Origin of the sequence: Staphylococcus caprae (assembly GCF_003966625.1) — a bacterium.
Classification (GTDB): domain Bacteria; phylum Bacillota; class Bacilli; order Staphylococcales; family Staphylococcaceae; genus Staphylococcus; species Staphylococcus caprae.
On sequence record NZ_AP018587.1, the window covers coordinates 1268773 to 1326443 of the forward strand.

Consider the following 57671-nt stretch of genomic DNA (forward strand, 5'->3'; position numbering starts at 1 on the left):
TCAACGTCACGATTTGGAAAATATTATCGTGATGGATGAATACGGTAAAATGAACGATAAAGCTGGAAAATATGAAGGCATGGATCGTTTTGATTGTCGTAAACAACTTGTTGAAGATTTAAAAGCACAAAATTTAGTGATTAAAATTGAGGAACATACTCATTCTGTGGGTCATTCAGAGAGAACAGGTGCGATTGTAGAGCCTTATTTATCAACACAATGGTTCGTTAAAATGAAACCATTAGCGCAAAGAGCACTAGATAATCAAAAAACTGATGATAGAATCGATTTCTTCCCAGGACGCTTTGAAAATACGTTCAATCGTTGGATGGAAGAAATCAGAGACTGGACGATTTCTCGTCAGTTATGGTGGGGACACCAAATTCCAGCATGGTATCATAAAGAAACGAATGAAATTTATGTTGGTGAAGAAGCACCAAAAGATATCGAAAATTGGGTTCAAGACGAAGACGTATTGGATACGTGGTTTTCAAGTGCATTATGGCCATTCTCTACATTAGGTTGGCCTGATACGGACTCAGAAGACTTTAAACGTTATTATCCTACGAATGCGTTAGTAACTGGTTATGACATTATCTTCTTCTGGGTAGCTAGAATGATATTCCAAGGATTAGAATTTACAGATAGAAGACCATTTAATGATGTGTTACTTCATGGATTAGTAAGAGCTGAAGACGGACGTAAAATGAGTAAGTCTTTAGGGAATGGCGTTGATCCTATGGATGTAATTGATGAATATGGTGCGGATAGTTTAAGATATTTCTTAGCTACCGGTTCATCTCCAGGTCATGATTTACGTTATTCAACTGAAAAAGTAGAATCTGTTTGGAACTTTATCAATAAAATATGGAATGCAGCGCGTTTTAGCTTAATGAATATCGGCGAAGACTTTAAAGTAGAAGATATCGATTTATCAGGTGAATTATCTTTAGCGGATAAGTGGATTTTAACAAGATTAAATGAAACAATTAAAACAGTAACAGAGTTAAGTGACAAATATGAATTTGGCGAAGTAGGACGTGCACTTTATAACTTTATTTGGGATGAATTCTGCGATTGGTATATTGAAATGAGTAAGATACCAATGAATAGTGATGATGAAACTCAAAAACAAACAACACGTTCAGTATTGAGTTATGTACTCGATAAAATTATGAAAATGTTGCATCCATTTATGCCATTTGTTACTGAAACAATTTGGCAAAGTTTACCTCACGAAGGTGAAACAATTGTCAATGCAAGTTGGCCGACTGTTAAGCAAGAATTTATATTTGACGAAAGTAAACAAACAATGCAACAACTTGTTGAAATCATCAAATCAGTTCGTCAATCAAGAGTTGAAGTGAATACGCCACTTTCTAAATCGATACCAATTTTAATTCAAACTAAGGATGAGAATGTAAAACAAACACTTAAAGAGAATGCGAGTTATTTACACAAATTTTGTAATCCTAGTGAGTTAATCATTGATACAGAAATCGATATTCCTGAAAAGGCAATGACTTCAGTGGTCGTAGCTGGTAAAGTCGTTCTACCACTTGAAGGTCTAATTGATATGGAAAAAGAAATCGCACGTTTGGAGAAAGAACTAGATAAACTTCAAAGTGAATTAGATAGAGTAGATAAAAAACTTTCAAATGAGAACTTTGTAAATAAAGCTCCGGAAAAAGTTATAAATGAAGAGAAAGAAAAACAACAACATTATCAAGAAAAATATGATGGTGTTAAATCACGAATTGAACAATTAAAAGCATAGGAGTATGATCATGAATTACCTAGACAGCTTGTATTGGATACATGAAAGATCGAAATTTGGTATTAAACCTGGTGTCAAGCGTATGGAATGGATGTTAGAACAATTTAATAATCCTCAAGATAAGATTAGAGGTATTCATGTTGGTGGCACGAATGGTAAGGGGTCTACGGTAGCTTATCTGAGAACTGCTTTAGTGGAAAATGGCTATGAAGTAGGTACCTTTACTTCACCATTTATCGAAAGTTTTAATGAGCGCATTAGCTTGAATGGAACACCAATTACAAATGACGAACTTGTTCAACTTGTTGAACGCGTCAAACCTGTAAGCGAAGCCTTAGAAACTGAAACTGAATTAGGTGGCGCTACGGAATTCGAAATTATTACTACGATGATGTTCCTATACTTTGGAGAGATTCATCCAGTTGATTTCGTTATTATTGAAGCAGGGTTAGGAATTAAACACGATTCCACGAATGTATTTAAACCTATTTTATCTATTTTAACTAGCATTGGACTTGATCACACTGATATTCTTGGTACAACTTATTTAGATATAGCTAAAGATAAAGCAGCTATTATTAAGCCTAATACACCGATTATATATGCAGTTAAAAATGATGATGCTTTAAAATACGTTAGGGACTATGCTTTAGAGCAAAATGCGAAACCTATTGAACTAGATCGAGAAATAACGATCATTTCACAAGATGATGAATTTACTTATCGATATAAGGATTATGAGTTAGAGACGATTCTTTTAAATATGCTTGGAGAACATCAAAAAGAAAATGCTTCGTTGGCTATTACAGCACTTATCGAACTTAATGAAGCGCATATGATTGATCTTGACTTTAATAAAATGATTGATGGTATTGAATCTGTAAATTGGACAGGTCGTATTGAACAAGTTAAAGAACATCCACTTATGGTTATTGATGGTGCGCATAATAATGAAAGTGTAGAAGCACTAATAGACACAATTAAGCATTATTATGGCCGAGATAAAATAGATGTACTTTTTTCTGCAATTAAAGGGAAGCCTATCAATAGTATGATGAGTAATCTAAGCGATATTGCATCAAGATTTTATATTGCCGACTTTGACTTTCCAAAAGCGTTAACTAAAGAAGAAATTGCTGAAGAAATTAATTTTGAAAATATAGAACTTGTAGATGACTACGTTCAATTTATAGAAAATTATCAAGGTGAAGGCTTAATCATTACTGGAAGTTTATACTTTATCAGTGAAGTAAAAGCTAAAACAAAATTCAATTAAGTAACTGAAAGAGCAAAACAGGTTGTTATACTTCCTTGTTTTGCTCTTTCGTTGTGTTTAAGGTGCAAAAACTTGAATGATTTTAAATAGGAAATTTCTCTATTTTGTTAACGGAATTTTAGAGAAATACAAGTTATTTACATTGAGTTGAAAATACTTATAATAAATTTAAGGAGGATGATATATGGTTCTACTTGCATATTCATGTAGTGTGATTTTCAGCTTTTTATATCAATTTAGTCATAAAGGTTTTCTCAGTTTGAGATACTTTTATACAAGGTCTAGATGTGATTACTGTGCTGAAGTAATTAAACCTTATGATTTATTACCGATTATCAGTTTTATTACGTTAAATGGTCGTTCACGTTGTTGTCGACAAAAATTACAAATTTACTACTTTATAGGTGAAGTTCTGTCTGTTATTCCGATATTCCTTTATTCGATGACAAATACAAATATTCATTTTGTACTTTTTCTAACCACTTTTCTATTCTTACTTACAATGTCTCTCTACGATATGCATTCAATGACAGTCGATTTAAGACTCGTATGCATCTATATCATTATCACATGTTTGTTTTCACATATTTATTTTTGGAATTTTTTAATTGTATTTACTATAACCCATACATTATATCTATTTATGTATAAACTTATTGGATATGGCGATATTATTATCTTTAATATGCTTGCATTGTTTTTACCGTTGAAACTCTCTTTTTATTTGTTTATCTTCACTTTTATAATAGGCGGATTAGTTGTGATTCTTTTTAAATTGTTTATTAAAAAAGATATTAAATATATTCCACTTATCCCTTTTATATTTCTTTCCTTTGTAACTAATGCACTTTTTTATCAAGAAATTAATCAATTTTTAGGAGGCGATTTTTATTGAAAATTAATGAAATGGCAGTGTCAGAAAAACCTAGAGAACGGTTGATGAATTTTGGTGCTCAAAGTCTTTCGAATGTTGAATTGTTAGCTATTCTTATCAACACAGGAAGAAAAGGTTTCTCAAGCATTGATATAGCGAATGAATTAATAAAGAACCATCATTCAATTCGAGAATTAAAAAAACTGTCAATCAATGATTTGTTAAGAATAAAAGGTATAGGATTATATAAAGCAATCACGTTAAAAGCTGCTTTTGAGTTAGGGGAAAGATTAAATGCAACGAGTACGATTGATAAAGTGAAAATTACAAGCCCTGGCGATGTAGCTGAATTAATGATGTCTAAAATGAAAGATTTGGAGCAAGAACATTTCGTAGTGTTATTACTTAATTCGAAAAATATTGTTATTAAACAATCGTGGATATATAAAGGTACACTCAATAGTTCGATTATCCATCCAAGAGAGGTATTTAATATAGCAATAAGAGAATCTTCAAATGCAATGATTGTTGTACATAATCATCCATCTGGTGATGTGTTAACCATAGTATAATAAATAATAGTAGTTAAAGTAGTTTAAGAGGAGATATTAAAGGGATATTTTACTTTAAATAAAAATTAACAAGGTTTATAATTTGTAGTAGTTAAAGTATTTAAAGAGGTGGGAACATGTGAAGGTTCAAAGGATAGAAGTGGAGAATAAGCCGTATCCATTGTATTTATTACTAGATAAAGAATACCAGCTAATAGAACCAGTAATGAAATTTATTAAATACTTAGATAATACTGGTAAGTCTCCTAATACCATTAAGGCATACTGCTATCATTTAAAGTTGCTGTACGAGTTCATGGAACAGAGAGGTGTTATTCTTAATGATATTAACTTTGAGTTGTTAGCAGACTTCGTAGGTTGGTTGAGATATCCTTCAGCATCAAATGTAATTGATCTTCAGTCAAAAAAAGCCATAAGAGAAGAAACGACAGTGAATACAATTTTAAATGTAGTTATGAGTTTTCTTGATTATTTAAGTAGATTAGGAGAATTTAAATCAATTGATGTATTTAAACAAGCAAAGGGAAGAAATTTCAAAGGATTTTTACATCATGTTAATAAGGGTAGATACCAAAAGAATGTCTTAAAGTTAAGGGTTAAAAAGAAACAGATAAGAACATTGAGATCAAAGGAAGTTAAGCAAATTATTGATGCTTGTCATACGAAAAGAGATAAATTAATTTTAATGCTTATGTATGAGGGTGGTTTAAGAATCGGTGAAGTGTTATCGCTTAGGCTTGAAGATATTGTCACTTGGGACAATCAAATCCATTTAACACCTAGAGATGTTAATGTTAATGAAGCTTATATTAAATTAAGGAAGGAAAGAACAATACATGTGAGTAAAGAACTTATGTCACTTTATACAGATTACTTGATATATGAGTATAGTGAGGAATTGGAGCATGATTATGTTTTTATTTCCTTAAAAGAAGGCTATTTTGGGAAACCACTAAAGTACCAAAGTGTTCTTGATCTAGTTAGAAGAATAGTTAAAAGGACTGGAATAGAATTTACATCACATATGCTTCGCCACACTCACGCAACGCAGCTAATTAGGGAAGGATGGGATGTTGCGTTCGTTCAAAAGAGATTAGGTCACGCACATGTTCAGACAACGTTAAATACCTATGTTCATCTTTCAGATCAGGATATGAAAAATGAGTTTAATAAATACCTCGAGAGAAAGGAGCATAAGAAATGAATGCTTCTAGTAAAAGGAAAATTATTAGTCAGAGTGAGATTAGCAAAAAAATAGCTGTAATGAATGAAGAAATGCAGGGGTTTTGGGCTAATAATAGTTGGGATATAAGAAAATGTCCACATCCTTCTGCCATAGAATTAAGTAAGAATCCTGCTTTAAGGAATCGTTGGGTTCGTTTTGAACGTGTTAAAAATCTGTGGTTAAGAACAGAATTGAAATATTTTTATTTTTACCATTTAAACAATGGAATATGGAATGCAAAAACTGTCTGGATTAGAAAAGGAACAGTAATTAATAAAATGTTAGATTTCTTAGATTTAAAGTATCCTAGCATTACTTCAATTACTGAAGTTCCTATTGAAAAAGCAATGACGGAGTATAGAACTTATTTGACAAAACGGGGTGTTAGAATTACCACTACTAATTATAAGATTACTGCTAATCAAGAAAAAACACCTGTAAAAGCTAATTCCTACTATGTTACTAATCTAAAACAATTTATGGAGTTTTATGAGAACTTTTATTTTGATGGAGAGGAGTGGGATAAAGACGTTTGGGATAGACGTAACTTACCTTTGCCAGATGATAAGGTTAACCCAACACAATATGAATATACAATTAACTTTAAAGGGTTTCGGAATACATATTTTAAACAACTTGTAAAAAGATATTGTAAGTTGAGATTGAACGTGGATAGCTTTTCCTATGTAAGTGATATTGCCCAAAGACTTAAAGAGTTCTTTAATTTTCTGGACATGAAATTTAAACAAGTTCAGAGAGTACACCAATTAACGAGAGTGGAAATTGAAGCATATTTAAGTGAACTAAACATGATGGGAATAAAACCTAGTACAATAACTGGGAGGATCTCTATATTGGAAGGACTATTTAGTACCCTTCTTAGGCTAGAATGGGATGATGTTCCTTCCAAAATATTAATTTATTCTGAGGACTATCCGAAAATACCAAGAGCAAAACCACGCTTTATAGATGAATTCGTCCTAGAGCAATTGAACAGTCATCTTGATAAATTACCCGAATATATAGCTACGATGACTATGATTGTTCAAGAATGTGGAATGAGGATAAGTGAATTGTGCACCTTGAAAAAAGGCTGTCTATTAGAGGACAAAGATGGAGATTTCTTTTTAAAGTATTATCAATGGAAAATGAAAAAGGAGCATATAGTTCCAATATCTAAAGAGGTAGCTTTACTTATTAAAGTTCGGGAAGATAAAGTTTCAGAGGAATTTCCAGATAGTGAATACCTCTTTCCAAGAAAAGATGGATCGCCATTAAAACAAGAAACATTTAGAGGTGAGTTAAATAAATTAGCTTATGAGCAAAATATAGTGGATAAATCAGGTGAGATTTATAGATTCCATGCCCATGCCTTTCGCCATACAGTAGGAACAAGAATGATTAACAACGGGATGCCCCAGCATATTGTGCAGAAATTTTTGGGGCATGAAAGCCCAGAAATGACAAGCAGATACGCTCATATCTTTGATGAAACTCTAAAAAATGAATTTACTAAATTTCAGGAAAAACTGGTTACCAATAATGGAGATGTGCTTGATCTAGATGAAGATAATGAAGTCGATGATGTAGAGCTTCAATGGTTCAAGAAAAATATAAATGCACAAGTGCTTCCAAATGGTTATTGTAGATTGCCAGTAGTAGCAGGTGGTTGTCCACATGCGAATGCATGCTTAGATTGCACTCACTTCTGTACCAGTAAGCAATTCTTACCACAGCACGAAGAACAGTTAGAGCGTACAGAAGAGTTATTAGCCATAGCTAAGGATAAACAATGGCAAAGACAAGTAGAGACTAATAGCCGTGTTAAAGAGCGTTTAGAACAAATCATTGGAAGTTTGACGGGGTAATTATCAATGGATAAACAAGTTAGAAATACAACAGAAATTGTACGTTTGGCGAAGCAGAAATCAAAAAAGACAAGGGAAAAAGTAGACAAAGCGATTTCTAAATTTTCGATTGAAGGTAAAGTTATTAATTTTAATTCAATAGCAAAGGAAGCTAATGTTTCTAAATCATGGCTTTATAAGGAACACGATATTAGGCAAAGAATCGAATCCCTTCGTGAGCGTCAAATAACAGCAAATGTAGTCTCAAAACCCAAGAAAAGTTCTCGTTCGGAGGAAATCCTTATTAAAACCTTAAAAAGAAGAGTAATGGAATTAGAAAAAGAAAATAAAAAATTACAGAACCAAATTCAAAAATTATATGGAGATCTGTATAATAAAGAATAATTATTAATCTGTAGACAAATTGTGAAAGGATGTACTTAAACGCTAACGGTCAGCTTTATTGAACAGTAATTTAAGTATATGTCCAATCTAGGGTAAGTAAATTGAGTATCAATATAAACTTTATATGAACATAATCAACGAGGTGAAATCATGAGCAATTTGATTAACGGAAAAATACCAAATCAAGCGATTCAAACATTAAAAATCGTAAAAGATTTATTTGGAAGTTCAATAGTTGGAGTATATCTATTTGGTTCAGCAGTAAATGGTGGTTTACGCATTAACAGCGATGTAGATGTTCTAGTCGTCGTGAATCATAGTTTACCTCAATTAACTCGAAAAAAACTAACAGAAAGACTAATGACTATATCAGGAAAGATTGGAAATACGGATTCTGTTAGACCACTTGAAGTTACGGTTATAAATAGGAGTGAAGTTGTCCCTTGGCAATATCCTCCAAAAAGAGAATTTATATACGGTGAGTGGCTCAGGGGTGAATTTGAGAATGGACAAATTCAGGAACCAAGCTATGATCCTGATTTGGCTATTGTTTTAGCACAAGCAAGAAAGAATAGTATTTCTCTATTTGGTCCTGATTCTTCAAGTATACTTGTCTCCGTACCTTTGACAGATATTCGAAGAGCAATTAAGGATTCTTTGCCAGAACTAATTGAGGGGATAAAAGGTGATGAGCGTAATGTAATTTTAACCCTAGCTCGAATGTGGCAAACAGTGACTACTGGTGAAATTACCTCGAAAGATGTCGCTGCAGAATGGGCTATACCTCTTTTACCTAAAGAGCATGTAACTTTACTGGATATAGCTAGAAAAGGCTATCGGGGAGAGTGTGATGATAAGTGGGAAGGACTATATTCAAAGGTGAAAGCACTCGTTAAGTATATGAAAAATTCTATAGAAACTTCTCTCAATTAGGCTAATTTTATTGCAATAACAGGTGCTTACTTTTAAAACTACTGATTTATTGATAAATATTGAACAATTTTTGGGAAGAATAAAGCGTCCTCTTGTGAAATTAGAGAACGCTTTATTACTTTAATTTAGTGAAACAATTTGTAACTATTGAAAATAGAAAGAAATTGTTCCTTCGATAGTTTATTAATATTAGTGACATTTGCATGCTTCAAAGCCTGTCGGAATTGGTTTTTAGTGAAAAGAACACGATATTCACGGTTTACCCACTTATAAACAAAAGATCGATACTTTTTGTAGTCCTTCTTTGAAATCAATGGTTGATGTCGTTCAAGAACAATCAATACAGAGTCTACACTTGGCTTAGGATGAAAATATAGTGGTGGTACTTTTTTGAGCATTTTTATATCCATCTCCACCATTAATAGTAAACCCAAAGCTCGTTGCAGATTTTGCAATCTTTTCGCAAATCCCTTCTCAACGATAAGATAGCTATATTTAGCCTGACTTTCAAAGGTAATTCTTTTGACAATATCCGTACTGATGTTATAAGGAATATTACCATATATCTTATAGTTTATATGTTTTGGGAAGGAAAATTTTAGAATATCCGTTTGAATCACTTTTATATTCTCAGAGGGGTTTACCGCTTCTTTAGTCACTTGACATAAGCCTCCATCAATTTCTATAGCAGTAACTGATCGACTCATTTTGACTAGCTCTTTGGTAAAATGTCCTTTTCCTGATCCGATTTCTATTACGTTGTCTTGTTTACTGATATTCGTGTGATTCAATATTTCTTTTACATGCTTTTTAGAAGTAATAAAATTTTGCGTGTCTTTAGGGTTTTTCTGGTTCATTATAACCTTCTCCTTACTGGTTATAATGAACTGACATTAAGCGTTCATTATAACCAATTAATTTTGATTTGGTTGATAACGAACTTTATTAATAACAAATATAGAAAAAGTACCCATACTTTTATCTCCTTTCCATTTTTTTCATTATGAATGAGATAAAGTAATTTCTACTACTGCGATACTGGTGCACATAATTGAAACCTCCTTATGTAACTGAATATGATTGTATCATCTTTTCATTTTAGAATAAACCTTTATATGTAATTTTGCACTTGACACTTCAGATGGACGTTTTCTTCAAAATAATATGTTTTGAAACTTGATAAGAGAAGCCACTGTCTTTACTAAAAAGTAAAGGCTGCGATAAAGGACAGTGACTTTAATAAAGTTGCACTGTTGTATTGTCTTTGGATAAAATTGTCTAAAGGGAAGTTTTATCCCCAACGAAAAAACATCTAAAGTGGTAAGTAATGAAAGAATGTCGATAAAGTAGGAATGGGGGATCTTTTTGAATACAATAGAATCACAGTTTGATAAGGTTGCAGAAGATTACGATTTCGTGAATGAGCTTTTGAATGATTATTCATTCTTTGTGTCTAATATGTCTCCAAAGAAAGGCAGAGCATTAGATATCGGATGTGGCTCGGGTTTGTTAGTGGAGAAATTAGCAAGTTATTATGATGAAGTGGTAGGGATTGATATTTCTAATCAAATGCTCGATCTTGCCAAATCTAAACGTCAACTAACAAATACGGTCTATCTGAATATGAATGCAGAACAACTTAATTTTAATGAGAAGTTTGATTTTATTGTAAGCCGAACAACCTTTCATCATTTGGATGATATAGCCAGCGTAATACAGCAAATGAAGGAACTGTTGAATGAGGAAGGAAGAATAGTTATTCTTGATAATGTATCTGAAGTCGAGACACCGCCTACCTATGTTTATAAATTAGGGGCAATCCAAGAGTTTTTACCGCATTGTTTCAAATTTGGAATAAAAAATGCGATTAGAATTTATAATCACAACACATCTAAATCATGGCTTGAGCATTTAGCTTCAGATAAGTACCTATCTGAACAAAATTATTACGATTTATATGAAAAGTTGTTGCCTGGATGCCAATTCCATAAAATGGGTTGGGCAATGGGGGTTGTCTGGACAAAATAACTTAAAGCTGTGGCTTTGAAAAGTTGAATTTGTGATTGTTTTCAGAGCTATCGGGTGCTTTAGTATAAATAACAATGAATAAAAAATCAGCCTGTATCTTATGTTACTATTAAGTAATTTAAGATACAGGTTTTACTATTTTTGAAATAAGTACCTTCCACTTCAAATACATGTATTCAAAGTGAAAGTATTGATTTAAATGATTCTTTTGTAATTTACTCTTGATAAGATGTCACTCCATCAAGAGAGGACATAACTACAACATTACGTTTAAAAGAATGTGGAGCTATCTTAGGTATCGAATTGTTAGATCATATTATTATAGGAGATAATAAATTTACGAGTTTAGTAGAAGCGGGCTATTTTGAAGATAATTCAATTTAATATCGTCCTTTCGATTGTCTATTTTATCCATGTAAAAATAAAAAAGTTAGCTAAACCAAATATGAAATTTGAGCATACAACCCAAACATACATAAAATGAATAGCTAACTTATTGACTAATGAATAAAACCTGATAAATTTTGAAAATGATCAAGTAACCAAATCACGCCTTGGTAACCTAAATATATACATAATAAAACAATACCAGCAGATATTAAGAATCGTAAAATAGACAAACCTACTCTAAATAGCAGTATGACTAATAATACGATGAGTATGATTGTTAAAATGCTCAACATGTTGTACCTCCTTATTATGTGTACATTCCATATTATGTATTATAATGTATACAAATAGCAATGACATCAGTCCATAGATATAAAAATCCTACTTCCTTAGTCTGATGCTAAAATGCCATAATTAAATTATACTTAATTTAATATGTTAAGGAGGGCAAATATGAGATTTATTTTCAGTATAGTAAAGAACATCGTTGCAGTGCTAGCAATTATAGCCATTATCTATATAGCACTTAAATACGCCCCTTTCCTTAGAGATCAAGAATGGAATCCACTAAGCGATACTTCGAATAATGTCCAACAAAATTTAAATGACACACAAAATCCAAATGGTTCATCCTCGGGAGAGCCTCAAAATGGTAAGCGTTATTCATTAAAAGAAAATGATATTATTAACAATGTACCTTCAAGTCAGATAAAAAATGTTTTTAATATGATAGATAAAAGAGAATTTATGTCTGTTTCCGGTATAGGTAGAATGGGATATAATGACAAATATCTTGCAGGGCAAAGAGACGATGAATTCATTATATACAAATTTGGATCTGATTCTATAAGAGTTTACAAAACTGAATTTGAAATGCAACAAGACTTAAATAAACTAGGGCAACATATAGAACTAAAACCAGCCGATGCATACAATTAAATCTCATAAACCATGAATTTGAAATGTGATTTTAAATAAGTTAACCTTTGAATATAGATAAATAGAGTAAAGGTTGGTGTGATTTCGAATGGCTGAACAATCAAAAGAAAAACAAGCAAACGAACAAGCAAAAGCGCAAAATCTTTTTGCTCGTTGGAGAAAAGAAGAAACGTTGTACAGCGAAGACGAAAAGAAAGAAAATAAAGATTCTAATGAAGATGAGAGTAAATAATTACAAGCTTGTCTGGCTCTGATAAAAATTTAAAATTAATTTTAACTAACTACTAACGTAACTGTTGATAGTTTTTTATTATATATATACAGGTTTAACTCACTAAATAACAACGCTCAACTAAATCATTCGTAAAATTTATCTTTAATAATGAGTTAGTGCTTTATTTAAAGAGATGAGTAATATAAAATATAAAAGGATAATAAATTTAGTATTATAGAGGTGTTCTGGGTGCTTAACTTTTTTAAAAATAACAAGCTTGTTGTTGTTTTATGTGCGATTATCGTTTTTATAGCGTTAATAGGTTTATCCATTCGTTCTCAAACTCAATCACCTCCAGAACAATATGTCGGCGACTCGGTTTCTTTGGGGCAAAGAGCAGTAAGTTATCCGATTCATTTTGTAACTGGAGCTATTGGAAATATCTTTAATAAAGATGGATCGAAACAAGATAAAAATAAAATCAAACAACTTGAAGCGGAGAATCAGAAATTAGAGACAGAAAATAAAAAATATAAAAAAGAACTTGATGTGAAGGATTTATCAAAGTATGAACCTATTTCTACAACGGTCATTGCTAGAAACCCAGATCAATGGATGAATACTATTGTGATAGATAAAGGGTCTAAGTCAGGCATTAAGAATAATATGGCTGTTATGACTTCAGAAGGTTTAGTAGGAAGAGTGACGAAGGTAAATCAATTTTCAGCGCAAGTGGATTTGATTTCTACTAACACACGTGCAGGTAAACTTTCAGTGAATGTACAACATGGTTCTAAAAATGTTTTTGGTTTAATTGATCATTATGATGCTAAAAATGAAGAGTTAGTCATCAGTGACATCAATAATAAAGATAGTGTGAAAAAAGGAGATAAGGTTGTTACAAGTGGTTTAGCGGATCAATTACCAAGTGATCTTTACATAGGTGAAGTAACTGAAGTAGAGAATGACCAATATGGTCTTGCTAAAGAAGTTAGAGTTAAAACTGGCGCAGATTTAGCCGACTTAAACCATGTATATGTAGCAAAACGTGATGTGAACACGATTCCTGATGATGAAAGTGGGGGTAACTAATGCGTACCCTTTACTATTTTCTTATAGGAATTTTATTATTCTATATTGATACAGCAATTGGATTAGTAATCCCTTTGCATTTTGGTAAAATTGATATCATTTTTGTGCCTCATCTAACGCTGATGTATATTTTAATTATGACAGTGTACAGAGGATTCGGTGTAGCACTTATACTTGCTATATTCTTTGGTATCATTACTGACTTATATTTTGGAAGCATTTATGGCTTATACATGTTTGGCTATATCATTCTTGTCGTACTTATAGATAAATTCTTTAAAGTATTTTATAGAGACTATTCGATGCTATTTGGTATCGTACTCTTAAGTACAATAGTACTTGAAATATATGTTGTTGCGATATACGGTGTCATTGGATTTATTCAATTTAACTTTATTGAATTTATTTTATTCAGACTTGTTCCAACACTGTTACTTAATTTCATATTACTATTGATCTTATTTCCAATTATTATTAAATTTACTAAAAAAGTACAAAACACAATTGACAGTAAAGCTAAGCGATGGTAAGATTCAATAGTTGAGTAGTTTCAGGCTACATACAACCGCTCAAATACAGGTTTAAGAACAATGAAGCATAGAGTTAATATTTAACTTGAGCTAACGTCACCTGTATATGGCGTGACTTATATTATAGGAGGTGCAAAGTATGTTTGCTATTATTGAAACAGGTGGAAAACAAATCAAAGTAGAAGAAGGTCAAGAAATCTTCGTTGAAAAATTAGACGTAAATGAAGGCGACTCATTCACTTTTGATAAAGTATTATTTGTAGGTGGCGATTCAGTTAAAGTTGGTGCGCCAACTGTTGAAGGTGCTTCTGTTACTGCTACTGTTAATAAACAAGGACGCGGTAAGAAAATCACTGTCTTCACTTACAAACGTCGTAAAGACTCTAAACGTAAAAAAGGCCATCGTCAACCATATACTAAATTAACAATCGATAAAATTAACGCATAATTTTATGATTACTGTTGATATTACAATTGATGATGAAGGCAAAGTGACAGATGTGATCATGGATGGCCATGCTGATCATGGTGAATATGGTCATGACATTGTCTGTGCTGGAGCCTCAGCTGTTTTATTTGGTAGTGTAAACGCAATTATGGGATTGACATCTGAAAAGCCTGATATCGATTACGACGATGATGGTGGTCATTTTCATATAAGAAGTGTTGATACTAATAACAAAGAAGCGCAATTAATTCTTCAAGCGATGTTAGTTTCTTTACAAACGATTGAAGAAGAATATAATGAGAATATCAGATTAAATTATAAGTGAGGTGTATCCCGATGTTAAAATTAAACTTACAGTTCTTCGCATCTAAAAAAGGGGTAAGTTCTACAAAAAACGGACGTGACTCTGAATCTAAACGTTTAGGTGCTAAACGTGCTGATGGTCAATACGTATCAGGTGGTTCAATTCTTTATCGCCAACGTGGTACTAAAATCTACCCTGGTGAAAATGTAGGTCGTGGTGGCGATGATACATTATTCGCTAAAATCGACGGCGTTGTTAAATTTGAACGCAAAGGTCGCGACAAAAAACAAGTTTCTGTATACGCAGTAGCTGAATAATTTTGTCTAGTTAACACCAGAAGTGAATGCTTCTGGTGTTTTATTTTTGTTTAAAACGACATCATATTTAAATATGATTTTTCTAAAAATAGTGATAATGATATAATTATAAAGATGAAAATTGCAGAGCAAAAGAGGTGAGATATATGTTCGTCGATCAAGTTAAAATATCTCTTAAAGCTGGTGACGGAGGAAACGGAATCACAGCTTATAGAAGAGAAAAATACGTCCCTTTTGGTGGACCTGCAGGTGGCGATGGTGGTAAAGGTGCTTCTGTCGTATTTGAAGTGGATGAAGGTCTAAGAACTCTTTTAGACTTTAGATATCAACGTCATTTCAAAGCTAAAAAAGGTGAAAATGGACAAAGCAGTAACATGCATGGTAAAAATGCCGAAGATTTAGTGCTAAAAGTACCTCCTGGCACAATCATTAAAAGTGTAGATACTGAAGAAGTACTAGCCGATTTAGTTGAAGATGGTCAAAGAGCAGTTGTAGCTCGCGGAGGACGAGGCGGACGTGGTAATTCAAGATTTGCAACTCCAAGAAATCCTGCCCCAGACTTTAGTGAAAATGGTGAACCGGGCGAAGAGCTAGATGTTACCTTAGAGCTTAAATTACTTGCAGATGTAGGCCTAGTTGGTTTCCCAAGTGTAGGTAAATCAACGTTATTATCTATCGTTTCTAAAGCGAAGCCTAAGATTGGTGCTTACCACTTTACTACTATTAAACCTAATTTAGGTGTTGTTTCCACACCAGATCAAAGAAGTTTTGTTATGGCCGATTTACCAGGTCTTATAGAAGGCGCTTCAGAGAGTGTAGGTTTAGGACATCAATTCTTAAGACACGTGGAACGTACGAAAGTGATTGTTCATATGATTGATATGAGCGGTTCTGAAGGTAGAGATCCTATCGAAGACTATAAAGTAATTAATCAAGAATTAGTGAATTATAAACAACGTCTTGAAGACCGTCCGCAAATTGTTGTCGCGAATAAAATGGATATACCTGAAGCTGAAGAAAACTTAGAACTTTTCAAAGAAGAAATAGAAGATGACGTGACTATCATTCCAGTATCAACGGTTACGCGTGATAACATAGACCAATTATTATATCACATTGCAGATAAACTAGAGGAAGTTAAAGATATTGACTTCTCAGTTGAAGAAGATGAAAATGTAGGCGTCAATCGTGTACTATACAAACATACACCTTCTCAAGATGCATTTACGATTACTAGAGATGACGATGGTGCATATGTTGTAAGCGGAAATGCTATAGAAAGAATGTTCAAGATGACAGACTTTAATAGCGACCCTGCTGTTCGTCGATTTGCCAGACAAATGCGTTCTATGGGAATTGACGATGCACTTAGAGAAAGAGGATGTAGCAACGGTGATATCGTAAGAATTCTAGGTGGAGAGTTTGAATTCGTCGAATAGGAGTGTAAACTTTGGACAATAAAGATTATAAAAAGTTTTATTTAATTAGAGAAGATGTATTACCTGAATCTGTGGTTAAAACTTTAAAAGTAAAAGATGCTTTGAAAAACGATCCTAAGTTGTCCATTTATGACGCTGTAAAACAGTACGATTTGTCGCGTAGTGCCTTTTATAAATATAGAGAGACAATCTTTCCAGTTGATGAAAAGATGCTCGACCATAGAGAGTTTACATTAATATTGTATGTGAATGATATCGTTGGAATGTTAGCACAAGTGTTGAACACAATCTCTCAATTACAATTATCTGTTCTAACAATACATCAAAGTGTTCCAATGGAAGATAAAGCAACGATTACGTTATCACTGAATGCGCAATCTTCTCATTTATCAGTTGATGATGTGGTTAATGCACTGAGAAAGATAGAACATGTTTCAAAAGTAGAATTAATAAGTATGAGTATGTAAGGAGTGCTAACATGTATGCATATGTAAAAGGGACCTTATCTCAGCTATTTCCAACCCACGTTGTTGTAGAAACAGCTGGAATAGGTTATGAAATACAGACACCGAATTCTTATCGTTTTCAAACATATTTGGATAAAGAAGTACAAATATATACATCACTGATAGTTAGAGAAGATGCACAATTGCTTTATGGCTTTATTAGCGAAGAAGAAAAAGACATGTTTCTTAGTTTAATTAAGGTAACAGGTATAGGGCCTAAATCAGCCTTAGCAATCTTAGCTGCTAGTACTCCAAATGAAGTTAAACAAGCAATAGAGAATGAAAATGATGCATATCTCACACAATTCCCAGGAATTGGTAAGAAAACCGCCAGACAAATTGTGTTAGATTTAAAAGGTAAGGTAACGATTAATGAAGAAAACAGTGACACACTACTTCAAGTTGATTTAAATTCAACTGAACAAAGTCAAATCGTTAAAGAAGCAATGCTTGCATTAGAAGCACTGGGTTATTCTAAACGCGAACTTTCTAAAGTGGAAAAGGTGCTAAACAAGCAAAGTATTACTTCAGTGGATGAAGCAGTCAAACTTGGTTTACAAACCTTAATATCTTAATATAAATAATAATGATTTAATGGGGGAAGCGTATATGGATAAAAGAATGGTCGATCAAGAATTTCATGATGAAGACTCGGCTTTTGAATTGTCATTAAGGCCTACAAAACTTAAACAATATATCGGTCAATCCTCTATTAAAAGTAATCTAGAAGTATTTATAAAAGCTGCTAAATTAAGAGAAGAACCACTCGATCACGTTCTATTATTTGGCCCTCCTGGACTAGGTAAAACGACACTTTCCAATATTATTGCTAATGAGATGGAAGTGAACATAAGAACGATTTCTGGTCCGTCTTTAGAGAGACCAGGCGATTTAGCAGCTATTTTATCTGGATTACAACCAGGCGATGTATTATTTATTGATGAGATCCATCGTCTTAGTAGTGTTGTAGAAGAAGTACTCTATCCTGCGATGGAAGACTTTTTCCTAGATATCATCATAGGTAAAGGTGATGAAGCAAGAAGTATCAGAATTGATTTACCACCATTTACTCTTGTTGGAGCGACGACGAGAGCTGGTAGTTTAACTGGTCCGCTTAGAGATAGATTTGGTGTTCATTTAAGACTTGAATATTATAATGAAAATGAACTAAAAGAAATTATCACACGTACTGCTGAAGTACTTGATACAGGAATTGATGAAGAAAGTGCCCTAGAATTAGCACGTCGTTCACGAGGTACACCGAGGGTTGCAAATAGATTATTAAAACGTGTGAGAGATTTCCAACAAGTGAATGAAGATGATCAAATCTATATTGAAACAACCAAAAGGGCATTACAATTATTACAAGTTGATCAAGAAGGTTTGGATTACATAGACCACAAAATGATGAATTGTATTATCAACCAATATAATGGTGGCCCTGTAGGCTTGGATACGATTGCTGTATCTATAGGTGAAGAACGTATTACAATTGAAGACGTTTATGAACCGTTTTTAATTCAAAAAGGCTTTTTAGAGAGAACGCCACGTGGTAGAAAAGCTACGGCATTCGCTTATGAGCATTTTAAAAACATAGATGAAAAGAGGAAGTAAGTTGAATATTGAAGAATTTGACTATCATTTGCCAGAATCTTTAATCGCTCAAACACCCTTAAAAAATAGAGACCAGAGTCGCTTGCTTGTACTTCAAAGAGAAACTGGCGAAATGGCTCACCTTCATTTTAAAGATGTCATAGATTATTTGAATCCTGGTGATACGTTAGTTCTAAACGATACACGTGTGATGCCGGCACGTCTCTTCGGTTTAAAAGAAGAGACCGGCGCCAAAGTTGAAATGCTAATGCTCACTCAAATCGAAGGTAACGATTGGGAAGTTTTGCTAAAACCAGCTAAAAGAATTAAAGTTGGGAATCGTTTAAGTTTTGGTGATGGTAAGATTGTTGCTGAATGCGTTAAAGAATTAGAGCAGGGTGGACGTATTATGCGTTTACATTATGAGGGTATATTACAGGAACGTTTAGATGAGCTAGGTGAAATGCCACTTCCACCATATATCAAAGAGCGTTTAGATGATCCAGACCGTTATCAAACAGTTTATGCTAAAGAGAGTGGATCAGCTGCTGCTCCGACTGCAGGACTTCATTTCACGGAAGCGTTACTTGATCAAATTAAAGCTAAAGGGGTAAATATAACATTTATTACCTTGCATGTAGGTTTAGGCACTTTCCGTCCAGTTAGTGTAGATAATATTGACGATCATGAAATGCATAGTGAATATTATCAAATGACGAGTGAAACTGCAGAATTATTGAATCAGACAAGAGCGAATGGAAATAGAATCATTTCTGTAGGAACTACTTCTACTCGTACTTTAGAAACAATACGACGTGACCATGAGCAATTTGTTGAGAAAAGTGGATGGACTGATATCTTTATTTACCCGGGATTTGAATATAAAGCAATTGACGGTTTAATTACTAATTTCCATTTACCGAAATCTACATTAGTCATGTTAGTCTCTGCTTTCAGTACGAGAGATAATATTTTAAACGCATATCAAACAGCAGTTGAAATGAAATATAGATTCTTTAGTTTTGGAGATACAATGTTAATTATTTAATAGAATGTGAGGTTTAACATATGCCTGCAGTAACTTATGAGCATATAAAAACATGTAAACAATCAGGAGCAAGATTAGGTATCGTACATACACCACATGGTTCTTTTGAAACACCAATGTTTATGCCTGTTGGTACGAAAGCTACTGTTAAAACAATGAGTCCTGAGGAATTAAGAGATATTGAAGCAAAAATTATTTTAGGAAACACATATCATTTGTGGTTGCAACCTGGAAATGATATCATCAAGCGTGCTGGGGGACTGCATCAATTCATGAATTGGGACGGTCCGATACTAACTGATTCTGGTGGATTTCAAGTTTTCAGTTTAAGCAATTTACGTAAAATAACTGAAGAAGGTGTCGAATTTAGACACCATACAAATGGGTCAAAACTATTTCTTAGTCCTGAGAAATCAATGCAAATTCAAAATGATTTAGGTTCAGATATCATGATGGCATTTGATGAATGCCCGCCAATGCCTTCTGAATACGATTATGTGAAAAATTCAATTGAAAGAACAACACGATGGGCTGAAAGATGTTTAAAGGCACATCAACGTCCTGAAGACCAAGCTTTATTTGGTATTATTCAAGGCGGAGAATATAAAGATTTACGTGAACAAAGTGCGAGAGAACTTGTTGATCTAGACTTTCCTGGATATGCCATTGGTGGTTTATCTGTAGGAGAGCCTAAACCAGTTATGTATGAAATGGTTGAACATACAGAGCAATTTATGCCTAAAGACAAACCAAGATACCTTATGGGCGTTGGTTCACCTGATGCACTTATAGAATGTAGTATCAGAGGTATGGATATGTTTGATTGCGTTTTGCCTACTAGAATCGCTAGAAACGGTACATGTATGACGACTAAAGGACGTGTAGTGATCAAAAATGCGAAATATGCTGATGATTTAGGACCTTTAGATGAACATTGTGATTGTTATACATGTCGCAATTACACAAGAGCCTATATCAGACATTTAATCAAAGCGGAAGAGACTTTTGGTATCCGTCTTACTACTATTCATAATTTACATTTTCTGCTAAAATTAATGGAAGATATAAGACAAGCCATTCGAGAAGACCGTCTTTTAGATTTCAAAGACGAGTTCTTTGAACAGTATGGATTAAATGTAGAAAACCCTAAAAACTTTTAAAGAGGAGAATTAACAATGGGCCAATTTGCATCATTAATTTTGCCGATCCTATTATTGGCAGTTATGTGGTTCTTTTTAATTAGACCACAACAAAAGCGTGCTAAAGCACATCGTGAAATGATTAGCCGTGTAGAATCAGGTCAAAAGGTTACTACAATCGGTGGTATTAAAGGAACTGTTAAATCTGTAGATGAAACTACAGTTGTGATCACAGTAAATGGTCATGGTACGGAAATGACTTTCGAGAAACCAGCCATTAAACAAGTAGATCCTTCATAAAACAGAAGTCATTTTGACAAAGTTAAGGCTGGGACATAATTAATTGTCTCAGCCTTCTTAACATATTGGCAGTAGATGTCTGAATTAAAAGTGCGCTTATATCAATCTTCTTTTAACCCTAGCCATCCTTGTCGGCGGGGCCCCAACATAGAGAATTTCTTAAAAAGAAATTCTACAAACAATGCAAGTTGGGAGCGGGACAACGAAAATAATTTTGCTAAATTATATTTCTGTCCCGCTCCCTTTTTTTATTATCATTTAATTATGATGTTTTAATGACAAAACTCCATTCTTTTAGCCAACAATTTCACTATTAAGTGTAGTATGTTAATATAGATAGGTCGTTAAAGTGAACGTAATATCATTTTAACTTGCATGATAATTTATTCATCGAGTATTCTAAATACATAAGTAAATAATGAGGTGTTCATGTGAAGAAAAGTAGTAGATTAGTTGCATTCATACTCCTCGTGGTTCTATTGTTTGCTGGAATGGGACTAACGTATAAGAATGTAGTTAAAAATGTTAATTTAGGACTTGATTTGCAAGGTGGTTTCGAAGTACTTTTCCAAGTTGATCCTTTACATAAAGGTGAGAAGATAGATAAGAAAGCACTTCAAGCTACATCTCAAACACTTGAAAGTCGTGTCAACGTCTTAGGTGTTTCAGAGCCTAAAATTCAAATTGAAGACCCTAATCGTATTCGTGTTCAATTAGCGGGGATTAAAGACCAAGCACAAGCACGAAAAATGTTATCAACGCAAGCCAATTTAACAATTAGGGATGCAGAAGACCATGTTCTTATGTCTGGTTCAGATATTAAACAAGGTTCAGCAAAACAAGAATTTAAACAAGAAACAAATCAACCAACTGTTACATTTAAAGTTAAAAGTAAAGATAAATTTAAAAAAGTCACTGAAAAGATTTCAAAAAAACGTGACAATGTAATGGTCGTTTGGATGGATTTCAAAAAAGGTGATAGCTACAAAAAAGAGGCTAAAAAACAGCAAGAAGGTAAAGAACCTAAATATGTCTCAGCAGCAAATGTAGATCAACCTATTAATTCAGACAGTGTTGAAATTTCTGGTGGATTCAATGGTAAAAAAGGTGTGAAAGAAGCTAAGCAAATTTCTGAGCTATTGAATGCTGGTTCATTACCTGTAGATCTTAAAGAAATTTATTCAAATTCTGTAGGTGCACAGTTCGGTCAAGATGCACTCAATAAAACAATATTCGCGTCATTTATTGGTGTCGCAATTATTTATTTATTCATGTTAGGATTCTATAGATTACCTGGTTTAGTAGCGATTATCGCTCTAACTACATATATCTACTTAACATTAGTAGCATTTAACTTTATTTCAGGTGTACTTACGTTGCCAGGACTCGCTGCGTTAGTTCTAGGTGTAGGTATGGCTGTAGATGCTAATATTATTATGTACGAACGGATAAAAGACGAACTTAGAATAGGACGAACGCTTAAACAAGCTTATTCTAAAGCTAATAAGAGTTCATTCTTAACTATCTTTGACTCCAACCTTACAACTGTTATCGCCGCAGCAGTATTATTCTTCTTCGGTGAAAGCTCAGTTAAAGGTTTCGCAACAATGCTCTTACTAGGTATCTTGATGATATTTGTCACTGCCGTCTTCTTATCTCGTGGTCTTTTAAATTTATTAGTATCATCTAATTTCTTCAAGAAACAATACTGGTTATTTGGTGTTAAGAAGAAAGACCGTCATGATATGAACGATGGTAAAGATGTTCATGATCTTAAGACCTCATTTGAAAAATGGAACTTTGTTAAGTTAGCGAAACCGCTTATCGCATTAAGTATATTAATCGTCGTAGTTGGTTTAGTTATTTTAGCAGTCTTTAAACTTAACTTAGGTATCGATTTCTCATCTGGTACAAGAGCTGATATTAATGCGAAACAACCTTTAACACAAGCTAAAGTTGAAAAAGCTGTTAAAGATGTAGGTTTAGAACCAGATCAAATTCAAATTAATGGTAGCAGCAATAAAGGAGCTACAGTACAATTCAAAAAAGACTTATCACGTGCTGAAGATAATAAATTGAGTGATAAGATCAAATCTGAATTTGGCGATACACCTCAAATCAATACCGTATCTCCATTAATTGGTCAGGAATTAGCCAAAAACGCAATTACTGCACTTATATTAGCGTCATTAGGTATCATTATTTATGTATCATTACGCTTCGAATGGCGAATGGGCTTATCTGCTGTACTTGCCTTATTACATGACGTCTTTATTATCGTTGCGGTATTTAGCTTATTCAGAATTGAAGTCGACCTTACATTTATCGCTGCTGTCTTAACGATTGTAGGTTATTCAATCAATGATACGATTGTTACATTTGACCGAGTAAGGGAGAACTTACACAAACTTAAAGTCATTACAAGTCCGGAACAAATTGACGATATGGTCAATCGCTCAATTAGACAAACAATGACAAGATCAATTAATACAGTGTTAACTGTAGTTGTTGTAGTTGTGGCAATCCTCATTTTTGGTGCGCCAACAATCTTTAACTTCTCATTAGCATTATTAATTGGTTTAATCTCAGGTGTATTCTCATCTGTATTCATAGCTGTGCCTTTATGGGGCATCATGAAAAAACGTCAATTGAAAAAATCTCCAAACCATAAGCTAAAAGTATACAAAGAGAAGAAATCTAATGACGAAAAAATATTAGTATAATTCCCAATTTATCTGCCAATAGAGCACATCGCTTTATTGGCAGTTTTTTTATGTAAATTTTCAAACCACAACGGGTTGTACTTTTTATTTTATTTAAATTTCGGTATAATGACTTTTGGAAATGAGGACGATTGTTATGATTAAACCTAAATATAATTGGGATTTAGCTGAACCAACTGAATACATAACAGAAGAACTTGCAAAGGAACTCAAACTTTCTCCGATAGTCAAAAAGGTTTTAGAGAGTAAAAATTTAGTACAAGAAGAAATGATTCAAGATGTACTACAAGATAAAATCATTAATCATGATCCTTGGGCGCTCAGTGATATGCAAAAAGCAGTAGATCGTATTAATTTAGCTATTGATAAAAGTGAGCGTATTTTAGTATATGGTGATTATGATGCTGATGGTGTGACTTCAACCACTATACTTGTTAATACGCTGAGTCAATTAGGCGCGCAAGTAGGATGGTATATTCCTAACCGCTTTAGTGAAGGATATGGTCCAAACGCACTTGCTTTTCAAAATGCATATGAAGAGGGCACGTCACTTATCATCACTGTTGATAATGGTATCCAAGGGCACGAAGAGATAAAAATGGTGCAAGACTTAGGGGTAGATGTGATTGTAACTGACCATCACGAAATAGGTCGCACTTTACCTGAAGCTTATGCGATTGTACATCCAATGCATCCTGAGTTTAGTTATCCTTTTCAATATTTATGTGGTGCTGGAGTGGCGTACAAACTTGCACAAGCTTTAATAAGTCATCCACCTCAACAATTTCTAGCGCTAGCAGCTATAGGGACTATTGCAGACTTAGTATCCCTCACTGATGAGAATCGTTCTATCGTTAAACAAGGTCTAAATATACTTAATAACAATGCACCTGTGTCTATTCAAGCCATATTAAAGCAGGCTGGATATAACGATAATATCAACGAAGAAACGATTGGTTTTATCATCGGACCGAGATTAAATGCTGTAGGACGTTTAGAAGATGCGTCGCTTGCTGCTGAATTATTAATGTCAGAAGAGATAGAAGAAGCAGAATTTTTAGCTGAACAAGTCGAACATTTTAATCAAGAAAGAAAAGACATCGTTTCTGAGATTACTGAAGAAGCATTAGCATTAGCTGAAGAACAAGTTCAACAAGGACATTTATTCTTATTATTAGCGAAAGAGAATTGGCATGAGGGTGTATTAGGTATTGTGGCTTCTAAAGTTGTCGAAACATACGCTTTACCCACGCTGATACTAAACATTGATTTAGAACAAAATCATGCCAAAGGGTCTGCGCGTTCGATAGATCAAGTATCTATGTTCGAGATTTTAAATGCGCACCAAGATTTAATTTCAAAATTTGGTGGTCATCATATGGCTGCTGGAATGACTATGGATATTGAGAATATCGATGAACTGCGCAAAGGATTAAATGACTGGATGCGTCAACTTGCTGAAACGACATCATTAGAACCAAGAAAGCATGTTGATGTTTTACTTGATGAAAGAGAAATTTCTGTTAAAAATATTCGAGACATTCAAAGACTACGTCCATTTGGTACAGATTTTAATAGCCCAACATTTGAACTCAAAGATTTAAATGTACAGTCTATCAAAGCGATAGGCCAAGATGGGAAACATTTGAAATTATCACTCGGTGAAAATCAAATCGCAGCACTCTATTGGAGTAATGGGCACCTTGCAAATGAATTAGAAATAGGGCAACCTGTTAACTTAATAGGACAATTACAAATCAATGAATGGAATGGCAATCAATCGCCACAGCTTATTATTCAAGATATAGCTATGGAAACACTACAGATTTTAGACTATCGTAGTAAACGTAAGCATTATCAATTCTCAGAAGATGATGTGAACACTGCCTATGTCATTCATCCTAGAAAAGAAAAAACAACAAATCATCATTATCATTATGGTGAGGAAATTTCGACAAATTATGATAAAGTCGTATTTAGAGATTTGCCAAATACGATGGATGAAATTGAGCAAACATTAAATCAATTACAATTATCTCAACTTTATCTTGTATTACAACACGAGCAGTCAATCTATTTTGAAGGTATGCCAAGCAAAGATCTTTTCAAAAATTGTTATAAAGCATTAATTAATAAAAAGGAAACAAACCTCGTTGAAGAGGGTATGATGTTATGTGAATATTTAAAAGTTAAGCCTGAATTACTTAAATTTATGCTTAAAGTATTCAAAGATTTAGAATTTATTTATGATGATCAAGGAATTATTAAAATAAATAGCCAGCCAAGTAAGCAAGCTATAGAATCAAGTCATATTTATCAATTGAGACAGTCACGAATGGAAGTTGAAAAACGATTATTGTATGATGACTTTTCGAATATTAAAGAATGGATAAAATCTCAGTTAAGTTAATTTATAGGAGGAAATTTAATGGATTTAAAACAATATGTTTCAGAAGTTGAAGATTGGCCAAAACCGGGTGTGAGCTTTAAAGATATTACAACGATTATGGATAATGGTAAAGCATATGGATATGCGACTGACCAAATCGTTGAATATGCGAGAGAAAAAGAAGTAGACGTGGTTGTTGGACCGGAAGCTAGAGGATTTATTATTGGATGTCCTGTTGCTTATTCAATGGGCATTGGATTTGCTCCTGTTCGTAAAGAAGGTAAGCTACCTCGAGAAGTTATCCGTTACGAATATAGTTTAGAATATGGCACTAATATTTTAACGATGCATAAGGATGCGATTAAACCAGGTCAACGCGTGTTAATCACTGATGACTTACTCGCTACTGGAGGTACAATTGAAGCGGCGATTAAACTTGTCGAGAAGTTAGGCGGAATTGTCGTTGGTATCGCATTTATTATTGAATTAAAATATCTCCATGGTATTGAAAAAATTAAAGATTACGACGTCATGAGCCTTATTTCTTATGATGAATAGAATAAAGTCATAATTTTAGTTATATCTTGTGTTAATATGCAGTTAATACAAGGTATAACTTTTTTATTTTGAAAAATCGAAATCACCAACGCGTCATTGCTACTAAATCAAGGATGATGGATTACTTCTGGTTCAACAACGTTTATTTATTTAAAAAATTGTAGTATCATAGAACTATTATTTAGATAAAAGCGAGCTACCTTATTTAAGTTAGGGGATAATATAGAGTAAATTAAATATAAGTAATTATATATTGATATAACAAGGGTATAAATTTGCTGTAATCAGAATTTTACAAATATAAAAGATTTAAATTTTCGCGAAATAAATTTAATTAAAACAAACAAGGGAGTGGGACAGAAATATAATTTAGCAAAATTATTTTCGTTGTCCCACCCCGGCAAGGATGGCTAGGATTGAAAGAAGCTTGATATAAGCGCACTTTTAATTCAGACATCTACTGCCAATATGTTAAAGAAAGCTGAGACAATTAATTATGTCTCAGCCTCTGTAAACATAAGGAATTTAAAAGTAATAAATTTGAGTGGGGTGTCTTATATTGAACAACGAATATCCATACAGTGCGGATGAGGTTCTTCATAAAGCAAAATCATATTTATCGGCAAGCGAATATGAGTATGTGCTGAAAAGTTATCATATTGCTTACGAAGCCCATCAAGGCCAGTTTCGAAAAAATGGTTTACCTTATATCATGCATCCTATTCAAGTTGCAGGGATATTAACTGAAATGAGACTTGATGGACCTACCATTGTAGCAGGCTTCTTACATGATGTAATAGAAGATACTCCTTATACATTTGAAGATGTAAAAAGCATGTTTAACGAAGAAGTCGCTAGAATTGTTGATGGCGTAACTAAACTTAAAAAGGTGAAGTACCGTTCTAAAGAAGAACAGCAAGCTGAAAATCATCGTAAATTATTTATCGCTATCGCTAAAGATGTTCGAGTTATATTAGTCAAATTAGCGGACAGACTTCATAATATGAGAACTTTAAAAGCGATGCCGAGAGAGAAACAAGTTAGAATTTCAAAAGAAACACTTGAAATCTATGCGCCACTCGCACATAGATTAGGGATTAACACAATTAAATGGGAACTTGAAGATACGGCACTTAGATATATCGATAGCGTTCAATATTTTCGCATCGTTAACTTAATGAAGAAAAAGCGAAGTGAACGAGAAGCTTATATTGCTAATGCAATCAGCAAAATCGAAGCAGAAATGGATAAAATGAAACTTTCTGGAGAAATAAGCGGTAGACCTAAACACATTTATAGTATTTACCGCAAAATGATGAAACAGAAAAAACAATTTGATCAAATATTTGATTTGCTAGCTATTCGCGTTATTGTGAATTCGATAAATGATTGCTACGCCATACTTGGACTTGTTCATACTTTATGGAAACCAATGCCAGGTCGCTTTAAAGACTACATTGCTATGCCTAAACAAAATATGTACCAATCCCTTCATACTACTGTCGTTGGACCAAATGGAGATCCTCTCGAAATACAAATCAGAACCTACGAAATGCATGAAATTGCTGAACACGGTGTGGCAGCACACTGGGCTTACAAAGAAGGTAAAACAGTTAATGAGAAGACGCAAGACTTCCAAAACAAATTAAATTGGTTAAAAGAATTAGCCGAAACAGATCATACGACTACTGATGCACAAGAGTTTATGGAGTCATTAAAGTATGATTTACAAAGTGACAAAGTTTATGCCTTTACGCCAGCAAGTGATGTGATTGAATTACCTTATGGTGCAGTACCGATTGACTTTGCTTATGCTATTCATAGTGAGGTAGGCAATAAAATGATTGGCGCTAAGGTTAATGGCAAGATTGTGCCTATTGATTATGTACTTCAAACAGGGGATATTATAGAAATTCGCACAAGTAAACACTCTTATGGCCCGAGCAGAGATTGGTTGAAAATTGTTAAATCATCAAGTGCTAAGAGTAAAATCAAAAGTTTCTTTAAAAAACAAGATCGATCTTCAAATATTGAAAAAGGTAAATTCATGGTCGAGGCAGAAATTAAAGAACAAGGTTTCCGTGTCGAAGATGTCTTAACCGAAAAGAATTTAGAAGTTGTAAATGATAAATACCATTTTGCAAATGATGAAGATTTATTCGCAGCAGTAGGTTTTGGTGGTGTAACGTCTGCACAAATCGTTAATAAACTTACTGAAAGACAGAGAATTCTTGATAAACAGAAGGCTTTAAATGAAGCTCAAGAAGTCACAAAATCTGTGCCTATTAAAGAAGATATCATTACCGATAGTGGTGTTTATGTAGAAGGATTGGAAAACGTACTTATCAAGTTGTCAAAATGTTGTAATCCTATACCTGGTGATGATATTGTAGGATATATCACCAAAGGTCATGGTATTAAAGTTCATCGTACAGATTGTCCAAATATAAAGAATGAGACAGATCGATTAATCTCTGTAGAATGGGTTAAATCAAAGGATTCAACTCAACGTTATCAAGTTGATTTAGAAGTGACCGCATATGATAGAAATGGGTTACTTAATGAAGTATTGCAAGCTGTAAATTCAACAGCAGGAAGTTTAATCAAAGTTTCAGGTCGTTCTGACGTAGATAAAAATGCTGTGATAAACATTAGTGTGATGGTAAAAAATGTGAACGATGTTTTTCGCGTCGTTGAGAAAATTAAACAACTAGGTGACGTATATACAGTATCGAGAGTTTGGAACTAGAGGTGCAAAAGAAATGAAGATAATTGTACAAAGAGTTAAACATGCAAGAGTAACAAATAATGCGATCGATAATGAAATTGAAAAAGGGTATTGTCTACTCGTTGGAGTAGGTAAAGACTCTACTGAAGAAGATGCAAAAGTGATTGCTAAAAAAATTGCTAATGCTCGATTATTTGAGGACGAAAATGACAAATTAAATCTCAATATTCAACAAGTTGAAGGTGAAATTTTATCAGTATCACAATTTACTTTGTATGCTGATGTAAAGAAAGGTAACCGCCCTGGATTTTCAAATTCTAAAAGTCCTGACGAAGCAAAGCAACTATATGAAAAATTGAATGAGGAATTAGAATCTTATGGTTTAACAGTGAAAACAGGTGAATTTGGCACACATATGAATGTAGAAATTAATAATGATGGGCCAGTTACCATTATTTATGAAGCTCAGGATGGAAAAATTCTATGAAGAAGATAGATGAATGGTTAACGCGTCACGGTCTAAAAAATCGACTTACACTTGTTGTAGTTATAGCGTTTATTCTATTCCTTATCTTACTATTTATGTTTCTTAATCATAGTGATGAGGATTCGGGTCAAATTACGATTACTGAAAATGCCGAATTAAGAACAGGGCCTAATGCTGCATACCCTGTGATTTATAAAATAGAAAAAGGCGACAGCTTCAAAAAAGTTGATAAAAAAGGTAAATGGATTGAAGTTCAAAATCGTGCTGGAACTGAAAAAGGCTGGGTTGCCGGCTGGCATACGAATTTGAATATTCAAGCCGATAATTCAAATGCTTCTAATCCTCTCAAAGGTAAAACAATTGTACTTGATCCTGGTCATGGTGGTAGTGACCAGGGCGCATCAAGTAATACCCCTACTAAAAGTTTAGAGAAAAATTACACATTAAAAACTGCGAAAGAACTCAAAAAATTATTAGTTAAAGAAGGTGCCAAAGTCAAAATGACGCGTACCTCAGATAAATATGTATCCCTTGATGATAGAAATATTAAAGGTGATGCATTTATTAGCATACATAATGACTCTTTAGATTCCTCTAATGCCAATGGTGCAACCGTTTATTGGTTACAAGATAATCAAGAATCGCTCGCTCAAACTTTAAATTCTAATATCCAGAAAAAAGCCTTACTTACTAATAGAGGCGCGCGACAACAAAATTATCAAGTTCTTCGACAAACTGATGTACCAGCTGTACTATTAGAACTCGGATATATAAGTAATCCTACTGATGAAGCAATGATTAATGATCAACTACATAGACAGGTCGTGGAACGAGCTGTAGTAGATGGACTTAAGCAATATTTCTCATCATAGAACTTGCAAATTAAAATAAAACTCGTTATCATTATTGATGAACTTTATAAATAAAACCATTAATATTCTTGAAAGTTTAAATGAAATTGGTAGCATATCATTGCGCAGAAATACAATCCATGGCTGAAAGATTGTACTGAGTAGTTTAAATCTTTGAACACAAGAAGAGGTACTTTAGGAAACTAATGTCGGGTGACGCACGTTAAGCGTTTTGAGTGGGTCAACGCGATTCTAGCGTTTGATCAATTAGGGTGGCAACACGGTTATTACGTCCCTTGTATAGTTTTTAACTATGCAAGGGTTTTTTATTTTTAAAAATAATGGAAAGTTATCATCTTAGTCGTAACACAGACCTATTCAATGATTATTAGCGACAAAGGAGAGGACGATATGATAAAGATTCCAAGAGGTACGCAAGATATCCTACCAGAAGATTCTGTAAAATGGCGTTACATTGAGAATAAATTAGACGAACTCATGGAAATATACAATTATAAAGAAATTCGAACACCTATATTCGAAAGTACTGAACTATTTGCTAGAGGTGTTGGTGATTCAACAGATGTTGTACAAAAAGAAATGTACACATTCCAAGATAAAGGAGACCGAAGTTTAACATTACGTCCAGAAGGTACGGCTGCAGTCGTTCGTTCATACATCGAACATAAAATGCAAGGACAACCTAATCAGCCAGTTAAATTGTATTATAATGGACCGATGTTTAGATATGAACGTAAACAAAAGGGACGTTATCGTCAATTTAATCAATTTGGCGTAGAAGCAATTGGTGCAGAAAACCCATCTATAGATGCCGAAGTGTTAGCAATGGTTATGCACATTTATCAATCATTCGGATTGAAGCACTTAAAGCTTGTTATTAATAGTATTGGGGATAGCGAATCTCGTAAAGAATACAATGAAGCATTAGTTGAACACTTCGAACCAGTCATAGATACATTCTGTTCAGACTGTCAATCACGCTTACACACTAATCCAATGAGAATTTTAGATTGTAAAGTTGATAGAGATAAAGAAGCAATTAAGAATGCACCTCGCATCACTGATTATCTTAATGATGATTCTAAAGCTTACTTTGAACAAGTTAAACAACACTTAGATGACTTGAACATTCCTTATGTAGAAGATCCTAATTTAGTGCGTGGACTAGATTATTATACGCATACAGCTTTCGAAGTAATGATGGATAATCCAAATTACGATGGTGCGATTACGACACTTTGTGGAGGCGGACGTTATAATGGCCTCTTACAATTGTTAGATGGACCAAGTGAAACTGGAATAGGTTTTGCATTGAGTATCGAACGTCTATTACTTGCACTTGAAGAGGAAGACATCGAATTAGATATTGAATCAAAATTCGATTTATTTATCGTAACGATGGGTGAAGAAGCTGATCGTTATGCGGTTAAATTATTAAATGAATTACGTAAGAACGGTGTGAAAGCCGATAAAGATTATCTTAATAGAAAAATTAAGGGCCAAATGAAACAAGCAGATAGATTGAATGCGAAGTACACGATAGTGATTGGTGATCAAGAGCTTGAAAACAATTCTATTGATATTAAGCACATGGCTTCTGGTGAGTCAGAAAAAGTACAATTAGATCAATTAGTTGACTATTTTAAAGAGTAGAAAGGGAGTATTACTTTGAGTAAGAGAACAACATATTGTGGTTTAGTCACAGAAGAATTATTAAATGAAAAGGTTACTTTAAAAGGTTGGGTACACAATCGACGTGACCTAGGTGGTTTGATTTTCGTAGATTTAAGAGACCGTGAAGGTATCGTTCAAATTGTTTTCAATCCAGACTTTTCAGAAGAAGCTTTAAAAGTTGCAGAAACTGTACGTTCTGAATATGTAGTTGAAGTTGAAGGTGTTGTCACAAAACGTGACGCTGAAACGGTTAACCCTAAAATTAAAACAGGACAAGTCGAAGTACAAGTTTCAAATATTGAAATTATTAATAAATCTGAGACACCACCATTTGCAATTAACGAAGAAAACGTGAATGTAGATGAAAATATCCGTTTAAAATATAGATACTTAGATTTACGTCGTCAAGAATTAGCGCAAACTTTCAAAATGAGACATCAAACAACACGTTCAATACGTCAATACTTAGATGACAATGGCTTCTTCGATATTGAAACACCAGTATTAACTAAATCTACACCTGAAGGCGCACGTGATTATCTCGTACCATCTCGTGTACATGAAGGTGAATTTTACGCATTACCACAATCACCACAATTGTTTAAACAACTCTTAATGATTAGTGGATTCGATAAATATTATCAAATTGTTAAATGTTTCCGTGATGAAGATTTACGTGCAGACCGTCAACCTGAATTTACACAAGTTGATATTGAAATGAGCTTTGTCGATCAAGAAGATGTCATTTCAATGGGCGAAGAAATGTTACGCAAAGTGGTTAAGGACGTTAAAGGCATTGATGTTCCAGCTCCGTTTCCACGTATGACATATGCTGAAGCAATGGATCGTTATGGTTCAGATAAACCTGATACACGTTTTGATATGGAACTTATCAACGTATCTCAATTAGGTAAAGACATGGATTTCAAAGTCTTTAAAGATACTGTCGAAAATGACGGCGAAATTAAGGCAATTGTAGCTGAAGGCGCTGCTGACAAATATACACGTAAAGACATGGATGCACTAACTGAATTCGTTAATATCTACGGTGCTAAAGGTTTAGCGTGGGTTAAAGTCGTTGAAGATGGATTAAGTGGTCCAATTGCGCGTTTCTTCGAAGATGCAAACGTTGAAACACTTAAAGAACTTACAGGTGCTAAACCAGGTGACTTAGTGATGTTTGTTGCTGACAAACCAAGTGTAGTGGCACAAAGTTTAGGCGCATTACGTATCAAACTTGCTAAAGAACTAGGACTTATTGATGAATCTAAATTAAACTTCTTATGGGTTACAGATTGGCCACTTCTTGAATATGATGAAGATGCGAAACGATATGTTGCTGCTCACCATCCATTCACATCACCTAAACAAGAGGATATAGCTAAGTTAGATTCAGAACCTGAAAATGCTCAAGCAAATGCTTATGATATCGTATTAAACGGTTATGAGCTTGGAGGCGGTTCAATCAGAATTCACAATGGTGAATTACAACAAAAAATGTTTGAAGTCTTAGGCTTTTCAGCTGAACAAGCACAAGAACAATTCGGTTTCTTACTAGATGCATTTAAATACGGTGCACCACCACATGGCGGTATTGCACTAGGATTAGATAGACTTGTGATGCTACTTACAAACAGAACAAACCTAAGAGACACAATCGCATTCCCTAAAACAGCATCAGCAACATGCCTACTCACAGACGCACCAGGCCAAGTCTCAGACAAACAACTCCAAGAACTATCACTAAGAATCAGACACTAGGGCCCCGACATAGAACTTTTCGAAAGAAAAGTTTCCGGCCATGGAAGTCGGGACAAGGGGCCCCACCAAAAACATTTCGCTAAGAAATGTCAGATAGTATAAGTTTTAAAAATATCTTTATCTACGATTTTGTGGTATGATATTTTCATAAGATAGTCATCTGTGGTGTTCGTAAGTTTGCTTTTTATTTGGGCCTAACACTCTTTGATCAGGGAGCCCAATAGGTTTTCTCGCAGCGCACACGCCTCTATAGGAGGACTTGCAAAACGAGAAACAGGGCACCCACCTGTATATAGCAGGCCGAATGATCAAGCTTTTTACAACTACGGCACCTACGGACTCTATCGGTACGCAAGACTTCGGTCTTGCGTATTTTTATGTGAATTTTTACAATGAACCATATACATAATAAAATGAGCTCATAATAAAGTTAAGTTTTATAAAGGAGTAAACAATGAAACATCAATTTTCCAGAAATGAATTGGCAATTGGTCAAGAAGGTTTGGACTTATTAAGAAATAAAACAGTAGCTGTCTTAGGAGTAGGCGGCGTGGGGTCTTTTGCCGCTGAAGCACTTGCAAGAACAAATATTGGTCACATTATACTCATAGATAAAGATGATGTAGATATCACAAATGTAAACAGACAAATTCATGCATTAACTACAACTATTGGCCAAAGTAAAGTGACGTTGATGGAAGAACGTATCAAATTGATCAATCCAGAATGTAAAGTCACACCATTACATATGTTTTATACAGAAGAAACGTACGAAGAAATCTTTAATAATTACGATATTGATTACTTTATTGATGCAAGTGATACAATTATTTATAAAGTACATTTAATGAAAGAATGCCTAGAACGTGGTATTAATATGATTTCAAGTATGGGTGCCGCTAATAAAACAGATCCGACGCGTTTTGAAATTGCTGATATCTCTAAGACACACACAGATCCAATGGCTAAAGTGATTAGAAATCGCTTAAAACGACAAGGTATTCGTAAAGGTGTTAAGGTTGTCTTTTCAGATGAGAGTCCTATCGTTATACGTGAAGACGTTAAAGAAACAGTCGGGGATAAAAATGCAATCAATAGAAAAGGACAAATACCACCATCTTCTAATGCGTTTGTGCCAAGTGTTGTAGGGCTTATCTGTGCGAGTTATGTCATTAATGACATTCTTAAAGATATTCCTGTGAGACGTATTAAAGATAAAGGGCAATAAATATAAAATGAGTTAGCTTTAACTTTCAAAACAGATATTCCGAAATAAGTACTGTTAAACAGATACAATCACTTAAATCAGAATATCTTTTATGTGAAATAAAGCTAACTCTTATTTTTTGTTCAATAAATTTTCATAAACAGCTTTAAATTGCTGTTCACTTTTTGACGTGGTTTTAGGTTCATAATAAATTCTATTTTTTAGCTTATCCGGTAAATATTGTTGCACGACGTGGCCATTTTCATAATTATGAGGATACTTATAACCAATGGCTCTTCCCAATTCTTTAGCACCAGAATAATGACCATCTTTCAAATAGTCTGGTATTTGACCGACTAAACCTTTTCGTATATCACTCAGAGCGCTATCAATCGCGGTAATGCCTGAATTTGATTTAGGTGATAGACAAAGCTCGATGACAGCTTGACTTAGAGGAATTCGTGCCTCCGGGAAACCTAATCGTTCTGCAGATTGAATTGCTGCTAAGGTACGTTGTCCTGCACTAGGTGATGCGAGTCCTACATCTTCATAACTAATCACTAATAAACGTCTTACAATTGTAGGTAAGTCGCCAGCTTCAATTAATCGTGCTAAATAGTGTAAAGCTGCATTAACATCGCTTCCTCTAATAGATTTTTGAAAGGCACTCATCACATCATAGTGCATATCTCCATCTTTATCGCTAACGAATGCGCCTTTTTGTAAACAATCTTTAGCATCATCTAAAGTGATATGTCGTTGATTATTTTCTTCATCAGCACTAAGTACAGCTAGTTCTAATGCATTCAAAGCACTTCTAACATCGCCTTGGCTTTGAGTTGAAAAGTATTCCATAGCATCTTCATCTACAACTGGATGATAGCTTTTGAGTCCACGGTCACTATCATCAATCGCACGATCAAGTGCAATTCTCACGTCATGATCATCTAATGGATAGAGTTCAAAAATTTGTGCCCGAGAACGTATAGCTGGATTAATTGCATGATAAGGATTAGAGGTTGTCGCACCAATCAAAACAATTTTGCCATTTTCTAAGTGAGGTAAAAGAAAATCTTGTTTAGCTTTATCTAAACGATGAATTTCATCAAGGAGTAGAATGACCTGTCCTGACATTTTTGCTTCTTCGACAACCATTTGCATATCTTTTTTTGTATTTGTAACAGCATTGAGTTGTCTAAATTTGAATTGAGTACTTCCAGATATCGCTTTGGCTATACTCGTTTTTCCAATTCCAGGTGGTCCATAAAATATCATTGATGATAATCGTTTAGTATCAACCATCCTTCTAATAATGCCTTTTGGCCCAACAAGATGCTGTTGAGAAATAATTTCATCTATATTCATAGGTCTCATTCGAGACGCTAAAGGTTCTGTACTCACATTTGTCACACCTTTCTAATATTATCTTAACGCAAAAAATGATAGAATGGGAATATATATAATTCGAATTAAGTGAGGTTATACAATGAAAATATCAACAAAAGGGAGATATGGACTAACACTGATGATTTCTCTTGCGAAAAGAGAAGGTCAAGGTTGTGTATCTTTAAAGTCTATTGCTGAAGAAAATAAATTAAGTGATTTATATCTTGAACAATTAGTCGGCCCTTTAAGAAATGCTGGATTAATTCGAAGTGTGCGTGGTGCTAAAGGTGGTTATCAACTTAGAGTACCAGCTGAAGAAATCACAGCAGGCGACATTATTCGCTTACTTGAAGGTCCAATCACATTTGTAGAAAGTATTGAATCTGAGCCACCTGCACAGAAACAATTATGGTTAAGAATGAGAGATGCTGTAAGAGATGTTTTAGATAACACAACTTTAAAATATCTTGCTGACTATAAAGAAACTGATGAAGATTTAGATGGATATATGTTCTATATCTAAAGGTTTCATCAGTTTCGCTTCAGTATATTGATATTAATTTTATTACGATATCCTTTAATTTTAAAAAATTTATTTTCATATGTTTATCTTCTTTTTCAAGTGGTATTACAAATAATACATCGAGGAGGTAGTTAATATGGCAGATGAAAGTAAATTTGAACAAGCTAAAGGTAACATCAAAGAGACAATCGGAAATGCTACCAACAACGAAGAACTTGAAAATGAAGGTCAAGAGGATAAAACTTCTGGCAAAGCGAAAGAATTCGTTGAAAATGCCAAAGATAAAGCCAATGACTTCATTGATAATTTAAAAAAATAATTTTTCAAAATTCGAAAGGAGCTATTATTTATGAGTTTCATGGATAAAGCAAAAGAAGCAGCAGAAAAATTTAAGGATAGCGATAACGAGCAAGTGAACAAAGCTAAAGATAAAATTAATGAATATACTGGTGGCGGAGACAACGACGACAAAGAAGATAAAGACGACAAATAAGTCACTTAATCATTAATACAAAAAGGAAGGGCAAACGCCCTTCCTTTTTTATATACATCATTACGATTTTAAAGCATTTTGCAAACGTTGATATGATTCTAATTGCTCATCTTGGTCATATATATAACTAATAGCCATCAATTCATCTATTTCTCCATATTCACTAATAAAGTTTTTAAGCTGTTCTTTCACAGATGTTTCTGAACCTATGAGTGAACCAGCAAAACGTTGTTGAGCTAACTCATATTCTCTCGGCGTGAGTAATCCTTTTAAATCATCAGTAGGTGGTTGGACCGCTTGCATTCTTCCTCGAGTAATACTTACCATAATTTGTGCCATTGTACTTGCTAAGTATTCTGCATGTTCATCTGTATCTGAAACGATGACGTTTAAACAAACAATCACATAAGGCTCACTTAAAACATCAGACGGTTCAAATAATTCTTTGTAGATTTGAATGGCTTCTTTCATTTGTTGAGGGGCGAAGTGTCCAGCAAATACATAAGGTAAACCTTTTCGAGCAGCTAGATGAGCAGAATCTGTTGATGAACCTAATATATAAAGAGGAACGTTCTTACCAACTGCTGGATACGCTCGTACATACGCTTGTTGGTTGCCAGGTCCGAAATATTTCTCTAATTGTTCTACTTCTTCTGGAAATTGATATACACCATGATGTTGATCTCGTCTCAATGCGCTTGCAGTCATCATATCCGTACCAGGCGCACGTCCTAATCCTAAATCGACACGACGAGGGAACATTGTCTCCATCGTACCAAATTGTTCAGCTACAATTAGTGGGGCATGGTTAGGAAGCATAATTCCTCCAGAACCAACTTTAATATTTTTAGTGTGTTCTAAAGTATGTTGAATCAGTAACGCTGTAGCGGAGCTAACTAAGTTTGGCGCATTATGATGTTCAGCAATCCAATAGCGTTCATACCCTAAATCATCTAAACCTTGCGCTAAATTAACCATATCATTGATTGCATCTTGATCATTTTGACCTTCTCTAATTGGTACAAGATTTAAAGCTGATAATTTAATATCTTTCATTTTTTAGCTTCCTTTCATGTCATTTTAATAATTGAAGTATAACAGTCAGATCTTAATCACAATATTTATATGCTCATGCATAGATAATGATTATTTTCAAAAATGAATTTAGCAAAGAATCATACATCGAAAAGATACCTAAATAAATGTTAAAATAATTCTAAATTATAACCATACTTACAAAAACAGAATGGTAGAAAAAAGCAATGATTGGTGCTATTATAGGAACATTGATAAATTGACGAGGAGTGTCTATACATGGAAGTTTATGCAGATTATGCCGCGACCACACCAGTGAAACCTGAAGTCGTTGATGCAATGATGGAAATTTATAAGAATCATTATGGTAATCCATCTTCTATTCACTTAATAGGTAGAGATGCTAGAAAATATCTAGACCAGTCGCGTCGTAAAGTCGCACAATTAGTAGGTGCTAAACCGAGTGAAGTGATTTTCACAAGTGGCGCAACGGAATCAAATAATACTGCAATCAAAGGATTAGTTAAAGCCAATGAACAGTTAGGAAATCATATCATTACTTCTAAAATTGAACATCATTCTGTGTTACATGTATTTGAACAACTTGAACGTGAAGGTTATGACGTAACGTATTTAGATGTTGATGATACAGGGGCTGTTGATTTAGATCAATTACGCGATACGATTACTGATAAAACGATTTTAGTGTCTATTATGTTTGTAAATAATGAAATTGGAACAGTACAAAATATGTATGATATTGAAGATATTATTGCCGATTCTAATGCGTTATTCCATGTTGACGCAGTGCAAGCAATCGGACATTTAGATATAGACTTTCATGACTTTAAAATAGACACTATGAGTATCACAGGTCATAAATTTGGTGGACCTAAAGGTGCCGGTATCTTACTAGTTAAAGAAAACACGCCAATAGAATTTAATCAGTTAGGCGGAGAACAAGAGACTAAACGTCGCGCAGGTACAGAAAATGTACCTCAAATTGTAGGCCTTACTAAAGCTTTAGAATTAGCCGTTCGGAATCGAGATGCGAACAACGTTCATTTGATGAATCTAAAAGAATTATTCTTAGTGAGTCTACAAGAACGTGCCATTCCATTTGAATTGAATGGTTCAATGACAGATTCAACAGGGCATATTTTAAATCTCTATTTTCCATTTATCGATGTGGAAACAATGTTAACATTACTAGATTTAGCAAATGTTTATGTCTCTTCTGGCTCTGCATGTACAGCTGGGTCAACAACGCCATCACATGTACTTGCTGCAATGTTCGAAGATGAAGAACGTGCGAAACATTCTGTGAGATTTAGCTTTAATGAAGAAATGACTGAACAACAAATTAAATATATAGTAGCTGAAATTCATAAAATTTATCATAAATTTAAGGAGGAATCATAGTGTCTAATGAAGATATACGAGTAGTTGTCGGTATGTCAGGTGGCGTTGATAGTTCAGTAACGGCCTATCTTTTAAAAGAACAAGGTTACGATGTTATTGGAATTTTCATGAAGAATTGGGACGACACAGACGAAAATGGTGTATGTACTGCAACTGAAGATTACAACGATGTCATCGCTGTATGTAACCAAATTGGCATACCTTATTATGCTGTTAATTTTGAAGAAGAATATTGGGATAAAGTCTTCACATATTTCTTAGATGAATATAAAAAAGGTCGAACACCAAATCCAGATGTGATGTGTAATAAAGAAATTAAATTCAAAGCATTCCTAGAACATGCATTGAAATTAGGCGCTGATTATGTAGCAACAGGCCATTATGCACGCATTCGTCGTCACGAAGATGGACATGTTGAAATGTTGCGAGGCGTAGATAATAATAAAGATCAAACTTATTTCTTGAATCAATTGTCTCAAGAACAACTATCCAAAGTTATGTTCCCAATTGGTGATATTGAAAAAAGTGAAGTACGTCGAATTGCTGAAGAACAAGATTTAGCAACAGCTAAAAAGAAAGATTCTACGGGTATTTGTTTCATAGGAGAAAGAAACTTTAAAGAATTCTTATCTCAATATTTACCTGCGCAATCAGGAGATATGGTAACGCTAGATGGTAAAAAGATGGGGCAACATAGTGGTTTAATGTACTATACCATTGGACAACGTCATGGACTAGGTATTGGCGGTGATGGCGATCCGTGGTTTGTTGTTGGTAAAAACTTAGATGACAATGTGCTTTATGTTGAACAAGGATTCCATCATGATGCGTTATATAGTGATTATCTTGTAGCATCAGATTATTCATTTGTTAATGAAGGAGAAATTAATTTAGAACAAGGATTCGAATGTACTGCGAAATTCCGTTATCGTCAAAAGGACACGAAAGTGTTTGTGCAACGTGAAAATGAAAATTCAATACGCGTTACATTTGATCAACCTGTACGTGCAATCACACCAGGACAAGCAGTCGTATTTTATAATGGAGAAGTTTGTTTAGGTGGCGCAACTATCGATGATGTATATAAGAACGAAGGTCAATTAAGTTATGTAGTTTAAAGTATGAATACCGTTAATTCACAAGATTTTTATCTTTGGGTTAACGGTTTTTCATTTTAAAACATGTTATAATCATTTAGAAATGAGGTACGGAGAATGCATGAGCAGAATACAATTTATCAATACATAAAGAATGGACAGCTTGAGGATGCTTTAAAAGCATTATTTGAAAATATCGAAGAAAATCCTGATGCGGTTGAAAATTATATTAATGCAGGAATTGTCTTATCAGACGCGGGAGAAATAGAAAAAGCAGAACGATTCTTCCAAAAGGCAATAACGATTGATCCGTCAAACGGAGCTGTCTATTATAACCTAGCTAATGTGTATTACAATGAAGGACGCTATAAAGAAGCGATTAAATTATATCAAACAGCACTGAAGAATAACGTAACAACAGTAGTAGATTGTAATTACATGATTGGCATGTCATTTAATCAATTAGAAGCCTTTAAAGAGGCGTTACCTTTCTTAATGACAGCAGCAGAGAAAGATGAAAATAATGACGCGGAAATTCAATTTCAATATGGTTTAACTTTATGTCATCTTGAAATGTTCGACCAAGCAATTAATCAATTGAAACACGTGTTAAATATCGATGCTAAACATGTTGACGCCATTTATAATCTTGGCTTAGCAAGTTATATGAAGAATGAAGATATAGATGAAGCAATTGCTTATTTTGAACAAGCAGTTGCCATTGATGACCAACATTTATTAAGTCAACACGCATTAAAAACCTTTAAAACAATGAAAGAGGAGGAGTAACATGTCTGACCCTACACTATTTGATTATTCAATGATCAAAGGCACAGTAGATGCTATATTATTTCAAAATAATGATAACTTCTATACAGTTCTTAAAGTAGACACTATTGAAACAAATGAATCATTTGATAGTATGCCAACAGTTGTAGGGTTTCTTCCAAATGTAGTTGAAGGAGACGTGTACACCTTTAAAGGGCAAGTTGTAGAGCATCCACGGTATGGTAAACAATTAAAAGCTGAAACCTTTGAAAAGGAATTGCCTCAAACAAAAGATGCCATTGTGAGTTATTTATCTAGTGATTTATTTAAAGGCATCGGTAAAAAAACGGCACAGAATATCGTTAATGCATTAGGTGAGAACGCAATTAATGATATATTAAATCATCCTGAAATTTTGCAAAAGGTGCCGAGTTTGCCTAAGAAAAAGCAACAGCAAATTGCTGAACAAATTAGTGCAAATCAAGAATCTGAGAAAATTATGATTCGATTACATGATTTAGGTTTCGGTCCAAAACTGTCGATGGCTATCTATCAATTCTATATGAGTGATACGCTTAAAATTTTGGACGAAAATCCTTATCAACTCGTTTATGATATTAAAGGAATCGGGTTTAATAAAGCTGACCAACTTGCACGTAATATTGGTATTGCTGCGAATTCACCTGAACGTTTGAAAGCGGGTTTGTTATATATACTTGAAGAAGAATGTATCAAACAGGGACACACATATCTTCCTAATTCATATGTCATTGATCCGACACAAGAGATGTTAAACGATGGTACTGATGTAACTATTGCTAGAGAAACACTTGAAGAAATGATATTGCAACTTTCTGAAGAGAAAAAATTAATTCTGAGTGATGAACAAGTATCCATTCCAAGCTTATATTATTCCGAACTGAAAAGTGTCCAAAATTTATATCGAATTAAGACAAACACAACAAAATTAAAAGAAATCGAACAATCTGATCTCCAAATGCATATTGGAGAAATAGAATCGTACAATAAAGTAAATTATGCCGCATCACAAAAAGAAGCACTTGAAACAGCAATGAATTCGAAAGTAATGCTTCTAACGGGTGGTCCAGGTACAGGTAAAACGACTGTTATCAAAGGGATTGTTGAACTTTATGCAGAAATTCATGGTTTATCCCTAGATTATGACGACTATAATGAAGATGATTACCCTGTGGTATTAGCTGCTCCAACCGGACGTGCGTCCAAACGACTTCAAGAATCGACAGGTCTTGAAGCGATGACGATTCATAGACTTATTGGATGGAATCAAGAGACACAACCTGAAGATATTTTAGACAATGAAATTAATGCACGATTAATCATTATAGATGAAATGTCTATGGTTGATACGTGGCTTTTCCATCAATTTTTAAGCGCAGTTCCATTAGATGCACAAATCATATTTGTTGGAGATGAAGATCAGCTTCCTTCAGTCGGCCCAGGTCAAGTATTCAAAGATCTTATTGATTCTAAAACAATCCCCCGTGTCAATTTAACTGAGGTATACCGTCAACAAGATGGCTCAAGTATTATCGATTTAGCGCATCGGATGAAGATGGGTGAGCCCATAGATATTACTCAACGGTTTCACGATCGTAGTTTTATTAACTGCACCTCTGACCAGATACCTGATGTCGTAGATAAAGTTGTTCAGAGTGCAGTGAGTAAAGGTTATAATATGAGTGATATCCAAGTCCTTGCGCCAATGTATAAAGGGAATGCTGGTATTAAACGCCTTAACCAAGTATTACAATCGATTTTAAATCCTAAAAAGGATGATAGTCGTGAAATTGAATTTGGTGATGTTGTTTTCAGAAAAGGCGATAAAGTACTTCAATTAGTGAATCGACCGAACGATAATATTTTCAACGGGGATATTGGTGTAATTGTAGGCATTTTCTGGGCAAAAGAGAATGCTCTAAATAAAGATGTCTTAGTCGTGGATTTCGAAGGGAACGAAATTACGTTCACACGACAAGATTTACTAGAATTAACCCACGCCTATTGTACATCAATTCATAAATCGCAAGGTTCTGAATTCCCAATTGTTATTATGCCTATTGTTAAACAATATTTCCGAATGTTACAGCGCCCAATTCTATACACAGGTTTAACACGTGCTAAGCAATCGCTTGTGTTACTGGGTGATCCCCAAGCATTTGAAATTGGCTTGAACACGAAAGGCCAAGAACGTTTAACACAATTAAATGGCTTGCTTACCTCTTATTTTGGTAATCATCAAGTTGATAATGAATCAGCTGACATTTTAACTACTGAAAATAAAATCATCAACAATGAAACGTTGGATGAACAAGAACAAGCGATCATAGATGAATCTCAAAAAGATATAATATTAAGTGAATCGACGATATTTAAAATAGACCCAATGATAAATATGGGAGAAATGACACCTTACGACTTTGCAGAGCGTTGACATTCTTAACGAAAATAAATAAAATATACTTAAGTTCACATAGAGATGAGTAAGTGACTTTGAGATTGATAGAGATGCACTGGTTGGTGAGAAGTGCAATCTAAGTTACTGAACGCTACTTTATGTTAGTTTGAATACGTAACTATAAGTGATAAGTAATTCGATTATACACATCATTTTATTAAATGATTGGTATTGTCGAAATTCCTTATAACTAGGGTGGTACCGCGAGAACGTTCGTCCCTTTGTGGATGAACGTTTTTATTTTCATTGATGTACTACATTTACGTTTTGAATTGATACTTTTATTTTTCAAAATACTAAATTCCAAAAGGGAGTGTTTTTTAAATGAAAAATTTAAAAGCAAGTGAAATTAGACAAAAATATTTAGATTTCTTCGTTGAAAAAGGTCACATGGTCGAACCTTCTGCACCATTAGTACCTATTGATGATGATTCATTACTATGGATTAATTCAGGTGTGGCAACCTTAAAGAAATACTTTGATGGACGTGAAACTCCAAGAAAACCAAGAATCGTCAATTCTCAAAAAGCAATTCGTACGAATGACATTGAAAATGTAGGTTTCACAGCACGTCACCATACTTTCTTTGAAATGTTAGGGAACTTCTCAATTGGAGATTACTTTAAACAAGAAGCGATAGAATTTGCATGGGAATTCTTAACTAGTGATAAATGGATGGGTATGGAACCTGAAAAATTATATGTAACGATTCATCCTGAAGATACAGGTGCATATAAAATTTGGAATGAAGATATCGGATTAGAAGAAAGTCGTATTATTCGAATTGAAGGGAACTTCTGGGATATAGGTGAAGGACCTTCAGGACCGAATACTGAAATCTTCTATGATCGTGGCGAAGCTTATGGTCAAAACGATCCAGAAGAAGAGATGTATCCAGGCGGAGAAAACGAAAGATATTTAGAAGTATGGAATTTAGTATTTAGTGAATTTAACCATAATAAAGATCATACGTATACACCACTTCCAAATAAAAATATTGATACCGGCATGGGATTAGAACGTATGGCTTCAATCTCACAAAACGTAAGAACAAATTACGAAACTGACCTATTTATGCCGATCATTAACGAAGTAGAAAACATTTCAGGTAAAAAATACTTAGAAGTCGATGAACAAGATGTTGCATTTAAAGTAATCGCTGATCATATTAGAACGATTGCCTTTGCGATTGCAGATGGTGCATTACCTGCAAATGAAGGTCGAGGTTACGTATTACGTCGTTTATTACGTCGTGCCGTAAGATTTAGCCAGTCATTAGGTATTAATGAACCATTCATGTATAAACTCGTAGATATTGTAGCTGAGATTATGGAACCATATTATCCAAATGTAAAAGAAAAAGCGGATTTCATTAAACGCGTAATTAAATCTGAGGAAGAACGATTCCATGAGACGCTTGAAGAAGGCTTAGCGATTTTAAATCAATTCATCGAGAAAGCTAAGAAAGATAATCATGAGATTAAAGGTGAAGATGCTTTCAAATTATATGATACGTATGGCTTCCCAGTTGAATTAACCGAAGAATTAGCCACTCAAGAAGGATTAACTGTTGATATGGCTACATTTGAAAATGAAATGCAACAACAAAGAGATCGTGCAAGACAAGCACGTCAAAATTCTCAATCAATGCAAATTCAAAGTGAAGTGCTTAAAAACATTACAGATGATAGTACATTCGTCGGATACGAAACAACTGATTATCAATCAACTATCACACATCTTATTTACAATGGTGAAGAAGTTGAATCAGTTGAAGCGGGTGAAACAGTTTACTTTATTTTAAAAGAAACGCCGTTCTATGCGGTAAGTGGTGGTCAAGTTGCCGATGAAGGTACGGTAGGGAATGAGAATTTTGAAATTGCAGTTACTGAAGTGACTAAAGCACCTAATGGACAAAATCTTCACAAAGGTACAGTACAATTTGGACAAGCTACAGTTGGTGCAGAAGTAGATGCAAGTGTCAATAAAGATGAACGTCGCGCTATTCAAAAGAACCATAGTGCCACACACTTATTACATCAAGCATTAAAAGAAGTATTAGGAGATCATGTCAACCAAGCAGGTTCATTAGTAGAAGCTGACCGATTACGTTTTGACTTTTCACACTTTGGTCCAATGTCTCAAGAAGAAATCGATCAAGTTGAACGAAGAGTGAATGAAGAAATTTGGAGAGGCATAGATGTGCGCATACAAGAAATGGGCATTGATGAAGCGAAATCAATGGGTGCAATGGCTTTATTTGGGGAAAAATATGGCGACATCGTACGTGTAGTTAACATGGCACCATTTTCAATTGAATTATGTGGAGGTATACATGTAAACAATACCTCTGAAATAGGCCTTTTCAAAATAGTAAGTGAGTCTGGTACTGGCGCAGGCGTAAGACGTATTGAAGCACTTACTGGCAAATCAGCATTCTTATACCTTGAAGACATACAATCTAAATTCAATACAATTAAAAATAATGTTAAAGTTAAATCAGATGATCAAGTTGTTGGCAAGATTACTCAGTTACAAGAAGAAGAGAAGAACTTACTAAAACAACTAGAACAACGTAATAAAGAAATTACTTCTCTTAAAATGGGTAATATCGAGGACCAAGTAGAAACTATCAATGATTTAAAAGTGTTAGCAACTGAAGTAGACGTTCCTAATGCAAAAGCAATTCGCTCAACGATGGATGATTTCAAATCTAAATTACAAGATGCGATTATCGTATTAGCAAGTAATGTTGATGGTAAAGTTTCAATCATCGCAACTGTGCCTAAGTCATTAACTGATCAAGTTAAAGCTGGCGACTTAATTAAACATATGGCACCAGTAGTAGGAGGAAAAGGTGGCGGACGCCCTGACATGGCTCAAGGTGGTGGCACTCAACCTGAGAAGATAACAGAAGCATTACGCTTTATTAAAGATTATATTAAAAATCTATAACTTAATTTCATAATATTGTAGAATTATAATGAATGATAATACGCATAAAAAGGAGTGTCACGTATGGAAAATTTTGATAAAACAATGAAATTTGACTATGAAGAAATTCCGAAAGAAGATGTCAAAGCAGTACTTAAAAATGTACACCGTACATTGGAAGAAAGAGGATATAATGCCGTAAATCAAATAGTAGGTTATTTGCTTTCTGGTGATCCGGCTTACATTCCACGCCAAAATGAAGCAAGAAACCAAATTCGCCATATTGATAGAGATGTTATTATGGAAGAGCTTGTCTCTTATTATTTAAAAGAGTCTGACCAATAAATATGTTAAAACATAAAATTATTGGCTTAGACGTGGGAAGCAAAACTGTTGGCATTGCTATAAGTGACCTAATGGGATGGACTGCCCAAGGTTTAGACACACTCCGAATCAACGAAGAACAAAATGAATTAGGTATAGAAAAGTTAGTAGAAATTATTCAAGATAACCAAGTAGGCACCGTCGTCATCGGTTTACCAAAGAATATGAATAATTCTATTGGATTTCGTGGTGAGGCTTCGTTACAATACAAGGAGAAGCTTCAAGAAGCCTTACCATCCATAGAAATAATTATGTGGGATGAACGATTAAGCACAATGGCTGCTGAACGCTCGCTTTTAGAAGCGGATGTTTCTAGACAAAAACGTAAAAAAGTAATAGATAAAATGGCAGCTGTGTTTATATTACAAGGCTATTTAGACTCTATCCAATAAAGGAGATATAAAAAATGACTGAACATAACCATAACCATGAACACAATCATGATTCTGATTTAAACATTAACAACGAGGAAGAATTATTAACTTTATTCGATGAAGATGGCAATGAAGTTTTATATCGTAAAATGTTAGAATTTTATCATCCTGAATTCAAAAAAGAATATGTTGTATTAGCTGAAGAAGGTGCACAATCAGACGAAGACGATATGATTGAACTTGTACCAATGATTAACGAACCTGACGAATCTGGAGATGGCGGTAAATTAGTACCGATCGAAACAGATGAGGAATGGGATATGATCGAAGAGGTAGTTAATACAGAAATCAATGAATAATTGATTTAAATGGTAGCACAGCTGGGGAGATTATCCCCTGAAAATGATAGCAGTAAGATGGTTTCAATTTGAAATTCTCTTACTGCTCTTTTTATATTCAATTCGTTATCCTTGAAGCGTTAGGTCAACGAAAATAATTCTAGCTGAATGATATTTTTGTCTTACTCCCTTAATACTTATTTAACTCTTATATTTGTGAGTAATTTATGGTAAAATATGTAAAGTTAATTTCTATGAAACGATTATTTACTTCTAATATGAAAGATATAGAAGCACCATTCTAGAAATCAGTCACACTTATTGATTAAGATATAATCAATGTTCGACTGATTTATTTTATGTCTACAAATCATTGTAGTCATCACTGTAAAGGAAGTTATTTTAAATGGATTTAAACCAAGATTATTTAACTCAATTACATCAAAGATTAGATACAAATATTGAGAATTTAAGATCTTACGCTGAAGACAATCAAGTTCCGATTGTAGACAAACTCACTTTAGATATGATTAAACAATTAATTCGTATGAATCATACTAAACAAATTTTAGAAATCGGTACAGCTATCGGTTATAGTTCTATGCAATTTGCTTCAGTGGCTAGTGATATAGAGGTCACTACAATTGAACGCAACGAAGATATGCTGGCACAAGCGAGACATCATTTTCAAGAATATCATTATGAAGAACAAATTAGATTAATTGAAGGTGATGCACTCGAAATGTATGACAGTGTTAGTGATAGACTATATGATATGATATTTATTGATGCTGCAAAAGCACAATCAAAAAAATTTTTCGAGTTATACACGCCTTTATTAAGAAAAGGTGGGCTCGTAGTAACTGACAATGTGTTATATCATGGATTTGTTTCAAATATTGATATCGTACGGTCAAGAAATGTACGACAAATGGTTAAAAAGGTACAACAATATAATCAATGGTTAATGAATCAATCAGGATATACGACGAACTTTTTAAATATGGACGATGGTTTGGCAATATCAATTAAAGGAGAATGACTATGGTTGAATTATTAGTTACTCCTAAGTCAATAACTCATATGGAAACACTAATAGAGAAAGGTGCAGACGCATTTGTTATTGGTGAACAAAAATTTGGTTTAAGACTTCCGGGAGAATTTAATCGAGAGATGATGAAAGAAGCTGTTCAACTCGCGCATCATCACAATAAGAAAGTTTACGCTGCTGTTAATGGGCTTTTCCATAATTATCATTTGGATGCTTTAGAAGACTACATACAATTTTTACATGACATAGGTGTAGACCGAATTATATTTGGAGATCCTGCTGTCGTGATGTTTGTTAAAAAGCAAGCTCATCCGATCCCTCTTCATTGGGATGCTGAAACACTTGTGACTAACTATTTCCAATGTAATTATTGGGGTAAGAAGAGCGCATCAAGAGCGGTACTCGCTAGAGAATTGAGTTTAGATGAAATCATCAATATTAAAGAAAATGCCAATGTTGAAATAGAAGTACAAGTGCATGGAATGACATGTATGTTCCAATCTAAACGCATGCTTCTAGGTAATTATTATACTTTTCAAGATAGACAGATGAAAATTCAACGTAACGAATCGCAGAAAGATTTACTACTATATGATGAAGAACGCGACAATAAATATCCTGTATTCGAGGATTATAATGGTACGCACATTATGTCTCCAAATGATATATGCTTAATTGAAGAATTAGAACCATTCTTTGAAGCAGGTATTGATGCGTTTAAAATTGATGGTGTTTTACAAAGTGAAGCGTATATCAATGTGGTTACAGAACAATATAGAGAAGCTATTGATTTATATAACGAAGATCCAGAATCTTATGACGATGAAAAATTCATGTTAGTTGATCCTATTAAGGAGATTCAACCTGAACATCGTCCATTTGACGAAGGTTTCTTATATAAACAAACGGTATATTAGGGAGGCTTATCATTACAAATGAAAACTTTAGAAGAAGTTCAATCAAGTTCAAAAACCAAAATGAAAAAGCCGGAATTACTCGCACCAGCTGGTAACTTAGAGAAACTTAAAATTGCTGTACACTATGGTGCTGACGCAGTATTTCTAGGTGGTCAAGAGTACGGTTTACGCTCAAATGCAGATAATTTCACTATGGAAGAAATTGCAGAAGGTGTGGCTTTTGCGAACCGTTATGGTGCTAAAATTTACGTGACTACCAATATAATTGCACATGATGAGAATATTGACGGTTTAGAAGATTATCTACGTGAATTAGATGCTACTGGCGCAACTGGAATTATTGTTGCTGATCCACTTATTATTGAAACATGTAAAGAAGTCGCACCCCGTTTAGAAATTCATCTATCAACACAACAATCACTTTCAAACTACAAGGCAGTTGAATTTTGGAAAGAAGAAGGGCTAGACCGTGTCGTATTAGCCCGAGAAACAGGCGCAATGGAAATGAAAGAGATGAAAGAGAAAGTTGATATTGAGATAGAAGCTTTCATTCATGGAGCAATGTGTATAGCATATTCAGGTCGTTGCACATTAAGTAACCATATGACAGCGCGTGATTCAAACCGTGGCGGTTGTTGTCAAAGTTGTCGTTGGGATTATGATTTGCTACAAGTGGATGATGACGGTGAACTTGATTTGTATTATGAAGATGGCGACGTGATTCCATTTGCTATGAGTCCTAAAGATTTAAAATTAATAGAATCTATACCACAAATGATGGAACTTGGCATCGATTCTTTAAAAATCGAAGGTCGAATGAAATCTATCCATTATATTGCAACAGTCGTTTCAGTGTATCGTAAAGTTATAGATGCATATGCGGAAGATCCACAAAACTTCAAAATTAAACCAGAGTGGCTCAAAGAACTAGAAAAATGTGCGAACCGTGATACCGCTCCAGCATTCTTCCAAGGTACGCCTGGGTATGAAGAGCAAATGTTTGGTGAAGCACAATCTAAGAAATCAGCATACGACTTCTGTGGACTTGTACTTGATTATGACGAACAAACTCAACTAGCGACAATTCAACAACGAAATCACTTTAAACCAGGCCAAGAAATAGAATTTTTTGGTCCAGAAATTGAAAGTTTTAAACAAGTTGTTGAAGCAATTTATGATGAGGAAGGTAATAGTTTAGATGCTGCTAGACACCCATTACAAATTGTTCAAATTAAAGTCGATCAACCTATTTATACAAATAACATGATGAGAAAGGAAATCGGCTAGTATGAATCAAACTACTATTATAGGTATTGCTGGCGGTTCTGGTTCCGGCAAAACAACGGTCACAAATGAAATCATGAAGGAATTAGAGGGGCATAGTGTTGCACTTTTAGCCCAAGATTACTATTATAAAGACCAGTCTCATTTAACTTTTGAAGAAAGACTTGAGACGAACTATGATCATCCATTTGCATTCGATAATGATTTACTTATTCAGAATCTTAAAGATTTACGAAATGGTATAGCAGTAGAAGTACCTACTTATGATTATGCAAATCATACACGAAGTAAGGAAACGATTGCATTTGAACCAAAAGATGTTATTATCGTAGAAGGTATCTTTGCTTTAGAAAACAAAACTTTACGAGATATGATGGATGTAAAAATTTATGTTGATACAGACGCAGATTTAAGAATTTTACGTAGATTAACTCGTGATACAAAAGAGCGAGGTCGATCTATGGAATCTGTCATTAATCAATATTTAAATGTGGTCAGACCTATGCATGAACAATTTATCGAACCAACGAAAAAACATGCAGATATTATTATTCCTGAAGGTGGAAGTAATAAGGTCGCAATAGATATTATGACTACAAAAATTCAATCACTCGTTAGCAAAAAATAGTAACTTAATAGTAAAGGAAGATGACATTATGGAAAACCAAAAACAATATCCAATGACTCAAGAGGGTTATGAACAACTTGAACAAGAATTAGAAGAATTAAAGACAGTTAAAAGACCTGAAGTAGTAGAAAAAATTAAAGTTGCTCGTTCTTTCGGTGACTTATCAGAGAACTCTGAGTATGATGCAGCTAAAGACGAACAAGGTTTCATCGAACAAGATATCCAACGTATTGAGCACATGATTAGAAATGCGCTTATCATTGAAGATAACGGTGATAACAATGTTGTTCAAATTGGTAAAACGGTTACTTTCATCGAGCTCCCAGGCGATGAAGAAGAAAGTTACCAAATTGTAGGTTCTGCTGAAGCAGATGCCTTTAAAGGTAAAATTTCTAATGAATCTCCAATGGCAAATGCGCTTATTGGTAAAGGTTTAAATGATGAAGTACGCGTGCCACTACCAAATGGTGGAGAAATCAACGTTAAAATCGTTGATATTAAATAATGAACAGTATATAGATAAGAAAATTTAACAAAAATTGTATTGAGATTAACTTATTTCAATATTAATTATCCTTATTATTAGAGCGGGGACATGGTATCGATTCTTAAGAATGAACTTTCATGTCTTCGCTCATTTTTTATAGTATTATTGATGGAATTTTATCTTAAAAGGTACTTTCGTAAATATAAAGAAGTTTATTTAAAAAATGATAGGATAAAATACTTTTGTCATTAAGCATATATGCGATGACAAAAAATAATATGTATGATTAAATAAAAATTAGTAATTTTTTTGATATGAAGATGCAATATTTTGGCAAAGTAAAAATGCTTTAATTCAAATTATTATTGGTTATTACAAACTATTTGAATTAATTATTAAGCAAATCTTCTAATGCAATGATACAATTAAATAGTTACAGCAAATAAATCCTTAAAAATTTCAAAGGGGAGGGATTTTAAAGTTGGAAACACAATTAATCAACGAACAAACTGTAATGATATATTTCAATAATGAAATAAGTGAACAAACATATGAGCAAGTTCGAGCAACAGTCGAATACATAAAAGAACAATCACATCCTGAAATAACTGAAATTATTCCATCTTATCGAGCAATTCTTATTTATTTTGATAATACAAAAATCAAAGGAAATGAATTGTTAGAAAATTTAGAACTTAACCGTTTACAAAATAAAGATGATGGACATCAAAGTCATCAACGTATTATTAAAATACCTGTACTTTATGGAAATGATTATGGTCCTGATTTAGAAGAAGTTGCAGAACATAATCAATTATCTGAGAAAGAAGTTGTACAAATACATACTCAGCAACCGTATCTCATATACATGCTAGGCTTTATGCCTGGCTTTCCATATCTAGGAGGACTAGATAAGAAATTGCATACACCTAGACGTTCAGAACCAAGACTTAAAATTGAAGCTGGATCAGTAGGCATTGCCAACAATCAAACAGGTCTTTATCCTATGGACTCTCCTGGTGGATGGCAAATCATTGGACGTACACCATTAAAAGTTTTTGATTTAAATCGAGAACCTATGACAATGTATGAGGCCGGTGATTACATTCAGTTTTATGAAATCGATCAAGAAGAATACGATCAACTTTCTGAGGACATCCGTAATGGAAATTTTGATATAGATAAGTGGGTGACATATCAAGATGAGTATTAAAATATTACAACCTGGCTTATTTACAACGATTCAAGACGAAGGACGAATAGGTTATCAGGATTTAGGTTTTTCAGGAGCTGGTGCACTAGACCAATACAGTTTGAAAGTCGCACAAACACTTATTGGCAACGAAGGTCCAGCAATTGAATATACAGTAATAGGACCTAAAATACACTTTTTAAGGGATAACACGTTTACTATTATTGGTGGCACATCAAACGCAAAATTAAATGACAAACCTATAGACACTCAAGCCGTTTATGAGGTAAAACAAAATGATGTGTTGGAAATCGGCCAGATTAGTGAGGGCGCAAGAGGCTATCTTGTTTTTGGTAATCCATTAAACATAGAGAAAATTGCTGATAGTTACTCTACACATACGAGAAGTGGACTAGGTGGTTTTCAAGGTCGTGCGCTAAAAAAAGATGATGTTATTCCTACTCAATCCAATGAATATTTTAAAGAAAATTTAGGTAAAGCTGTAGATTATCAAGCCTTACCAGAAGATAATGTCATTCATGTGATTAAAGGCCCACAGTTTAATTCATTTTCAGAAGAAGCAGTAACGACATTTGTTGAATCAGAATTTAAAATTTCTGACCAATCTGATCGTATGGGATACAGATTAAATGGGCCATCTGTCGCTCCTAAGGAGACAGCTGATATCATTTCTGAACCTGTTGCTTTGGGAAGTATTCAAGTTCCTAATGACGGTAATCCTATCATTCTCTTAAATGATAAACAAACTGTAGGCGGATACACTAAAATTGCTACTGTGACACTGCTCGATTTGAAAAAGTTAGCGCAACTTAAACCTGGTGAAACAATCCACTTTGAATGGATATCAGTAGAAGAAGCAACACAACAATTACAAGAATTCGAGCAGACTTTTAAAGAATTAATTAAAAATGTTACAGAACAACCACTATTTAATTTAGATAATGTGAGAGCTACTTCTAAAAAATTAGCATCACTTATCAAGGAGGATAATTAAAAATGAATTTAGATAGAATTGAAGAAATTATAAATCTAGTAAAATCAAATGATGTTAAAAAATTTAAATATAAAGATTTTGAAAACGAAATCGAACTTGATTTTACTGAAGGTACTGCTACACAAGCTGTAGCCGGGGCGCCTAGTGTACAAGCTGGTGAAAATACAAATGCACAACCATCATCTTCACAAGCTGAAAGCCAATCATCATCAGATGCTAAAGAAATCAAATCTACAATGGTAGGTACATTCTTTTTACAAGACAGTAAAGAATTAACTGATCCTCAAATTAAAGTGGGCGACCAAGTTAATGAAGGTGATGTGATTGGTTACATCGAAGCAATGAAAGTAATGAACGAAGTAACAAGTGATGTAAGTGGAGAGGTTTCTGAAATCGTAGTTGAACATGGTACAAATGTCGAATATGATCAAGTACTAGTTAAAGTGAAGTAAGGGGGTATGAACTTATGTATCGTTGTTTGATTGCAAACAGAGGGGAAATTGCCGTAAGGATTATCCGAGCGTGCAGAGAAATGAAGATTGAAACTGTTGCTATCTATGCGAAAGGCGATGAAGATAGTCTACACGTAAGTTTAGCAGATCAAGCCATATGTATCGGCGAAGCTAACCCTCTAGATAGTTATTTAAATATTGATCGCATTATTTCCGCTGCAGAAGTGACTGGTGCAAATGCGATTCATCCTGGTTATGGTTTCTTATCTGAATCAACTACGTTTGCAGAAGCTGTTGAAGATAATGACATCCACTTTATCGGACCGAACAAGAAAACGATGGAATTGATGGGAGATAAAATCACAGCACGTCAAACTGTTGATGCAGCTGGTGTCCCAGTCATTCCTGGTTCAACTGATGAAGTTCAAAATGTTGAAGAAATTAAAGAACTCGCTGAAGATATAGGTTATCCCGTCGTTCTTAAAGCTGCTAGTGGGGGCGGCGGTAAAGGTATTCGAATCGTTAAAGAACCGGAACAGTTGGAGAAATCTTTAAAAGAAGCTAAAAGTGAAGGACAAAAATATTTTAACGATGATCGTGTCTATGTAGAAGCCTTTATACCAGTTGCGAAACACGTTGAAGTTCAAGTCATTGGCGATGGAAAAGATAATTATGTCCATTTAGGTGAACGTGATTGTTCAGTTCAACGTAAAAATCAAAAACTTATTGAAGAATCACCATGTTCTGCTCTATCTGAAGAAAGAAGAGAGCAAATATGTAACGACGCTGTTAAAGTAGCTAGAGCATCAAATTATCGAAGCGCAGGAACCATTGAATTTCTAGTTACGGAAGACGCACACTATTTCATAGAAATGAATGCGCGTATACAAGTTGAACATACCGTTACTGAAATGCGTGCTGATAGAGATTTATTACAAGCTCAACTTTACTTATTGCAACATGATGAATTACCATTCCAACAAGAAGATATTGTCTTTAATGGTCACGTTATTGAAGCACGTATTAATGCGGAAAATCCTGAAAAGAAATTCCAACCTACGCCTGGTAAAGTAAAAAAATTACATTTACCACAAGGTTTTAATATTCGAGTTGATTCTTTATTATATTCTGGATATCAGGTCTCACCGTATTATGATTCTTTAGTTGCTAAAGTCATTGTAAAAGACTCAAATAGACAAACAGCAATTAATAAATTAAAAGTGGCTCTAGATGAGATGGTTATCGAAGGATTTACAACTACAGCGGATTTCTTATATGCAGTATTAAGTTATCCATTGTATGCTGAGGGCGATGCAAGAGATGTAGATATTAAATTCTTAGAGAAACACCAAATTATTAAAGGGGTGGAACTATAATGCAAATTGATTTGAATTGTGATTTAGGTGAAGCTTTTGGTAATTATTCATTTGGCGGAGATAAGGATATTATTCCTTTAATTACATCAGCAAATATTGCTTGTGGATTTCACGCTGGTGATGAAAATGTAATGAACGAAACGATTCAACTCGCGAAGGAAAATAATATTGGTATAGGCGCACACCCAGGGTTACCAGATTTACAAGGATTTGGGCGCCGAACAATGGATATTGCTCCAAAAGAAATCTATAATTTAGTTATTTACCAATTAGGCGCTCTAAATGGCTTTTGCAAGGTTCATGGTGTGAAAATAAATCATGTGAAACCTCATGGCGCACTTTATCAAATGGGTGCAAGAGATTCTAAAATCGCACATGCCATTGCACAAGCGGTCTACGATTTTGATTCAGAACTTGTATTTG

Annotated in this window: 57 protein-coding genes, 1 other RNA gene, 2 pseudogenes and 1 other annotated feature (2 of these 61 only partly in view); of the genes and pseudogenes, 55 read left to right on the forward strand and 5 right to left on the reverse strand. The window is 34.1% G+C overall.

Annotated elements, in window-relative coordinates:
• The 8 genes and pseudogenes from JMUB898_RS06100 to JMUB898_RS06135 form a co-directional block, all read left to right on the forward strand.
• Positions 1 to 1777: the 3' portion of a valine--tRNA ligase gene (locus JMUB898_RS06100; RefSeq protein WP_037541499.1), read on the forward strand. It extends 854 nt beyond the left edge of the window; 1777 of the gene's 2631 nt are visible here — the last part of the coding sequence; its start codon lies beyond the left edge, outside the window; the stop codon is at positions 1775 to 1777.
• A gap of 10 nt (positions 1778 to 1787) precedes the next feature.
• Entirely contained in the window at positions 1788 to 3053 is a 1266-nt protein-coding gene (locus tag JMUB898_RS06105) for a bifunctional folylpolyglutamate synthase/dihydrofolate synthase (RefSeq protein WP_037541497.1), read from the forward strand.
• Positions 3054 to 3237: 184 nt separating this feature from the next.
• Positions 3238 to 3948, forward strand: a complete 711-nt coding sequence (locus JMUB898_RS06110; RefSeq protein WP_002443285.1) for a prepilin peptidase — start codon at positions 3238 to 3240, stop codon at positions 3946 to 3948.
• A pseudogene (gene radC / locus JMUB898_RS06115) lies at positions 3945 to 4484 on the forward strand (RadC family protein); the annotation flags it as partial. The gene JMUB898_RS06110 and the pseudogene radC, both read left to right, overlap by 4 nt.
• 133 nt (positions 4485 to 4617) lie before the next feature.
• Entirely contained in the window at positions 4618 to 5703 is a 1086-nt protein-coding gene (locus tag JMUB898_RS06120) for a tyrosine-type recombinase/integrase (protein ID WP_000868132.1), read from the forward strand.
• Positions 5700 to 7592: a site-specific integrase gene (locus tag JMUB898_RS06125; protein WP_001557544.1), complete on the forward strand. Its 1893-nt coding sequence runs from the start codon at positions 5700 to 5702 to the stop codon at positions 7590 to 7592. Before JMUB898_RS06120 ends, JMUB898_RS06125 begins: the two co-directional genes overlap by 4 nt.
• 6 nt (positions 7593 to 7598) lie before the next feature.
• Positions 7599 to 7976: a DUF6262 family protein gene (locus JMUB898_RS06130; protein WP_000361059.1), complete on the forward strand. Its 378-nt coding sequence runs from the start codon at positions 7599 to 7601 to the stop codon at positions 7974 to 7976.
• 150 nt (positions 7977 to 8126) lie between these two features.
• A complete protein-coding gene (locus JMUB898_RS06135; RefSeq protein ID WP_000067268.1) occupies positions 8127 to 8909 on the forward strand; it encodes an aminoglycoside nucleotidyltransferase ANT(9)-Ia in 783 nt (260 codons plus the stop codon).
• Between the two features lie 125 nt (positions 8910 to 9034).
• Here the strand turns inward: JMUB898_RS06135 and erm(A) are convergent, their stop codons facing one another.
• Both erm(A) and JMUB898_RS12860 read right to left on the reverse strand, forming a co-directional pair.
• Complete coding sequence (gene erm(A) / locus JMUB898_RS06140; RefSeq protein ID WP_001072201.1) at positions 9035 to 9766, reverse strand: 23S rRNA (adenine(2058)-N(6))-methyltransferase Erm(A); 732 nt, start codon at positions 9764 to 9766, stop codon at positions 9035 to 9037.
• A gap of 57 nt (positions 9767 to 9823) precedes the next feature.
• A complete protein-coding gene (locus JMUB898_RS12860; protein WP_010959190.1) occupies positions 9824 to 9883 on the reverse strand; it encodes an erythromycin resistance leader peptide in 60 nt (19 codons plus the stop codon).
• A gap of 391 nt (positions 9884 to 10274) precedes the next feature.
• Between JMUB898_RS12860 and JMUB898_RS06155 the strand changes: the two genes are divergently transcribed.
• Complete coding sequence (locus JMUB898_RS06155; protein WP_001092058.1) at positions 10275 to 10937, forward strand: class I SAM-dependent methyltransferase; 663 nt, start codon at positions 10275 to 10277, stop codon at positions 10935 to 10937.
• 228 nt (positions 10938 to 11165) lie between these two features.
• Positions 11166 to 11321: pseudogene (locus JMUB898_RS06160) on the forward strand (JAB domain-containing protein); the annotation flags it as partial.
• Between the two features lie 116 nt (positions 11322 to 11437).
• Here the strand turns inward: JMUB898_RS06160 and JMUB898_RS06165 are convergent.
• Complete coding sequence (locus JMUB898_RS06165; RefSeq protein ID WP_037541562.1) at positions 11438 to 11617, reverse strand: hypothetical protein; 180 nt, start codon at positions 11615 to 11617, stop codon at positions 11438 to 11440.
• 163 nt (positions 11618 to 11780) lie between these two features.
• Between JMUB898_RS06165 and JMUB898_RS06170 the strand changes: the two genes are divergently transcribed.
• From JMUB898_RS06170 to JMUB898_RS06280, 24 genes are all read left to right on the forward strand, one after another.
• Complete coding sequence (locus JMUB898_RS06170; protein ID WP_037541496.1) at positions 11781 to 12266, forward strand: DUF4930 family protein; 486 nt, start codon at positions 11781 to 11783, stop codon at positions 12264 to 12266.
• An 88-nt stretch (positions 12267 to 12354) separates the two neighbouring features.
• The gene (locus JMUB898_RS12645) at positions 12355 to 12498 is read left to right on the forward strand and encodes a hypothetical protein (protein WP_002443277.1); all 144 of its coding nucleotides are present in this window, start codon (positions 12355 to 12357) and stop codon (positions 12496 to 12498) included.
• 231 nt (positions 12499 to 12729) lie between these two features.
• On the forward strand, positions 12730 to 13572 hold the full coding sequence (gene mreC, locus JMUB898_RS06175) for a rod shape-determining protein MreC (RefSeq protein ID WP_037541494.1): 843 nt from the start codon (positions 12730 to 12732) through the stop codon (positions 13570 to 13572).
• Positions 13572 to 14102 carry a rod shape-determining protein MreD gene (mreD, locus tag JMUB898_RS06180; protein WP_002443272.1) on the forward strand — a complete coding sequence of 177 codons (531 nt, stop codon included), beginning with the start codon at positions 13572 to 13574 and terminating at the stop codon, positions 14100 to 14102. The genes mreC and mreD overlap by 1 nt, the downstream gene beginning before the upstream one ends.
• A 23-nt stretch (positions 14103 to 14125) precedes the next feature.
• Positions 14126 to 14229, forward strand: a sequence feature (ribosomal protein L21 leader region).
• 12 nt (positions 14230 to 14241) lie between these two features.
• The gene (gene rplU, locus JMUB898_RS06185; RefSeq protein ID WP_002443269.1) at positions 14242 to 14550 is read left to right on the forward strand and encodes a 50S ribosomal protein L21; all 309 of its coding nucleotides are present in this window, start codon (positions 14242 to 14244) and stop codon (positions 14548 to 14550) included.
• Positions 14551 to 14554: 4 nt separating this feature from the next.
• Entirely contained in the window at positions 14555 to 14875 is a 321-nt protein-coding gene (locus JMUB898_RS06190; RefSeq protein ID WP_002443268.1) for a ribosomal-processing cysteine protease Prp, read from the forward strand.
• An 11-nt stretch (positions 14876 to 14886) separates the two neighbouring features.
• On the forward strand, positions 14887 to 15171 hold the full coding sequence (gene rpmA, locus JMUB898_RS06195; protein WP_001830822.1) for a 50S ribosomal protein L27: 285 nt from the start codon (positions 14887 to 14889) through the stop codon (positions 15169 to 15171).
• Positions 15172 to 15317: 146 nt separating this feature from the next.
• The gene (obgE, locus tag JMUB898_RS06200; protein WP_126501950.1) at positions 15318 to 16610 is read left to right on the forward strand and encodes a GTPase ObgE; all 1293 of its coding nucleotides are present in this window, start codon (positions 15318 to 15320) and stop codon (positions 16608 to 16610) included.
• A gap of 11 nt (positions 16611 to 16621) precedes the next feature.
• Positions 16622 to 17077 carry an ACT domain-containing protein gene (locus JMUB898_RS06205; protein ID WP_002443266.1) on the forward strand — a complete coding sequence of 152 codons (456 nt, stop codon included), beginning with the start codon at positions 16622 to 16624 and terminating at the stop codon, positions 17075 to 17077.
• A gap of 11 nt (positions 17078 to 17088) precedes the next feature.
• A complete protein-coding gene (gene ruvA, locus JMUB898_RS06210; protein WP_002443265.1) occupies positions 17089 to 17691 on the forward strand; it encodes a Holliday junction branch migration protein RuvA in 603 nt (200 codons plus the stop codon).
• A gap of 34 nt (positions 17692 to 17725) precedes the next feature.
• On the forward strand, positions 17726 to 18730 hold the full coding sequence (gene ruvB / locus JMUB898_RS06215) for a Holliday junction branch migration DNA helicase RuvB (protein WP_037541493.1): 1005 nt from the start codon (positions 17726 to 17728) through the stop codon (positions 18728 to 18730).
• A gap of 1 nt (position 18731) precedes the next feature.
• Complete coding sequence (gene queA / locus JMUB898_RS06220) at positions 18732 to 19757, forward strand: tRNA preQ1(34) S-adenosylmethionine ribosyltransferase-isomerase QueA (protein ID WP_126514788.1); 1026 nt, start codon at positions 18732 to 18734, stop codon at positions 19755 to 19757.
• A gap of 20 nt (positions 19758 to 19777) precedes the next feature.
• Positions 19778 to 20917 carry a tRNA guanosine(34) transglycosylase Tgt gene (tgt, locus tag JMUB898_RS06225; RefSeq protein WP_002443262.1) on the forward strand — a complete coding sequence of 380 codons (1140 nt, stop codon included), beginning with the start codon at positions 19778 to 19780 and terminating at the stop codon, positions 20915 to 20917.
• Between the two features lie 15 nt (positions 20918 to 20932).
• Positions 20933 to 21196, forward strand: a complete 264-nt coding sequence (gene yajC, locus JMUB898_RS06230; RefSeq protein WP_002443260.1) for a preprotein translocase subunit YajC — start codon at positions 20933 to 20935, stop codon at positions 21194 to 21196.
• Positions 21197 to 21627: 431 nt separating this feature from the next.
• Positions 21628 to 23919, forward strand: a complete 2292-nt coding sequence (secDF, locus tag JMUB898_RS06235; protein WP_002443258.1) for a protein translocase subunit SecDF — start codon at positions 21628 to 21630, stop codon at positions 23917 to 23919.
• Between the two features lie 136 nt (positions 23920 to 24055).
• The gene (recJ, locus tag JMUB898_RS06240) at positions 24056 to 26329 is read left to right on the forward strand and encodes a single-stranded-DNA-specific exonuclease RecJ (protein ID WP_037541491.1); all 2274 of its coding nucleotides are present in this window, start codon (positions 24056 to 24058) and stop codon (positions 26327 to 26329) included.
• A gap of 18 nt (positions 26330 to 26347) precedes the next feature.
• Positions 26348 to 26866 carry an adenine phosphoribosyltransferase gene (locus tag JMUB898_RS06245; RefSeq protein WP_002443255.1) on the forward strand — a complete coding sequence of 173 codons (519 nt, stop codon included), beginning with the start codon at positions 26348 to 26350 and terminating at the stop codon, positions 26864 to 26866.
• A gap of 559 nt (positions 26867 to 27425) precedes the next feature.
• On the forward strand, positions 27426 to 29615 hold the full coding sequence (locus tag JMUB898_RS06250; protein ID WP_037541489.1) for a RelA/SpoT family protein: 2190 nt from the start codon (positions 27426 to 27428) through the stop codon (positions 29613 to 29615).
• Positions 29616 to 29628: 13 nt separating this feature from the next.
• A complete protein-coding gene (gene dtd, locus JMUB898_RS06255) occupies positions 29629 to 30081 on the forward strand; it encodes a D-aminoacyl-tRNA deacylase (protein WP_037541488.1) in 453 nt (150 codons plus the stop codon).
• A complete protein-coding gene (locus JMUB898_RS06260) occupies positions 30078 to 30953 on the forward strand; it encodes an N-acetylmuramoyl-L-alanine amidase family protein (RefSeq protein WP_044466737.1) in 876 nt (291 codons plus the stop codon). Before dtd ends, JMUB898_RS06260 begins: the two co-directional genes overlap by 4 nt.
• 390 nt (positions 30954 to 31343) lie before the next feature.
• A complete protein-coding gene (hisS, locus tag JMUB898_RS06265) occupies positions 31344 to 32606 on the forward strand; it encodes a histidine--tRNA ligase (RefSeq protein WP_037541487.1) in 1263 nt (420 codons plus the stop codon).
• 15 nt (positions 32607 to 32621) lie between these two features.
• Entirely contained in the window at positions 32622 to 34388 is a 1767-nt protein-coding gene (gene aspS, locus JMUB898_RS06270; RefSeq protein WP_002443244.1) for an aspartate--tRNA ligase, read from the forward strand.
• Positions 34389 to 34542: 154 nt separating this feature from the next.
• Positions 34543 to 34733, forward strand: a non-coding RNA gene (ssrS, locus tag JMUB898_RS06275) — 6S RNA.
• Between the two features lie 109 nt (positions 34734 to 34842).
• Positions 34843 to 35616, forward strand: coding sequence for a tRNA threonylcarbamoyladenosine dehydratase (locus JMUB898_RS06280; protein ID WP_002443242.1), 774 nt, complete (start codon positions 34843 to 34845; stop codon positions 35614 to 35616).
• A gap of 111 nt (positions 35617 to 35727) precedes the next feature.
• Here the strand turns inward: JMUB898_RS06280 and JMUB898_RS06285 are convergent, their stop codons facing one another.
• On the reverse strand, positions 35728 to 36996 hold the full coding sequence (locus tag JMUB898_RS06285; RefSeq protein WP_002443239.1) for a replication-associated recombination protein A: 1269 nt from the start codon (positions 36994 to 36996) through the stop codon (positions 35728 to 35730).
• Positions 36997 to 37081: 85 nt separating this feature from the next.
• Between JMUB898_RS06285 and cymR the strand changes: the two genes are divergently transcribed.
• The 3 genes from cymR (at position 37082) to JMUB898_RS06300 (ending at position 37997) form a co-directional block, all read left to right on the forward strand.
• The gene (gene cymR, locus JMUB898_RS06290) at positions 37082 to 37504 is read left to right on the forward strand and encodes a cysteine metabolism transcriptional regulator CymR (RefSeq protein WP_002443236.1); all 423 of its coding nucleotides are present in this window, start codon (positions 37082 to 37084) and stop codon (positions 37502 to 37504) included.
• A 136-nt stretch (positions 37505 to 37640) separates the two neighbouring features.
• On the forward strand, positions 37641 to 37823 hold the full coding sequence (locus tag JMUB898_RS06295; protein ID WP_002443234.1) for a CsbD family protein: 183 nt from the start codon (positions 37641 to 37643) through the stop codon (positions 37821 to 37823).
• A gap of 30 nt (positions 37824 to 37853) precedes the next feature.
• Positions 37854 to 37997, forward strand: a complete 144-nt coding sequence (locus tag JMUB898_RS06300; RefSeq protein ID WP_002443232.1) for an SAS049 family protein — start codon at positions 37854 to 37856, stop codon at positions 37995 to 37997.
• A 60-nt stretch (positions 37998 to 38057) separates the two neighbouring features.
• Here the strand turns inward: JMUB898_RS06300 and JMUB898_RS06305 are convergent, their stop codons facing one another.
• Positions 38058 to 39053: an LLM class flavin-dependent oxidoreductase gene (locus JMUB898_RS06305; protein ID WP_002443230.1), complete on the reverse strand. Its 996-nt coding sequence runs from the start codon at positions 39051 to 39053 to the stop codon at positions 38058 to 38060.
• Between the two features lie 258 nt (positions 39054 to 39311).
• Here JMUB898_RS06305 and JMUB898_RS06310 point away from each other — a divergent pair, with 258 nt between their 5' ends.
• The 18 genes from JMUB898_RS06310 to pxpA form a co-directional block, all read left to right on the forward strand.
• The gene (locus JMUB898_RS06310; protein WP_002443229.1) at positions 39312 to 40454 is read left to right on the forward strand and encodes a cysteine desulfurase family protein; all 1143 of its coding nucleotides are present in this window, start codon (positions 39312 to 39314) and stop codon (positions 40452 to 40454) included.
• Complete coding sequence (gene mnmA, locus JMUB898_RS06315) at positions 40454 to 41572, forward strand: tRNA 2-thiouridine(34) synthase MnmA (protein WP_002443227.1); 1119 nt, start codon at positions 40454 to 40456, stop codon at positions 41570 to 41572. Before JMUB898_RS06310 ends, mnmA begins: the two co-directional genes overlap by 1 nt.
• 96 nt (positions 41573 to 41668) lie before the next feature.
• The gene (locus JMUB898_RS06320) at positions 41669 to 42340 is read left to right on the forward strand and encodes a tetratricopeptide repeat protein (protein ID WP_044466736.1); all 672 of its coding nucleotides are present in this window, start codon (positions 41669 to 41671) and stop codon (positions 42338 to 42340) included.
• A 1-nt stretch (position 42341) separates the two neighbouring features.
• The gene (gene recD2, locus JMUB898_RS06325) at positions 42342 to 44792 is read left to right on the forward strand and encodes an SF1B family DNA helicase RecD2 (RefSeq protein WP_044466735.1); all 2451 of its coding nucleotides are present in this window, start codon (positions 42342 to 42344) and stop codon (positions 44790 to 44792) included.
• A gap of 348 nt (positions 44793 to 45140) precedes the next feature.
• On the forward strand, positions 45141 to 47771 hold the full coding sequence (alaS, locus tag JMUB898_RS06330) for an alanine--tRNA ligase (RefSeq protein WP_044466734.1): 2631 nt from the start codon (positions 45141 to 45143) through the stop codon (positions 47769 to 47771).
• Positions 47772 to 47834: 63 nt separating this feature from the next.
• Positions 47835 to 48095, forward strand: a complete 261-nt coding sequence (locus tag JMUB898_RS06335; protein WP_002443220.1) for an IreB family regulatory phosphoprotein — start codon at positions 47835 to 47837, stop codon at positions 48093 to 48095.
• Between the two features lie 2 nt (positions 48096 to 48097).
• Complete coding sequence (gene ruvX / locus JMUB898_RS06340; RefSeq protein WP_002443217.1) at positions 48098 to 48526, forward strand: Holliday junction resolvase RuvX; 429 nt, start codon at positions 48098 to 48100, stop codon at positions 48524 to 48526.
• Between the two features lie 14 nt (positions 48527 to 48540).
• Positions 48541 to 48867: a DUF1292 domain-containing protein gene (locus JMUB898_RS06345; protein WP_002443216.1), complete on the forward strand. Its 327-nt coding sequence runs from the start codon at positions 48541 to 48543 to the stop codon at positions 48865 to 48867.
• A gap of 385 nt (positions 48868 to 49252) precedes the next feature.
• Positions 49253 to 49888, forward strand: a complete 636-nt coding sequence (locus JMUB898_RS06350) for an O-methyltransferase (RefSeq protein ID WP_002443215.1) — start codon at positions 49253 to 49255, stop codon at positions 49886 to 49888.
• 2 nt (positions 49889 to 49890) lie between these two features.
• On the forward strand, positions 49891 to 50814 hold the full coding sequence (locus JMUB898_RS06355) for a peptidase U32 family protein (protein ID WP_126501952.1): 924 nt from the start codon (positions 49891 to 49893) through the stop codon (positions 50812 to 50814).
• 18 nt (positions 50815 to 50832) lie between these two features.
• Positions 50833 to 52101 carry a peptidase U32 family protein gene (locus JMUB898_RS06360; RefSeq protein WP_002443213.1) on the forward strand — a complete coding sequence of 423 codons (1269 nt, stop codon included), beginning with the start codon at positions 50833 to 50835 and terminating at the stop codon, positions 52099 to 52101.
• A 1-nt stretch (position 52102) separates the two neighbouring features.
• On the forward strand, positions 52103 to 52726 hold the full coding sequence (udk, locus tag JMUB898_RS06365) for a uridine kinase (RefSeq protein WP_002443212.1): 624 nt from the start codon (positions 52103 to 52105) through the stop codon (positions 52724 to 52726).
• Between the two features lie 28 nt (positions 52727 to 52754).
• The gene (gene greA, locus JMUB898_RS06370; RefSeq protein WP_002443210.1) at positions 52755 to 53231 is read left to right on the forward strand and encodes a transcription elongation factor GreA; all 477 of its coding nucleotides are present in this window, start codon (positions 52755 to 52757) and stop codon (positions 53229 to 53231) included.
• Positions 53232 to 53694: 463 nt separating this feature from the next.
• Positions 53695 to 54426: a 5-oxoprolinase subunit PxpB gene (gene pxpB, locus JMUB898_RS06375; RefSeq protein WP_002443209.1), complete on the forward strand. Its 732-nt coding sequence runs from the start codon at positions 53695 to 53697 to the stop codon at positions 54424 to 54426.
• The gene (locus tag JMUB898_RS06380; protein ID WP_002443207.1) at positions 54416 to 55420 is read left to right on the forward strand and encodes a 5-oxoprolinase subunit C family protein; all 1005 of its coding nucleotides are present in this window, start codon (positions 54416 to 54418) and stop codon (positions 55418 to 55420) included. Before pxpB ends, JMUB898_RS06380 begins: the two co-directional genes overlap by 11 nt.
• Positions 55421 to 55422: 2 nt before the next feature.
• Entirely contained in the window at positions 55423 to 55872 is a 450-nt protein-coding gene (locus JMUB898_RS06385; RefSeq protein ID WP_002443205.1) for an acetyl-CoA carboxylase biotin carboxyl carrier protein, read from the forward strand.
• Between the two features lie 14 nt (positions 55873 to 55886).
• The gene (locus tag JMUB898_RS06390; protein ID WP_002443203.1) at positions 55887 to 57248 is read left to right on the forward strand and encodes an acetyl-CoA carboxylase biotin carboxylase subunit; all 1362 of its coding nucleotides are present in this window, start codon (positions 55887 to 55889) and stop codon (positions 57246 to 57248) included.
• On the forward strand, positions 57248 to 57671 hold the 5' portion of the coding sequence (pxpA, locus tag JMUB898_RS06395) for a 5-oxoprolinase subunit PxpA (protein ID WP_002443202.1). It continues 329 nt past the right edge of the window; only the first 424 of its 753 coding nucleotides appear in the window; its start codon is at positions 57248 to 57250; its stop codon lies beyond the right edge, outside the window. Before JMUB898_RS06390 ends, pxpA begins: the two co-directional genes overlap by 1 nt.

What these genes read in the sequence shown, in the direction of transcription:
- greA (WP_002443210.1), top strand. Translation starts at nt 52,755, where the DNA reads ATGGAAAACCAAAAACAATATCCAATGACTCAAGAGGGTTATGAACAA.
- JMUB898_RS06125 (WP_001557544.1), top strand. Translation starts at nt 5,700, where the DNA reads ATGAATGCTTCTAGTAAAAGGAAAATTATTAGTCAGAGTGAGATTAGC.
- JMUB898_RS06350 (WP_002443215.1), top strand. Translation starts at nt 49,253, where the DNA reads ATGGATTTAAACCAAGATTATTTAACTCAATTACATCAAAGATTAGAT.
- JMUB898_RS06295 (WP_002443234.1), top strand. Translation starts at nt 37,641, where the DNA reads ATGGCAGATGAAAGTAAATTTGAACAAGCTAAAGGTAACATCAAAGAG.
- ruvA (WP_002443265.1), top strand. Translation starts at nt 17,089, where the DNA reads ATGTATGCATATGTAAAAGGGACCTTATCTCAGCTATTTCCAACCCAC.
- JMUB898_RS06305 (WP_002443230.1), bottom strand. Translation starts at nt 39,053, where the DNA reads ATGAAAGATATTAAATTATCAGCTTTAAATCTTGTACCAATTAGAGAA.
- JMUB898_RS06170 (WP_037541496.1), top strand. Translation starts at nt 11,781, where the DNA reads ATGAGATTTATTTTCAGTATAGTAAAGAACATCGTTGCAGTGCTAGCA.
- tgt (WP_002443262.1), top strand. Translation starts at nt 19,778, where the DNA reads ATGCCTGCAGTAACTTATGAGCATATAAAAACATGTAAACAATCAGGA.
- JMUB898_RS06130 (WP_000361059.1), top strand. Translation starts at nt 7,599, where the DNA reads ATGGATAAACAAGTTAGAAATACAACAGAAATTGTACGTTTGGCGAAG.
- recD2 (WP_044466735.1), top strand. Translation starts at nt 42,342, where the DNA reads ATGTCTGACCCTACACTATTTGATTATTCAATGATCAAAGGCACAGTA.
- obgE (WP_126501950.1), top strand. Translation starts at nt 15,318, where the DNA reads ATGTTCGTCGATCAAGTTAAAATATCTCTTAAAGCTGGTGACGGAGGA.
- JMUB898_RS06390 (WP_002443203.1), top strand. Translation starts at nt 55,887, where the DNA reads ATGTATCGTTGTTTGATTGCAAACAGAGGGGAAATTGCCGTAAGGATT.
- cymR (WP_002443236.1), top strand. Translation starts at nt 37,082, where the DNA reads ATGAAAATATCAACAAAAGGGAGATATGGACTAACACTGATGATTTCT.
- ruvB (WP_037541493.1), top strand. Translation starts at nt 17,726, where the DNA reads ATGGATAAAAGAATGGTCGATCAAGAATTTCATGATGAAGACTCGGCT.
- JMUB898_RS06345 (WP_002443216.1), top strand. Translation starts at nt 48,541, where the DNA reads ATGACTGAACATAACCATAACCATGAACACAATCATGATTCTGATTTA.
- JMUB898_RS06300 (WP_002443232.1), top strand. Translation starts at nt 37,854, where the DNA reads ATGAGTTTCATGGATAAAGCAAAAGAAGCAGCAGAAAAATTTAAGGAT.
- JMUB898_RS06320 (WP_044466736.1), top strand. Translation starts at nt 41,669, where the DNA reads ATGCATGAGCAGAATACAATTTATCAATACATAAAGAATGGACAGCTT.
- JMUB898_RS06135 (WP_000067268.1), top strand. Translation starts at nt 8,127, where the DNA reads ATGAGCAATTTGATTAACGGAAAAATACCAAATCAAGCGATTCAAACA.
- JMUB898_RS06245 (WP_002443255.1), top strand. Translation starts at nt 26,348, where the DNA reads ATGGATTTAAAACAATATGTTTCAGAAGTTGAAGATTGGCCAAAACCG.
- yajC (WP_002443260.1), top strand. Translation starts at nt 20,933, where the DNA reads ATGGGCCAATTTGCATCATTAATTTTGCCGATCCTATTATTGGCAGTT.
- JMUB898_RS06360 (WP_002443213.1), top strand. Translation starts at nt 50,833, where the DNA reads ATGAAAACTTTAGAAGAAGTTCAATCAAGTTCAAAAACCAAAATGAAA.
- ruvX (WP_002443217.1), top strand. Translation starts at nt 48,098, where the DNA reads ATGTTAAAACATAAAATTATTGGCTTAGACGTGGGAAGCAAAACTGTT.
- recJ (WP_037541491.1), top strand. Translation starts at nt 24,056, where the DNA reads ATGATTAAACCTAAATATAATTGGGATTTAGCTGAACCAACTGAATAC.
- JMUB898_RS06260 (WP_044466737.1), top strand. Translation starts at nt 30,078, where the DNA reads ATGAAGAAGATAGATGAATGGTTAACGCGTCACGGTCTAAAAAATCGA.
- JMUB898_RS06280 (WP_002443242.1), top strand. Translation starts at nt 34,843, where the DNA reads ATGAAACATCAATTTTCCAGAAATGAATTGGCAATTGGTCAAGAAGGT.
- JMUB898_RS06105 (WP_037541497.1), top strand. Translation starts at nt 1,788, where the DNA reads ATGAATTACCTAGACAGCTTGTATTGGATACATGAAAGATCGAAATTT.
- dtd (WP_037541488.1), top strand. Translation starts at nt 29,629, where the DNA reads ATGAAGATAATTGTACAAAGAGTTAAACATGCAAGAGTAACAAATAAT.
- rplU (WP_002443269.1), top strand. Translation starts at nt 14,242, where the DNA reads ATGTTTGCTATTATTGAAACAGGTGGAAAACAAATCAAAGTAGAAGAA.
- JMUB898_RS12645 (WP_002443277.1), top strand. Translation starts at nt 12,355, where the DNA reads ATGGCTGAACAATCAAAAGAAAAACAAGCAAACGAACAAGCAAAAGCG.
- alaS (WP_044466734.1), top strand. Translation starts at nt 45,141, where the DNA reads ATGAAAAATTTAAAAGCAAGTGAAATTAGACAAAAATATTTAGATTTC.
- hisS (WP_037541487.1), top strand. Translation starts at nt 31,344, where the DNA reads ATGATAAAGATTCCAAGAGGTACGCAAGATATCCTACCAGAAGATTCT.
- mreD (WP_002443272.1), top strand. Translation starts at nt 13,572, where the DNA reads ATGCGTACCCTTTACTATTTTCTTATAGGAATTTTATTATTCTATATT.
- JMUB898_RS06190 (WP_002443268.1), top strand. Translation starts at nt 14,555, where the DNA reads ATGATTACTGTTGATATTACAATTGATGATGAAGGCAAAGTGACAGAT.
- JMUB898_RS06355 (WP_126501952.1), top strand. Translation starts at nt 49,891, where the DNA reads ATGGTTGAATTATTAGTTACTCCTAAGTCAATAACTCATATGGAAACA.
- JMUB898_RS06110 (WP_002443285.1), top strand. Translation starts at nt 3,238, where the DNA reads ATGGTTCTACTTGCATATTCATGTAGTGTGATTTTCAGCTTTTTATAT.
- JMUB898_RS06335 (WP_002443220.1), top strand. Translation starts at nt 47,835, where the DNA reads ATGGAAAATTTTGATAAAACAATGAAATTTGACTATGAAGAAATTCCG.
- udk (WP_002443212.1), top strand. Translation starts at nt 52,103, where the DNA reads ATGAATCAAACTACTATTATAGGTATTGCTGGCGGTTCTGGTTCCGGC.
- JMUB898_RS06380 (WP_002443207.1), top strand. Translation starts at nt 54,416, where the DNA reads ATGAGTATTAAAATATTACAACCTGGCTTATTTACAACGATTCAAGAC.
- JMUB898_RS06310 (WP_002443229.1), top strand. Translation starts at nt 39,312, where the DNA reads ATGGAAGTTTATGCAGATTATGCCGCGACCACACCAGTGAAACCTGAA.
- JMUB898_RS06385 (WP_002443205.1), top strand. Translation starts at nt 55,423, where the DNA reads ATGAATTTAGATAGAATTGAAGAAATTATAAATCTAGTAAAATCAAAT.
- rpmA (WP_001830822.1), top strand. Translation starts at nt 14,887, where the DNA reads ATGTTAAAATTAAACTTACAGTTCTTCGCATCTAAAAAAGGGGTAAGT.